This is a genomic window from Hoylesella pleuritidis (genome assembly GCF_963541955.1).
GTDB lineage: Bacteria > Bacteroidota > Bacteroidia > Bacteroidales > Bacteroidaceae > Prevotella > Prevotella pleuritidis.
The window spans coordinates 57,672-115,342 of sequence record NZ_CAUTUT010000005.1; the positions used below are offsets into that span (position 1 = coordinate 57,672).

Here is a 57,671-nt window from a genome sequence, read left to right on the forward strand (position 1 = left end):
ATGTAGGGACAGATACAATCGCCCTGTCCCTACCAACCTACCACTACAAATTATTCTTGCGGCAGCATAACAACTGAAATGCAATTGCCACTTTGAAGAATCTGTTTCATTAAATTGCACAAATCTTGTGGAGTTTGTGCCTTGATAATCTCTTTGTAACGAGCGTGCAGATCGATACCATACCTACGATACATATTGATAACACCACTCCAATAGGCATTGGTCTTCACTGCATTGTCTACATTCTTGAGCATATACTCTTTAACTTTGGCTAACATCGACGCGTCGCAGGTGCGGGTCATCTCTTTGGCTTCTTGGCGGATAATTTGCAGAGCCGTATCCTTTTTCTCCGGCTTCATCGGACAGGTTACAAGAACAGTATAATCGTGATATCCATCTTCAAGGGTAGCATTGCCTTCTGCACCGCACGAATAAGCAGCCCCAGCATCTTCACGAATTTTTTTGAGATAGACCATACTGAGAACCTGACCGATCATATTCACTCGGACTGCATTCTCAATTGTATAAGGCAAATCTGTATTGTGCCAGAACAGATAAGCCATCGCTTTCGGTGTTTCCATCTTGCGACGGAAAGTGTTGTCGATTACTCCCTTTTGGAAAGCATTGGTAATATGTCCTTTCTCTATCTTTCCTTTGGCGGGAAGCGATGCCAGATAACGGCAGATCAACTTACGTAGCTGCGGCTCGTCGAAGTCGCCGATGAAACTGAATGTCCATCCGCGGGCATTGGCTGTGCGCTCGCGGGCAATCTTCAAGATACGAGCATAATCGATCTGGGGCAGATCATCCATCAAAACGGGTTTGAGTCGCGGATTATGTCCATAAATCGTAGCTGCCAAAGAATCGCTAAAAATGACATCGTGCGAAAGATTGCGGTTTTTAAGAACTATCTTCCACGAATCTATCAGTTTATTGAATGCCTTATCGTCGCGTGTGATATCAGTGAAATAAAGGTGTACCAATTGGAGCATAGTTTCCACATCACGTTTCGACGAAGAACCTCCGACACCTGTATAGAGATCGCCGATGGAGAGATGAGCATTGGCTATCTTTCCAGCTAAGATCTTAGGAAGTTCCATACTGGGGAAGCCGCCTAAACCACTGATACCAATTATATCATCAAATACCGCGAGATTAACATAGTCTTTCGAACCGTAAAGCGACTTGCCGCCATAACCCGTAGCGGAAAGATTGACCTGATCTTTCTTGAAGTCTGTCTTTTTCAAGATCACTGTAACACCATTAGAAAGCGTGAGCTCCTTATAATCGAATCTATCATTCTTCTTTTCTTTGACAATTCGCCCTGATTTCGGCAAATTAGTCATCAGAGGTTTGTTCTTGACATTGTCCACATAGGGAGTGAGCTTCGCATTTCGGGCTGCGTGAACAGCTTCGAGCAGCGCTTCACGAGTAGGATAAACATTACCTGGTTTCTCGTTATTGAAATTGACAATAACGAGATTACGATCTGTCTTAGGCAGCAACTGCGGGAGGATTCCGTTAATATCACTCAGTGGTATCATCGGAATGAGTTCTTTCATTATCTGATAATAATCCTCGAAAGCCGGGATCGGTTCGTTGGATAAGAAATTGCCTTTATAATCATCGGCAAATGATGCGCTACTACGCTTATCACGACTGTTGAATGCTTTATCCAGACTGCTGAGAATATTAGCCTTGGCACGATCGTATTCCGCCTGTGTAAAACCAAACTCAGAAGCACGATAAGCCTCTACCAATGCTGCTTGAATAGCAATGGATGCCTTTTCTATATCTTTCGGTGCAGCACTGATGGTAAAAGCATTTTTGGTTTTGGCAAAGATAAAGGAACCGTCGCCAGCACTGGCACCGATAAAAGGATAGTCCGTTTTTTGTGCAACTTCAACAAACCTGTCATTAAGCATTCCGAGAGCCAAGTTTTTGACATAATTGGCAACGATATAATCCATCTTTCCTTTCAACGAGTCCGGCCACGCATCGTGCTTAAACATTACTTCGACAACACTGTTAGACTGCTCTTTATCTTTATCGATAATAATAATAGGCTGTTCATTATCAGGTACAGGCTCATCTAACACGGGTGCCATATTATTGGGATTTTTAATGGAACCAAAAAGTTTCTTGATCATCGCCTCCGTATGGTCAACATCTACATCTCCTACGACAATGATACCTTGATTAGATGGATGATACCACTTCTCATAATAGTCGCGCAATTCTTTTGGTTTAAAATTGTCGACAACGCTCATTAGTCCGATCGGGAAACGTGCACCATACTTAGACCCCGAGTACAATGTCGGAAGATTGCGCTCTAACATACGTGAATTTGCACTGGTCCGTTCACGCCATTCTTCGTGAATGACACCACGTTCTTTGTCTATTTCAACAGGATCAAGCGTAAGTGCATTAGCCCAGTCGTGTAGAATCAACAAACAAGAATCTAAAGCACTTTGACGGGTAGTGGGCACATTAGAAATGTTATAAACGGTCTGATCGATTGATGTGTAAGCATTCAGGTCGCCTCCGAACTTTACACCCAAACTTTCACAATACCGAATCAGTTCATTTCCTTTGAAATGATCAGTACCATTGAAACACATATGTTCAAGAAAATGGGCCAATCCACGCTGGCTCTCTTCCTCCTGAATAGATCCTACTTTTTGTGCAATATAAAAGTCGGCACGATGCTCGGGCCAATTATTGTAACGAATATAATATTTCAATCCGTTAGGCAATGTACCGATACGTACAGCCGTATCGACAGGAATTTGAGGAATCTGTGTTTGTGCAACCACCTGAAAAGAGGCTAGCACAAATATCCCTAATAAAAACTTTCTTAGGTTTTTCATCGTTTGTCAACAATTATTTTTTAGCCGGTGTGGTAAACTTCACTTTCTGTAAACTACCCCACTTACCATCTACATTCTTAGCAAGCGAGCAAGCGATATAAGTGGTATTTGGCATCGCATTCCATTGTGCCCTATCAACACGGTATTGATTCCAATAGGGATCATTGGGAATTTCCTTCTGCAACATCTTGATAACGCCGTTATCTCCCATATCCGGTTTATTAAACGCCTCTTCGGTGATGATGAGATCACGGTGAAGCGAAGCCTGATCATTGGGAGTATAAACTACCATTTGGAAATAACCGGTAGACTCACTGCCACCGAACTCACCGATTTTAATAGAAACAGAAGCCTCGCCCTTACCACCGAGTTTCTTGGTTGTAACGGGAACCTTGGTAATCTCTTGGAAGATACCGTTCTTATCCCACGGTAATACGCACAGTTCATAGGGAGTATTGGGAATCATCCCACGCCACGTATAAACTTTTTCAGCCGTATAATCTTTTCCACTAAACTGCTTGATCATATCATAGGCATTCGAGAATCCCATCATATGCCCGTGCTGTTCTATGGTCTTTTCAATCGTTCCGGCTTCAAACTCGCAAAGGGCGAATCCTGCAACCTCTGCATTGGGAGTAAACTTGATGGTTACACTATCCGGACCAAGTGCAATAACCTGACCAACTACTTCTGGAGAAACAAACCCCTGACGTCTTGGAGCAATGAAAGAAGCACGCTCTACTTTACCCACTTTACCGTCTTTGTCATAGCCTAAACTTATCAATGTATATTCCTTCTCGGGTACAACGATAAGTCCGAAATCCACAAGTTTTTTATCTTTAATATCGTCTGTATATTTCTGTTTTTTTTGATTACTGAAATAGTCTGCCATATTATCATCTCCAATCATCGAAGCAATGTCTGAGGTAAAGAGAGCGAGACAATAAGTTCGACACTCTGGAGACTTTCTAAGCGAAAGTGTCGGGGCACCCGACTTTGCCACGCTGACGCTGAGTTTTACCGTCACTTTTTCATTCTTTTCTGCCGCATTAAGAGCAAATACGGACATAAACAACAGTATAATGCTGCTGATACATTTTCTTGAAATCATATTTTTATATTTATCTGTGAATAATCAGAGATGGCAAGGGGCACACAATGTGCTGCCCCTTGCAACCCATTTTAATTAATACATATCATAGTATGCACTTATAACTCCCAACTGCTTAATGGAAACGACTTTTCCACCGACATTATATTTCTTGAGAAAACGAGGTGCAGGTAAATCCACTACATTGTAAATCAGAATATCACCGTTCTCACATCCGACAATCAGATGAGGATAATCCATTACATCCACATAAGCAGTCTCCCTATCATAAGTTATAAAAGTAATTTTAGAAGTAATACCTTCAAGTGGCAATTTTTCTATCCGCACAGTTGAAGATGCCCAAGTAGAACCTCGGACAATCGCATAAACCTCTTTATCCTCAGAGAATAAATCATAATAGGCTTTTAACCTGTTCGTAATACGTTCTCCTGCAGCTACAAGAAATTTCGTATCCTTATTAAGATGATGTCCCGCAACTTCATAAGGGAAATAGTAAGTGTACGCCATCGGAATATTCAAACGTCGTCCACGATTGTCTATCGTAAATGTACCTACCATCGATTTACCTCCTGTGTTATAATAAATCTGGAACCAACTATTATTATGGTCAAAATATTGTGCTCCATTGATATTGGTCAGGAACAAAACTTCCGCATCTTCCGGCATCTCCATAATCGGAGCACCTTGCCAATTAGGATAACTCAATGTAGTCATCCAGCTACGATAGCTACCGTAAGTTCCTTCTAAGGAGGTGGCAATAATCACTCTTCTGTTTTTCTCATCATAGCAAGGGATATTGGTAATTCCCCAGCAAGTATGTCCAAATGAAGTGATCTTATAGCCTTTCTCATCAAGATAGTAAGGTTCAGTAAGAAATTTACCACCCAAATAGTTCTTTGACATCTGGCGGCTAAAAACCCTTCCGTCCTGTGTTGCTACCCAAGTAAATGCCGGTGATTCTGATCCGCCGACTTCCTGATCGCGCCGTGCACTGACCTTAAAATCAGTAGGTGTTCCGGCAGCAAATCTTGAACTTAAATCCCATACCTTTTTTAGGGTAGAAGCATCAAATACCGACGCATCTCCTTCTTGTGTAGTAACCGTAATTGAACCTGTTTTACTTACATTTTTTGCAAAAGCTACATCCAATTGCTTCGGCGTTCCTGGAATGTCTCCCGCCTGATTCGGTTTAAGTTTGAAATCAGGAACGGTAAACTTCCCACTTGCATCTCGCCCATATCGCAAACTCATCACAGATAGTGCACCAACATTAGGTGTTTCCGGCGATTTTACAGAATAGACTATAAAATCCCCATCTGCAATCGGCGGATAAAGAAAGATTGTCGTTTTTGCTTTAAACGAAACACCGGTAGATTTTTCAATGATAGCAAAATCTCCATTCAGGTAACTTTCCGTAGGATAATCTTCTAATCCAAGCCGTTTCAGAAACTCTTCGGTCGGAATAATCTCTGTCAACTTATCTGAAAAAACTTTCCCATTATACCGCCATTCGTAGCGTACTTCCTGGCTGCGTTGCAACGAATCCAGACTACCCCAATTGAATACTTTCGAGGCGTCAATTTTTGTATTAGACCCACCACGTCCAACAATTTGGATTGGCTTAGAAGATACATCAATCAACCACGTAGGCGGTTTCAATGATTCATATTTATAATTGCCATCATCACTGAAACACGAGCCCAGTAATATCGGCATAAGTATCCATACAATAGCATATTTTATCTTTCTCATAATGCTTGATATTAATAGATATAGGTTATACATTTACCGTCATAATACTTCCATCCTCTTCCTTTGCTTGATCGGGATGGTCTGTCAACCATTTCTTGAATTTCATCACAAGTTCTATCGCCTTATAAGGAGCTGTTTTCAGCATTTCCTCATTCAGAGTTGCTCCCGGGTCAATATAAAGCAGGAACAATTTATATTTACGGCTAGAATATGCGCCGAAGAGATTGTCAGTTACCTCCTTATCCCACCATTTAGGTTTCACGGCATCGCGTATCAAAGTAATAATACCTCGTATACGTTCTGTTTGCCCCAATCGTAGATCCCCCATAGGCACAAGTTCTACTGTAAGCCGTATCCCGTGCGGCATATCTTTGAGTCGTGCCGATCTGTACATCTTAATCCCGATGGTGTCACTTCGATTCGTTGCTCCTTTTGCAGCCGGACGTGCTCTGAAAGTATAATGATCTGCCAGCTTATATTCATCAGAGGTTGCTGTCGTCATCTCAGGCACGACCTTTAATCGGAATATTTCATCCTTTTCCAGATCTCTTCCTGCCATATTGACAACAACCTGAGCCTCCAATTCATTAACATTATCGGTATAGAAAAAGAAAGATGCAAGTGTAGAATCTGCCTTTTCTTTTCCTGGTGACACCGCGTCTTTATAGAATTTCTCAAAATAGATATAATGTTCGTCTCCAAAGATTTTCAGACTTTCTTCCTGACAGGAGGAAAGTAGTAAAAGTACTGTCAATGATAGAAAATACAAATACTGTTTCATAATCGAATACTGTTTTAAGATTATCTTGTTTCGTCAATAGGTATCGGAAGTACGCTTTCGGCGTTGGTAAAGGGAACAACGGTTCCGTTATCCCGTTTTACACCTGCATTTAACCGCTTATAAAGATAAAATAGCTGTCCTTCGCTAATCCATTCACGCTGTCCTTCACGTACCAAGTCTTTTACAAAGCCGTCAAACGAGTTTTGCACCGGCAATTTATACTCGCGCAATCCTCTTTTCTCACGCATTGTATTCAGAATTTCGTATGCACCGGCAAAGTTGTTCTTTCTCGCCTCGCATTCAGCAATAATATATCTCATCTCAGAAGTACGCAACAGAGGGAAGATATTAATGGTACGATCACGTTCTTTTGTGTCTTTTTCTTTAACATACCACTTGGTAGAAAGAGGATTTCCATAAGAACCTGACGGTTCGTAGATAAGGCGCTTAGCCCGAATATCCGTTTCAGACTCGTCTACACCACCAGTCGTCTTGAATATATCCTGTCCATTTTTATTGATGACACACAGATTATACTGTGCCGGACTCTGTTTCACACGTGGGAATTGGGCTTCCAAAGTAGACAATTTGTTCTCCATTTCATTATCTCGATACAGCCCCATTATTAAATTACCAACCATTCTTATATCACGCATTTGCTCAGGCTGCTCATCCCAAGAAAAAGCGAAATTCTCATCTTTAAATGGGCTGTATGTAGTAGACTGTGCTCCAGAAAAGGTAACATTAAGTATCTCTTCGGCATAAGCCTTAGCCTTGTCCAAAGAGGTAGGATCGTAAGTACCGTTATATTGATAAACTCTTGCTAGCAATGCAGTAACAGCCCAATAAGAGAATCGATAGCCTCGACCAAGGAAAAACTCGTCAACCTTACTTTTATCGGCTGCCCCTTCCATTCCATAACTCAATTCATTATAGAATCGAGCATTTCCCGATACACTTGCGCTCAGTCCTAATGGTGTTTCATCAAAGGTCTTTAGCAAAGCTCGTGCTTCTTCTAAGTCGGCAATAATTTTACCCATTGTTTCCTTAACCGTAATATGCGGTGCCTGCGTATTTGGGAAATCGGTTATATACGGAATATACACTCTGCTATCATCGTTAACGGGAGCAGGAGCAAAGAGACGTAACATATCGAAATGCAGGAAAGCTCTTACAGCCTTGGCCTCACCGAGAATAGTATTCTTCTCTATCTCTCCTTGACTGAACTTATCGTTACTCTCTCCCTCAATATTCTGAATGAGGTTGTTAGCAGAAGCAATGACATTGAATGCTTTCAGCCAGAGTTGATCGAGCTGTGGGCGCAAATCCTTATTATTATATTCGCGTTTGCCGGCAGCAATCAAGACCGTACTATTCAAATCCGCAGTAGGAACATTCAGGCTATACTGATTAGAGAAAAAATCTACAAGTCCAAATTGTAAATTTGCTCCATAAAGATCGTCGGTGACCATATTTTTGTATAGTCCATGCAGAGCCGAGCGATAGCCGTCGCCTGTTTCAAATAGTTCCCCGGATGTAGAACGTCCTTCCACCGGAACATCCAACCAGTCACTACAGCTGACGAACATTATCGACAACAAACCTGCTATTAATATTGAATATTTTATCTGTTTCATATTCTTGAGCATTAATAAAAGTATTAGTAACTTGCACGCAGACTTATACTGTAAGTATGTGCATAAGGATAAGAGAGACCACGCTCGACCTTAACCGTACTCCACTTGACTAAATCAGAGGCATTAAACGCTACGGACAGCGCACTGAGTTTAAGTTTCGATGCAAACTTCTTACCAAAATCATAGCCTATGGCCAAACTATTGAAATGAATATAGTTATCATTCTGTACAAAGCGAGATGTGGCATTTGTGTAGCCATTTTCACGCAACCCATAATAAGGAGACACATCGCCCACCTTACGCCATCGCTCCGTAATGATACGACGGTCTACATTCGAGTTCTTTATATCGGCATTTTCCACCTTCGAAACTAATGTATGATTATAGTACTGACCACCAAAAGCATAAAGGAATGAGGCGTTAACAAAAAAGCCTTTATAAGCGACATTGAAACCGAATGAACCTTGAGCATCCGGTCTCGTATCACCGCAAACCACCATATCAGCCGAATTCCATTCTTTGGTTATTGTTCCATCTTTTTTCAAGAATAATTCTTTTCCGGTTGCCGGATCGATGCCCAATGAACGAACAGCATAAATGGCAGAGGTAGAAGCACCGACATAGTAAAGAATAGGAGGAACAGAGCCACCGCCTCCCGAATGTTCGGAACTGTAATTATCGCGTATTTTCTTATTATATTCTTCTATTGACTCATTTAATTTAGTTATTTTGTTTGTGTTGGCTCCCATAGTGGCATTTAACACCGCTGACCAGTCGCGATTACGGAAAACCGTAATATTCGTTTTAAGTTCAAAACCTTTATTAACAACTGCGCCGACATTACCTTGGTAAGACGTAAAACCTGATGACGGGCGAATGCGTATCTGGTCAATCATACGGTCTGTCATCTTTCTATAATACGTCGCCTCTATGTAGAATCGTCCTTTAAAAAGTTCAGCGGTAAGACCGAAATCCAACGTCTTCGTCAGCTCCCACGACAAATTCGGGTTACCTATTGAAGAAAGATTAACAGCAGGACCAGTATAATACCACGACGAAGTATCTACCTCATAGCTGGTGACGACATCAAAGCGTGAGAAACTAACCTTACCGGTGGTTCCATAAGTTCCTCTCAATCGCAGAGAGCTGATCCAGGGAATAGATTTGATGAACTTATAATTGTGCGCATTCAGACCTAAACCGATAGAAGCGAAAGGAGCAAAGCGTTTATCCGGTGAGAAATTTGACGAACCATCAAGGCGGAACGACGCATCCAGTAGATATACCTCATTAAAAGTATAGTTGAGTGCTGCTAACCAACCAAATGTACGTGTGGTGGATTCTGTCTCTTTCGTCTTCTGAGCCTGCTGTGCCGCATAAATCGGTTTGTTAAGACTGCCAATATTAAATCCTTCTAATTGATAATACGTTAATTTACCGATCTGTTCTTGTACATCGAGGCCACCTGACAGATTGATAAAGTGATTGGCAAATCGCTTGTTATAATAGAGCATAACATTGGTTTTCCATTGTAACGACGTACTGTTACTGGTGTCGAGTGTTCCTTTCTTATTATTACTGAGCGACTTAAACACAGGGTCTTTCGGATCCTTAAAATTCCTTGTTTCTTCCTTTATCTGGCTCACACTGAATGTACCACGCACATAGAAATTCTGGGCAAAGTAAATGTTCACACCCAAATTATTGGTTATATCGGTCGTGTTACCCCGCCCTGAGTAACTATGCAGATACTGTTCCTGCCACAGCGGGTTTGTTATCTTCGACATTGGTAATGTGCGCAGATATTTACCATCTTCACCATAGATGGCATCATAAGGTTCCAGCTTTGCATAATTACCGAAATTACCAAAGGGAGAATTCTCATAAGTCGAATGGTTCAATGTTACCTGATTCTGTATCTGTAACCATTCTCTCAGACGATAGTCTATCATCATTCCTGCCCCGTAACGATCACGAAAAGAGCCTTTCATCACACCCGCATCCTTATTGTAGTTCATATTGAGCATATAACGCATAGAGTTCACACCTCCCGAGAGCGAGACATCGTTACGCCAGTTGTATGCATTACGCAGCGGGCGTGACAACCAGTCAGTATTGACACCACGGCGTACCTCATTCAACTTGTTATTGAATTCTATTTCCTTGTCAATAGTAGACGAGGTATCATACCCCTCATAAAGACCGGCATCTTTCTCTACCTGCAACTTCTCGGCAGCACTGGTTAAATTGTAATCTGAAAGATCCGGGAAAGTAAGTTCGGCTGTCGAATTATAGTCGATGCGTATCTCTCCTACCTTCGGCGGAACGGTCGTAATGACAACGACTCCGTTTGCAGCACGTGAACCGTAAAGAGCCGTTGCAGCAGCATCTTTGAGGATGGTGATACTCTGGATACGGTTAATATCCATATCATAGATTTTTTGTACGCTCACCTCAAATCCATCAAGCATAAAGATAGGCATATTGGGATTATCGCGTAAATTCGTACGACGGGTAAGCGCTTGTCCGTTGGCATCAAACTCTTGGCGTGTAATGTTAGATGCACCGCGGATATTAATCTCATTTATATGATTAGGATCGGAACCGAACCCTGCATTATCGAGAATACGAAACGAAGGGTCGAACACCTGCAAGGCTTTCACGGCATCCTTGACATTCACCTTTTTCAATTCGTCGCTCGTCACGACAGTTGCCGTACCCGTAAAACTGTTCTTTTTCAGTTTTTGAAAACCCGTTACTACCACTTGGTCTATCTGTGCAGCATTCTCTTCCAGATAAATAGTAAAGTTCCGTTTCTTACCAACGGTGAACTGGCGTGATTTAAAACCAATGTAAGTAACTTGGAAAACATCCGTAGGACAACATCCGTAAATGACAAAACGGCCGTTAGCATTAGTCGCCGTCCCTCTGCTTCCATTCTTCATCCGCACTGTTGCTCCGACAATCGGATCATTGGTGGTATTGTCAATCACAACACCCTCGATCGTCACCCTACCCGACGTGTCGGTTGCCTGCGCACAGGCCCGATCACTGAATAAGAATAATGCGATCAACCCAATAATCACATTCAAAAGTTTTGATAAGTTTTTTCGCATAGGTATTACAAGTTTAAGTTTTTATTATCACAACACTTAGGGAGTGAGTTTGAATTTTTAGTTGTCGCAAATATAGATATTTTAGCGATAACTTCCAAATCCCGCATTCGTCCTTTCCAAGAAGTGTTGCAGTGCAACATCCTAATAAACAAAGGGGATTTGGATATTTAATAAATTAAACTAATCTTCATATTTGCAACATGTTTTTTATGGATTTTTCGTACATACCTTAGGATTTTGCCTTAAAAAACGTAAGTTTAATACATCAAAATGAAATAGGCCATTATCATTCATTCCTTCGCATACCGAAATATACGATTTTACGAAAACCAATATTACTTATAAACCGTTTTAATATATATAGATATAAAAATAAGATACCCATTTACAAAAAGATTCTCACCTTCAAAAACTTGCAACCGACTTAGACTATTATTATCTTTGCAGGTGGAAACCTGAAAATTCTGACCGAACAGAGTTTAAAGCACGACTACTGTAAAGATTAAACAAAACTTACTCCCACAGCCGACTCCCCTGAGAAATGTAGAAAAAGCCTCTGGTGTATCAGCGTCAAGCTCTCGTCACAGTAACGGAACGAGAGGGGGCAATGACAGGTCGTATACCTGTGGGGAACTCCTATACGAGTAGTGGGAAAGTAGTCATATACTTCTCCGGAGAGTCTCGCAACGCAGATTTTAGACACAAATACCCCAATATGGCAATTCTTATCCAGATTTTAGACACAAAGCTAATGCAAAATAATATTTTTTATGTATCTTTGTCATCAAAGTGTAATAGAGAGCCATCGAAATGAGATTTAACAGAAGACGAGGCACAACCGTAGTATAGCAATACCTACTGCACAGATTAGAATATTAACGATTAATGAAACAGACTAAAATGATAGATATAAAAAGAGCACTGTTATTGCTCGGGTTTATGGCTGCATTATGCGGATGTCAAGACCGGGTACAGAGCAAACTTGAAAAAATCGACTCGCTACTGACACAAGATAATGTAGATGCTGCTTATATGTATCTGCATACCTTACCGCCTATCCTCCCCGAAAATAAGCGGGATATAGCTTATTACACACTATTGAAAACGGAGATTCTCTATCGGAAGCAACTTCCTATTACCAACGATTCCATTGATTACCCGATGTTCTATTATGAACAGAAAGGACCAAAAGATAAATTAGCACGCGCCTATTATTATAAAGGTGTAATACAGTTCTTTTACCGAAATAATACTCTGAATGCCATCACGCTCTTGAAAAAAGCAGAAAATGCTGCTCGAGGACAGCATGATCTGGTGCTCTTACATAAGATTTATTCAACAATCTGTTATGTAAACCTGATCAGTAAGAATTATGCCACTGCTCTCGTCTATGCCAAACAAGCCCGTAACTTAGGATATAAGGCAAGAAACAAAATGTGGATTGCATACAGTCTCACCTATACAGCCAATGCTTACAGCGGCTTAGAAGAGCCTGACAGCAACTTGAAATACCTGTTGAAAAGTTTGGAATATTATCAGTATTTAAGCCGTGAGAACCAATCGGTTTTATTAGCTAACATCGGAGACGCTTATAATCAAAAAAAAGACTCGGTAAAAGCCACTGCCTATATTCTCAAAGCACTGAAAGAACGTCCTGACAATTACACTTATGCTATTCTGACAGATCTCTACATTCAACGGGGCGAAAATGATAAAGCCTATGAACTACTGCTCAAAGCACTTGATAGTCCTGATATTTATACACGAGAAAAAGCCCTTTATAATCTATTTCAATTAAAACAAAAAACGGGAGATTATAAAGAGGCTGTAAAAATAGCCGATACATTACTGACATTTAAGGATAAGCAACAAAAAGAATGGCAACAGAACAACATTTATGAAATCCAAAACCGATATGATAAAGAAGAAGGTGAAAAACGAATCCGTACTTATAAACTTTATACGGGAAGTCTCATCATCATCTTTATTCTCATAATTGTTACATTCGTGCTTTATCATAAATATAAGGTTACGAAAGCCAGACGTAATTTACTGCAAAAACACCTACTCCTTAACGAATACAGTGGCAGACTCGACGAAATGCAACATTCACAATCTGTAACCCATAAAGAACTGACTGCCTTGCGGCAAAGGGTGAACAACCTGAAAGACAAAGAGGTTCAGGTGCTCAGTAATGGCAAATTACTCTATGAAAGTATTACACAAAATCGAAACACCGTACATTGGAGTAACCAAGACTTTTTGGATTTCTTAGAATACTTCAAGTTCATAGATTCTCCTTACATTACCCAACTTGATGAGATTTATAATAATCTCTCTCCACGCCAATATCTATTCCTTATAGCCATCGGACGTATGAACAAAAGCGAGACTGAGGTAGGAACGATTCTTGCCATCAGTCCGAGTAGTGTACGTTCTATCAAGAGTCGCATCAAAAACAAGCGAATAAAAAAAGAAGGAAGATGATAAGTTTTGCATTCTACACAAGAAAGACTCTTATATCATCTTTTCAAAAGATACAGAAACAATCAAATCATTTAAAGTGTAAAAGAGAAAATTATCCTTCTAACATTCTCAACTAAATATTTTGTATTGTGTCCGATTTACAGTACATTTGCACTCGGATTTCATAAAACAACAATCAATGGCAAGAAAAAAAGCTGAACGCAAGCCGAAAAGCCTCGGAGAAGCGGTCGGACTCAAAAATATCTTCAATAATGAGAAGTCTGATTTCCTTTTGGGTATCATCCTCTTGTTCGTTGCTGTCTATTTGATCATTGCGATGGTATCATACCTTAAAACCGGACAAGCAGACCAAAGTATTTTGGAAAATATGCGATCGGGCGAATGGCTTAACCAAGACCGGCAATTCATCAATTATTGTGGTTCGGTTGGGGCGATACTATCTTATGAACTGATCACCATCAATTTCGGTCTTCCCTCGTTTCTTATTCCTGCTTTTATCATCTTGGTGAGTCTCCGCCTGATGAACGCTTACCAAGTAAATCTATGGAAATGGTTTTTCGGAATGGCGCTCGTAATGATTTGGAGTTCTGTTACTTTAGCCAAGTTTCTATCGCCATTGATGGGTGACCAAGTGTTTAATCCAGGCGGAAATCACGGCCTTTTCTGCGTGCAACAATTAGAAAACATCGTCGGACCACCAGGATTGACAGCTTTGCTCCTTTTTGTTGCATTGGCATTCCTTACGTACCTCAGTGCCGAAACAATCACGGTGATTCGTAAGGCGCTTAATCCGGTGAAGTATATGACATCGAAAATCAAGATGACTGTCACCAATAATCTCACTAAAAACGAATCGAGTGAGGAAACGACTACGGTGCAAGAATCTGCCGATGAAGTGCCAATAGCACCTCAACCGGCAATAGACCTGTCGACATCTGTCAACGCCACTGAGAACATTACAGGGCAACCTATTGCCGTGCAAGTGTCTCATCCCCTACCGGCAGGTAATGATGAGGCGGGACATTTCACCGTAGAAGTACCCAAAGGTGAAGATGTTGCAGGCAGCAATACACTCACTGCCGAAGAGATATTGAGCACACCAATCAATCCACGAGAACCTTTTCTCAGCTATAAATTCCCTACACTCGACCTTCTTAAAAAGTACGACAACGATGGGAAACCCGAAGTGGATATGGAAGAGATTCGCAGTAACAACCAGCGTATTGTCGAGGTACTGAATAGTTTTGGTGTGCAGATTCGTGAAATCAAAGCCACTGTCGGACCAACCATTACCCTTTATGAGATTACCCCGGCCGAAGGCGTTCGCATCAACAAGATTCGCAATCTCGAAGATGACATAGCTTTGAGTCTTGCCGCACTTGGAATCCGAATCATTGCCCCGATTCCCGGCAAAGGAACGATCGGTATCGAAGTACCCAATAAAAAGCCGAACATCGTTTCGATGGAGAGCATTCTCAATTCGAAGAAGTTCAAGGAGACTAAAATGGACTTGCCCATCGCGCTCGGAAAAACCATTACCAATGAGGTTTATATGGCCGATCTGACTAAGATTCCGCATCTTTTAGTAGCCGGAGCCACAGGACAAGGTAAGTCGGTGGGTCTCAACGCCATCATCACTTCCTTGCTTTACAAGAAGCATCCCAATGAGATGAAGCTCGTTTTGATCGATCCGAAAAAGGTAGAATTCAGTATTTATTCGCCGATAGCAAGTCATTTTATGGCCACACTGCCTGAGAATGAAAATGAACCCATCATTACCGATGTCACCAAGGTGGTGCGTACACTCAACTCTTTGTGCAAACTGATGGACACTCGCTATGATTTGCTGAAAATGGCAAGCGCCCGCAATATCAAAGAATATAACGAAAAGTTTGTCAATCACAGGCTCGATTTGACACGCGGACACAACTATATGCCCTACATTGTGGTCGTTATCGACGAGTTCGGCGACCTGATTATGACGGCCGGAAAAGAAATCGAGATGCCGATTGCACGTATCGCCCAACTCGCACGAGCCGTAGGCATCCATATGGTTATTGCAACCCAGCGTCCTACAACTACCATTATCACGGGTAATATCAAAGCGAACTTCCCTGGACGAATGGCTTTCAAAGTGAGTGCACAAATCGATTCGCGTACTATTCTCGACCGTTCTGGTGCCAACCAGCTCATTGGTCGTGGCGATATGTTGATTCTTGTCGGCAACGAACCTGTGCGTGTGCAATGTGCTTTTGTCGACACACCTGAGGTAGAACGTATCAACGACTATATCGTTTCACAGCCGGGACCGGTTGATCCATTAGAACTTCCCGAACCTTCAATCGATGAAAGTGAAGGCGGATTCAGCGGCGGAGGTGCTGACCTGCATAGTCTCGATCCTTATTTTGAAGAAGCAGCCCACGCCATTGTACTCTCTCAATCAGGCTCTACAAGTATGATTCAACGTCGATTCTCCATTGGTTATAATCGTGCCGGTCGTTTGATGGATCAGCTCGAAGCTGCCGGCATTGTCGGACAAGCACAGGGCGCAAAGCCACGTGATGTACTCATTACCGATGAAAACTCGCTCAATACATTGCTGGCACAACTGAATTGTAGATGAAAAATGAAAGGATAAGAGATGAAAGATAAGTACAAAGAGACTCATAAACTCTCCCACAAACTCAAAATTTACGAACTTATCAACTTAAAAACTTATAAACTCACAAACTCAGCAACTTAAAAATATAAGAACTCAATATGAAACGAATAATTTTATTATCAATATTCTTCTCACTTGTTGCATTTGCGAACATCAATGCACAAAATACAGGCCAAGCTCGTGCTATATTAGACCAGACAGCAAGTGTCATCGGGCACAAAGGAGGAGCTCGCGCCACGTTTAAAATGGTTGGCTCGAAGTTTGGAAACATCTCTGGAAATATTGCCATTAAAGGTAATAAGTTTTATGCCAATACGCCGAAAGCTATCGTTTGGTATAATGGAAAGACGCAATGGACTTATATGCGCGCCACCAATGAGGTGAATATCTCCACCCCCGATGAAACCAAACAAGCGGCAATGAATCCCTACACTTTCATCAATATTTATCGAAAGGGCTATGATATGGGTGTCAAATCCGTCGGAAAGAGTTATCAGGTGCATCTCGTTGCACAAAATAAGAGCCGCGGAATACAGGAATTCTACATCTCAGTCGACAAAAACACGTATGTGCCTAACCAAATCAAGATTCACCAATCAGATGGTTGGACTACAATAGATATTAGTAATTTCCAAACGAAGAACCTGAATGACAATGTCTTTACCTTCCCTTCCAAAGATTATCCGTCGGCAGAAATCATCGATCTTAGATAACCAATGAATCGAATCGAACTCTTTAAAACTTTACGCCACCATAGACAATGGGCAGAGAAAAGAGCTATTACAGCCAGTCAAAATAAGACAGCCAAATACACATTTCTTATTCTCTCGGGGATTGTATTGATTTATTTGGTAGGTGCCGCACTGATGTTGGCTATGATAGCCAATAAAAGTCAGCAGTTCACAGCTATCGAACTGCTGATGGGAGTCAGTCCGTTCATCCTCGCCATCGACTTTCTAATGCGTTTTGTCAGCCAACAAACGCCTGCACAAATCATCAAGCCTTATGTTCTGTTACCCATTCCCAAATATGCGTGTATCAATACTTTTTTAGCCACTTCACTGCTTACGTGGGGCAATCTGACATGGTTTGCCTTATTCCTTCCCTATTGTTTGATGTCTGTTGTATTCAGTTTCGGAATCGGACAAACCCTTGCCTTGCTTCTCCTCTTATGGATATTGATTCTCGCCAATAGCCAATGGTATCTCATTATAAGGACACTTCTCACCGATACTCAACTTTGGTGGCTACTCCCTATCGGTGTTTACGCACTCATTGCGACACCTATTTTTATCGGCGAACACAGCGGATTAGAAAACTTTTGTACACTTTGGGCCAGAGTAGGAACTGCTATCCACGACGGCAATCCCTTACCTTTCCTCTTCGCCATTATTTTACTCACAGCATTGCTCGCCATCAATCAGCGACTGCAATACATCCACATTTGGCGCGAACTGTCACGAACCGAGCAGACGTATCTGCGGAGTGTAAGCGAATTTAATTTCTTAGAACGTTACGGAGAAATAGGAGAATACCTCAAACTCGAAATCAAAACCATTCTCCGTAACAAAACACCGCGTAAAAATTTCATCTCAGCAACTGGTATCGTATTGGGTTTCAGTTTGCTGATTACATTTACCAATACTTACGACGGTGCGTTTATGGAAACGTTCTGGTGTACTTACAATTTTCTGATTTACGGTGCGATGATGGTCACCCGTATTATGTGCAATGAGGGAAATTACATCGATGCACTAATGGTGAGGCGTGAGAATATCCTTTCTCTATTGCAAGCCAAGTATATTTTCTATTGTGCGATACTCTTACTACCTTTTATTCTAATGCTCCCCACTGTCTTTTCGGGTAAGTGGTCGCTTCTGATGCTCATTTCTTACGGCGTTTTCACCGCCGGATTCCAATATTTTCTCCTCTTTCAGTTAGCCGTATATAACAAGGTAACAATACCTCTCAACACAAAGTTTATTACCCGTTCAGGCGTCGAAAACAATTATATGCAAGTGATTGCACAAGTTATTGCTTTCTCTATTCCCCTGATTTTGGTTTCACTCATTCAATCCGTTCTCAACGAAACAGCCTCTTATCTCATAATGTTCACCATTGGTATTGGCTTCATTCTTTCTCATCGCCTTTGGCTTCGCAATATTTACGGCCGACTGATGCGCCACCGTTACGATAACATCGCATCTTTTCGGGCATCGCGATAACAACGATCTCACTCCCATTCAACACCATAAGGAGTTGTCAAAAGAATTCATAAAAAAGACCCTTGAATACTGTCTTATTTTCAATTAAATGACTACTTGATCGAAATACGCGAATATTCGTAATTTTATAAAATGCGGATTATCAGATAATTAAGAATTACACGACATTTGAAATACGCTAAAGGTGCTATAAAAAAGCATAAATGGGAACCCGAAAGATACTTTCAAAGGCTCCCATTTATCATTTTCGGGATTCTTATTAACGGCTCCTCGCATTGATCAAGCCCCCTAATAGATCCATCAAGACTTAAAATCCATCCTACAAATATATTTTATCATGCTAAAATAAAGTACCTCCTCAAAGCTCTTTTGTAAAGATTCTTCAAAGAAGACATCGACATCTTAACACATAAAAATACTATAATGTTTCACATTCGGCCAACCAAACAGTAGCAGAAGCATCTGAGGGCATACGCCAATCACCGCGAGGACTGAGACTTACGCTACCAACCTTGGGACCATCGGGTAAACAAGAACGCTTGAATTGTTGATTGAAAAAGCGACGGACAAATATTTTCAACCAGTGCTTTATCATATCATCACTATATGTTTTAGCCTCGGGATGGGTACCATCGAAAGCGCGGCGTGCCAGTAAATACAATTTGGAAGGTCGGAATCCGAATCGAAGGAAATAATAAAGGAAGAAATCGTGCAACTCGTACGGTCCTACAAGATCTTCCGTTTTCTGTCTGATCGTACCGTTTTCATCGGCCGGAAGCAACTCGGGACTGATGGGCGTATCGATGATATCCATTAATATTGCCTTAGAAGAAGCATCCAGTTCGCTCTCAGCTACAAATTTCACCAAATATCGAATCAAAGTTTTAGGCACACCACCGTTCACACCATACATACTCATATGGTCGCCGTTATATGTAGCCCAGCCCAAAGCTAACTCTGAAAGATCACCCGTTCCGATAACAAGTGCACCTAACTCATTGCTCAAATCCATCAGAATCTGTGTACGTTCGCGCGCTTGGCAATTCTCATATGTGGTGTCGCGTTTGACAGGGTCGTGCCCGATGTCCCGAAAATGTTGGTTAACACTCGCTGTAATATTGATTTCTCGAATACTTATACCAAGGCTTTTCATCAAATTCAAGGCGTTGTCGTGCGTACGTTCCGTAGTACCGAACCCTGGCATTGTAACTCCGATAATACCCTTTCGGTCCATCTTTAACTTATCAAATGTTTTCACACAAACCAGCAGAGCCAGCGTACTGTCAAGTCCTCCGCTGACACCGATAACCACAGTCTTACTCTTCGTATGCACCAATCGCTTAGCAAGCCCCGCCACCTGTATATTGAATATCTCATCGCAATCGTCCGCCATATCCGCCGATGACGGGATGAAAGGATGCGGGGCGATGCTACGCTCGAGCACAAAACTATGCGGTTGAGTTGCTTTACAGTCAATAGTATGGATCGATAAGTGTGCATTCTGGATCGCAAATTTGATATTTCGTTGTGCATTGACAAATGTCGAGTTGTTACGGCGCTCACTTCTCAACCGCTCAATATCTATCTGAGCGATGCTCATTTGAGGTTCGAAAGAGAACCGTTCACCTTCGCCAATCAGTCGGCCGTTTCCATAAATCAATGCATTTCCACCGTAAACAACGTCCTGTGTACTCTCGCCGAAACCGCAACCGCTATACACATAACCTGCCATTGTGCGTGCACTCTGTTGTGCTAAAAGCGTTTTCAGATATTGATGTTTACCTGTCAATTCATTGCTTGCCGACAAATTAAAAATCAAATCAGCACCCGCGAGAACAAGCTGATTACTCGGTGGTGTCGGTGCCCACACGTCTTCGCAAATCTCAATACCGAATACGGCACCGTCGCACGTGCGGAACAGCTGCGGATCAGACGTAATCATAACCTGCGAACCGGCATAACGTATTACAGATGTACGCAGATCTTGTGAAGAAGCAAACCATCGTTTCTCGTAAAACTCGTTATAATTTGGCAAATAAGTTTTGGGTACTAAGCCCAAAAGTTGACCTTGCTGAATCACTGCTGCACAATTAAGCAGCAGATCACCCACCGCTATCGGAAGTCCGAGAATAACCACCACATCGAGCTTTCGCGTGAAATCAAGAAGCAACATCAATGCATTCTCGGCCGAATCGAGCAACATACTCTGATGGAACAAGTCTTGACAAGAATAGCCAGTGATGGAAAGCTCGGGAAAAACAACAATTTCCACATCCCGCTTTTCTGCCTGCTCGACAAGCGACATAATCTGTTCGGTATTATATTTACAGTCTCCTACCCTTACCAAAGGTATGGCCGAAGCGACCTTTATGAATCCTTGTTTCATCGCATTTTTATTTGATTGTGACTTGTGTTGCACCATAACCATATTCTTGGAAACTGGCATCCTGGTACGAATAGCTTTTATAACGATATCTTAAATCATTGACAATGGCCCGCCGTAACACGCCCTCCCCCTTACCGTGGATGAAAACGATACGCTGGCCCTTGTGCTTCGCATTGGCTGCCAACGTATCGCGGAACATCTGCAATTGGTAATTGAGAATATCTCCTGCTGTCATTCCAGCAGTAGTTTCTAAGATTTCACTGGCGTGGAGATCCACAACAATGATATCTTCGTCACCTTTCCGCTTTGTAATAAACGGATTCCCACGATGCTTACGATCGGCATACCGAGGTAGATAAGAATCCTGATGGTTCGATTGTTCGATAGAAGCCGTCGACTGATACATCTCTGCTTTCAATTTCTTTGCATCGATCACCAAGGGTCGCGAAGGCTTATCGTGCTCCACAATTGTATAGAGTAAAGCCGGTGTTTCAAAGAAATCATTCGGCTGAAAAGTGTGGAGCTTATAAAATTTAACTGGATCTAATCGAAATTGTACATCTATCGTAGGTTTCAATATGAATGCTTTTGTGCGTTTATAAGCCAAGATCTGTACGGCAATGTGTTGCATTTCATTCAGAGATTCACGACCGAACTCTTCGATATAAAGTTTCGTATTAGGTTCTACTTCACCCGTAGCACGCAACGACCAATTGGCTCCTTCGGCAACGAGATAGGTGTAATGGAGATAGTAATTGCTGTCATTGACAAAATAAGTCTCAAACCGTGTGTCGGTCATTTCCTTGATATTGACAGGTACAAAGGCTAAATAGGCAGAAAGCTGGTTACCTCCCTTGCGTTCTTCTATGGGCTTACGGAAAGTAAATTCTCTGTCGGCAGGCTCGTCATCAAATTCTTCTTCGGGTAGTTTTTCATCCATTCCCGCTTTTAACTTGGCCTTAATCGAACGACCGTCTGTAAATTCTTGCGATGACTTTGCCAACTTATCACTGACAATTCGAGACGTACTGTAATCATCATTCTCCACGACCACCACATCCGTTATGGCCGTCGGAATCTGAAAACCGTTGTCATCTTCTACTAAAACAATGTTGTTCCCTTGGAAGCCGGCAACTTTTCCGCCACCCGTTTCGCTGAGAAATCTCACCTTATCGCCTATTTTCATCATACTGTTTCCTCGTGTTTATGGAATTAAAAGACTACTGTCCCCGTAACTTAAAAACCTAAAATCGTGTGCTAAAGCATAATCATATATTTTTCGCCAATCACCTTTGACAAAAGCGCTCACCAACAGCAGCAGCGTACTTTGCGGCTGGTGAAAATTGGTTACGAGCATCTTGACAATCTTATAATCATATCCCGGCGCAATGATAATCTGTGTACTCGTGTGCAATGCAGGCAAATGATTGCGATCCAAATAATCGAGTATCTCACGGATGGCTTCTTTCGGTAGCACATTCACAGCTTGATACTCATACGGTTCCCACTGATTGACGTGTAAATCGGCCTCACTTGCATCGGGATTGTGCATCAGTTTCAGTCCGATATAATATAAACTCTCCAATGTTCGGACGCTGGTCGTCCCCACGGCAATAGCTTCTCCGTTGTGACAAAGCAGTTTTTCCAAGGTCTGCCGATGTACGCAAATATACTCTGTATGCATCCGATGGCCTTCGATTTCCTCGCTTTTAACCGGCTTGAAAGTACCTGCACCGACGTGTAGTGTGAGTTCCTCACGCTCAATTCCACGCTCATCGAGGGCTGCGAGCACAGAATCCGTAAAGTGCAGACCGGCTGTCGGCGCCGCAACACTGCCCTTTATCTTTGAGTAAACTGTCTGATAAGTAGTCTTATCACTCTCTTGTGTCTCGCGATTGAGATAAGGTGGAATAGGCAACTCGCCCACTACTTCGAGTATTTCAGCAAAAGATACCTTGTCATTATCCCATTCAAAGTCTACCCAATGATAAGTATCAGCAGATTTGTGGCCTGTCATAGACAACGATTCCGACATTCGCCGTGTCGCTGTCAACACTAATTCGTGCCCGTTTATATCAAAGTTGCGTATCAGAGAGCCATCTTTCCATTTCTTCAAATTACCCACCATACACAGCCACGCACAATGTTTTGTAGTCTGAAACATCAGTTCGTAATCGGTAGGTTGGGCTGGTTCAAGCAGGAAGACTTCGATAAGTGCTCCCGTTTCTTTACGAAAATGCATTCGTGCTTGAATCACTTTGGTATTGTTGAACACCATTAAAGCTCCTTGCGGGAGATATTCAGGAAGATTATAAAACACATCCTCGCCCACTTCTCCGTGCTTATAAAACAGCAATTTACTGTGGTCACGCTGCGGAATAGGATACTTTGCTATCCTGTTTTCAGGCAGAGGATAGTCGTAATCACTGATTTTGATATGTTTGGTTTTTATCATTTGACCAGACTGTAAATAATAGTATAGAAGAGCGTAAATGCAAATACGCTCATCACAATATCAATGTCAGACAGGCTGTAGCCTGTACTGGTATATTGTGTAGAAATATAATTCTGCTTCGGAGCGAGTTTTTTGTAAATCTTATAATATAAAAGGTAAGCTGCACTACCTGCAAACGCGCCCCACAAAAGGCCGAAAAAGATGTCTCCCGGATAATGAAGTCCTAAATAGACACGTGTATAACAACTTATAAGAGACCACAAAACGAGCGATACACTCAATATCTTACTACGCACTAAAAGACAAAAGAAGATGGACAAAGAACACGTATTAGAGGCGTGAGCGGAGAAAAAGCCATACTGAGTACCGCGTAAATTATCGACAATATCAATCGTATACTTGAGCAACGGGTCATTACTTGGACGCCATCGGGCTACCAATGGCTTCATTATAAAGTCGGCCATACCATCTGATAAGATAAGAGCGAAAAGACAACAACCGATGATCAACCCAATTTGTGACATCGTTTCGTTATTCTTAATGATAAGATAGAGCAGTGAAATATACAGCGGAATCCACGTAAAACCCGATGTTAAGGCGGTAATAACACCGTCAAGGAAGAGCGAATCACTGCCATTGAGCCAGTAAAGTAACTCTCTGTCTAAGTCAAGTAACGCGTGAATATCCATTCTTTATATTATTTCAATCGCCTTAGAAGGTATCCATCCTTCCCGTCCGTCATCTAATCTCACACCTATCCAGTCGTGCAGCATTTTATCAATGATATCGACTCTCGTTCCTTCGTGAATGACAAACAGAGTTGTACCGCTGTAAATCGGAGTAGTTCTGACGTTTACCGAAGGTGTAATAACTATTGCCCCAGTACGATTGTTCAGCTTATCTTTCTGCTGAAAAGCAAACAAATTGCTGCATAAGAATAGCACGAAGAAAGTCAATGCGCCGAAAAATCCGACCTTACGCCATAAGACAGAGGGACCGAAAAGATATACTAAAATGAGCAAAAGAGCTGCAACGATAGAAGTAATTGCTGTGAAAGCCCACGTATCTACATCTGTCAAATTGACTAAGGCATAGTACCACGTGACAAAAAACATCTCACTTTGCGGTGCAATCTTATCAATAGTCTTACTTCGAGAGAATTGAAGATTGAAGTTGATAGCATTATCTCCAGGTGCCAATAAGTGTGCTCGCTCGTATGCCAAGATAGCTTTTGTAATCTGATCAGATCTAAAATAGGCATTACCGAGATTATAATACAAGTCTGCACTGACACCTTTCTTCAAAAGATCTTCATACGCTTTGATGGCTTGTTGGTAGTTACCTTTCCGATATTCAGCATCAGCCTCTTGCTTAGTCACGGCCGAAACGGACAAAGACGACACTAACATTATCAATAAAAACAATGTTTTCACACTAGTATTTACTGTCTTTTTGGCCTTTCTTTTCATCACATCCTCAATCTCCATTATTGCAGTCATCGCCGACTCGAATGTTTTTGCCATATTTCCGGCAATATCTCCGGGAGCATAACGCTCCATTTCACACTCATCAATCGCACCTGTAAACTTCTCAATCGTAGCACAATCAACAGTATTTTGCTGCAATTTCTCGGCTATATTCTCACGAGAGAGTTGCTCAATAGGCATATTCAGTTTGTCACCTACATATCCCCAAAGTGCTCGAAGCACTTCATCATAAAACTCATTCTGCTTTCCTTGCAGCATCAACTGGTTAGCTTTCCGTAATCGTTTAGTTGCAACCCTACTGGCTTTTCGACCTTTCACCTTGACAATATCAGCATTCTCAATGGCTCGTCTGCGGAAAACGACCAATAGAACAATAAATGCACACAAGGGCAACAGCAAACAGATCCAATAAGAAGTAGAGTCGAAGAAGAAACCATCGACACCGTATAGCCGCGTATCTCCAAGTTTCAAAGGACGGATATCGCGGTCTTTCCCATCGCTGTAATCGACCATATCACCCGACCTTCCATTACCTTTGGCTACCGAAATACGAAAAGAGCGGGTCTTGATAGTCTTATATTGATTCGTGTTCGTATCATAATACGTTAGCTCGATACCCGGGATCTCATACTCGCCTTGATTTCTCGGTACAGAAAGAAAGTCGTAAACCATATTTCCCTCCACACCATTAGCCGTGAGTTTCGTCTTATCTGTGACTTTCGCATCATATTGATCAAAATCTTTCGGAAACTGAACGACAGGCTGTTTAATGAGTTTCAGATTACCGACACCGCTGATAACCACTCGTAAAGAGATGGGATTACCGGCTTGGACTTCACTTTTATCAAGTTGAGCTGATATATTCAAGTGTCCTACTCCACCTGAGAAGTTAGACGGGCGATGCGGTAACGGATCCACCTGAATAGCTAATCCGGGTGCAACGATATTTCTTTTGACTTCCGTATACCCCGAACCACCATTGAAAAAAGCCTCGAACGGATCTACTGAACGGTTTTGTTGAACAACGATACCCTTAAAAGTGATGCTCGGAATAGTCAACTTACCCGTCATCTGTGGGTACATTACATATTGACTCCACGTTACACAACGATAGGTACGACCATTCACGCGTTCCATATGGAAACTTTTTTGCTGTGGGAGCGGCACTTCCTGTGTATGAAAGCCTGTTAAATCGGGCATATCTCCTTGCAATTGGGTGAGATCAACAGTTGTATAGACTTTATAAGTAAGCAATATCGGCTCTTGTTCGTGCACTCTTCGCTTGTTAGCACTTACTTTAATAAACAAGTCGCTACCACTGATAGCCGATCTAGCAGTGCGCATTCGCGACTCATCTTCATAGTCGTCGTGCATTTTCGGAGCATTACTTCCAACCGAACGAGATGTTCCCGACACCGTGATTTTCACTGCCCGCGAAGTAATCACGCGTCCGTTGACCGTTGCGTGAGCCGCAGGGATTGTATAAGTTCCATTCTTTCCCGCATAAAGTGTATAAGTATAAGTGATCGAAGACGACGAACTCGTATGTCCGTTCACCATCTGAAAACTCGACTGAGACGATGTATAAGGCCCCGCAATAACTTCAAGTGCAGAAGGAATGTTACCTGCCCGGAAATTTTCTACACTCTGTGTGCTCACCGTATAAGCAATCCGGAAGTTCTCACCTACCGCAACATGCGACGGAGCCGACACCGAAATACTCTGCGCCCGCACTACAGCTGCGACGAGTATCAGTATATATAACAGAATCAATTTTCTCATTTTCACTCTCTACTCACAATCAAACAAATAACCACGTACACTTACCAGTTCTTCTGTAAACGTCTTGTTCCCTGTTTCTGCATCGCCTTTTTCAGTCGCTGTTGAGTGGCTTTTTCTTCTTGGACAGCCGCATTAAGCAATTGTTCTGCATTCTCTTTGCTCATCTGTTCTTGCGATTGCTGCTGCTTTTGTTGGTCTTTGTCCTTGTTTTTATCTTTATTTTGCTGTTTCTGATTTTGTTTTTGCTTATCTTGATCATTCTTTTTCTTGTTGTCTTTACCGCCTCCTCCTTTGTTCTGTTGTTTGTTCTGGCGCTTGCAAAGAGCAAGATTATAACGTGTTTCGTTGTCATTGGGATTATTCCGCAACGCTTCTTCATAGGCCTTGACAGCCTCTCCGTACATTTGGTGAGTCTGACAGATAACACCGATATTATGATATACCTTTGCTTTACGAATCTTGTTGGTCTCTAATTTACCTGCACGCTCATACTGAACGATGGCCGCCGAGTCTTTCTGTTGCTGCATCAGGGCACAACCCAAATTATAAATTGCCTGCGAATTTTCTACATTACGGGCAATGGCTTTTCTGTATTCCACTTCTGATTTGGCAAACTGCTGCTTGCGATAAAGCCGATTGCCTTGACGAACCAACAGTCTGTCGCCCTGTGCCCAAAGAGTATTGACACCCGAAAATACCAATACCAGCATTATCAATATAGCTTTTATCTCTACTCTCATTGTCTTATTCTACTTACGCTTGAACAGCTTGACATTCTTGAATAAAGGATTTTTACGCTCCAGCAGACACACTTCTATAATCAGAAGAAGTACGATCAAGATACCGAAAGCCTGAAACTGCTCATCATATTCACTGTAAATCACACTCTCGGTTTCACCCTTTTGCAATTTTGTCAACTCATTATTCAATTTCTCTTGTGCATCATTTGTATTGTCAACGTGTATATATGTACCGCTTCCAGCTTGTGCAATTTCCCGACACATCTGCTCATTCAGAGCTGTCATAACGGTCTGTCCGCTTGCATCTTTCATATATCCGCCATTGCCATCGGGTATCGGTGCCCCTGCGGTTGTACCCACTCCGAGGATGAAAACATTAATACCCTTCTTCTTGGCCGCCGCCGCCGCCTCGATAGCTCCACCCTCGTGGTCTTCTCCATCAGTAATAATGATAATAGCTTTTCCCACATTTTCCTGCTGTGTGAAACTGCTGATTGAAAGATTGATAGCGTGAGCAATATCTGTACCTTGCGTGGCAATCAGAGATGGATCGATATTCTGCAAAAACATCTTAGCCGATACATAGTCGCTCGTAATCGGTAACTGAACAAATGCATCGCCTGCAAACACGATGAGACCGATCTTATCATTGGTGAACTTGTCAACCAAATTCTCAACCAAGAGTTTGCTCTTGTCCAAACGAGTGGGTGCCACATCCTGGCAAAGCATCGAATTACTGATGTCCAAAGCGATGATCGTCTCAATGCCGTTACGTTTTTCGTGCGAGATCTTACTACCCATTTGAGGACGCGCTAACATCAAAATGAGCAAGGCTAAAGCCGTTTGCAGCAACCAAAACTTAACCGTAGGGCGATAGGCAGAGACACCCATCATCATCTCCTTAATCAGTTCCGGATCTCCAAACGCCTGTAATTTCTTTTTCCGTTGGCGCCAAACGCCAAACCGGATGACGGCTGACAGCGGAACGATCAGCAGTAACCAAAGATATATAGGGTCTTCAAATCTAAACATTTCTTTGTCTTTTAGGCAACTTACTTATACTGAACGACTTCGCGATCACGGTATGCGACGAAACACAGTGGTGCGTAACAGAATTTCAAGCAGCAGCAGCAAGATTGCGACCAACGCAAAAGGCTGATAAGCTTCATAACGCTTGGAAAACTTCTTGACATCCATTTTCGATTTCTCTAACTTGTCGATGTCTTTGTAAATCTGCTTGAGCTGCTGATTGTTTGTAGCTCGATAGAAATTACCTTGCGTTGCTGTAGCAATGTCACTCAATGTTTTCGTATCTATTTCAACCGGAATATTGACGTATTGAACGCCTCCTGCCACCGGCATCGGGTATCGGGCAACTTTGTTTGTACCCACACCGATGGTGTAAACTCTAATTCCTAAGCTCTTAGCAATTTGTGCAGCAGTCATCGGAGAAAGGTCGCCCGTATTGTTAGAACCATCTGTCAATAGGATCACTACCTTGCTTTTGGCTTTCGATTCTTTTAATCTACTAACAGCATTAGCCAATCCCATTCCGATAGCTGTTCCATCATTGATGAGTCCTCGAGCTGCAATATCGGTACGAACACTGTGCAATAGATTAAGCAATGATGCGTGATCGGTGGTCATTGGACATTGGGTGAAAGCCTCACCGGCAAAAATTGTCAATCCGATATTATCGTTCGGGCGCCCCGCAATAAATTCGGCAGCAACGTCTTTGGCTGCTTCCATCCGGTTGGGACTTAGATCTTCGGCCAGCATCGACGTCGAAACATCCATTGCCAGCATAATATCGATACCCTCGACAGACTTATTTCCCCACGAGGTATGGGTTTGTGGACGAGCCAAAACGATGACAACCGCAACGAAAGTGAGACATCGCAAGACCATCGGAAGATTGATCAGTCGAATCCGCCAACTCTTAGGCGCAAAGCGATAAGCATACGTGTCGCTCAGCTTCATTGTCGGTTCGCTCTTCTTACTATACAGAAAATACCACAGAAGATAGGGTATCAACAGCAGAAGTAGCAGAAAATATTCTTTGCTTGCAAATTCCATTTCATTCTATTTTACATCAGCAGTTGCGAGACTCCGTAAACAACATAAGCCAACAACGCTACAACAATTACGGCGATAGCATAAATCAACGATTTGATCGTAATGCGAAGCTGTTTCGTTTTCAAGTCTTCGGCACTGAGTTTCGGTACGATACGTTCTGTCGTTGCTTCTCCTTCCAACTTCGTTTCATCGATAAAGTGAACTGCATTTAACAAATTGGCATCATTCTCATTGATAAGAGTCGAATACTTGGCAAATTTTACTAAATCAGCTGTTGCAAAGAGTTCGCGCAACTCATCAATCATTTTCTGATCACCGGTAGCTTGGAGATGCGAGATGATTTCAGCTGAAGTCATTTCCATTGCATTGAATCCGAACCGATCTTTGATATACTGCCGCAGTGTCTCCGTCAGTTTGGTATAATATGTCTTTTGATCTTCTGAAGCTGGTAAACGGTCTTCTTTTAATTTCTCTATAGCCGACATCGCCCGTTGGTGAGGCAGAATGCGCTTGACAATACGTATTCTTGTGATGATGGGTTTATTCTGTCTAAGTCGGATGCAAAGGTAAAATCCGAATCCACAAAGTATGACGACCAAAACACTCAACCAAAAGAAAGTGCTCCATTCAGCCCATTGAAAAGGATTGTCCTGCACATCTTTGGGCGGAAAAAACTGATTGGGATGCAGCGTGTCGACATCAACGGTGAGCACTTTCAGAGCCAATGGATTGCCTCGATACATCTTGCCGTTGACACGCACATTCATCCCGGGAATCGCATAGAGATGTTCGTCAAAGGAAGTGAGTGTAAATATTTTCGAGACCCGTACTAATCCATTATCCAAGTCGGTCGTATCGACAACCGAAGAGCCTAAAACCTCTACACCGGGTATAATATGCTGCGACGGTTTAAACTCCGGAAACACTACCGATATCCCCTTAGATCCTGTCACACCGACCGTCATCCGTGCCTGCTGACCAATCAAAATCGCTACGGAATCTATCTTGGCATCGACCGTAATCTGTGCAACAACGGCGTGGGTAATCAGCAATCCGATAATCAATATAACGATTTTCTTCATCTTAACCTCTCTGATCAAACAACAACATCATAGATTTCACATAGTCTTCATTGGTTGCGACAGATGTCCAATCTACGTTGCTTTTGGCAAATATTTGCCTGATTTGGTCCTCACGTTCCATCCAATAACGCGTATGGGCCTGCCGGAGACGTTTGCTCGACGTATCAATAAACATCTCATGTCCCGTTTCAGCATCGCACACTTTCATCAAACCGATGTTCGGCAATGACTTAGCCCGTGGATCGTAAACCTGAATAGCCACCACATCATGTTTAGAATTGGCAATCTGCAACTCTTTCTCAAAGTCTTGTCGCGTATAGAAATCGCTCAAAACAAACGCCGTACACCGCCGTTTCATCACTCTTGTAAGATAACGAATGGCTTCTGCCAAATCTGTTTTCTTGCTTTCGGGATGAAAGTCGAGCATCTCGCGAATAATATATAAAATGTGTTTGCGCCCTTTCTTAGGCGGAATATATTTCTCAATGTGGTCTGAAAAGAAAATAACACCGATCTTGTCGTTATTCTGAATGGCACTGAACGCCAACGTTGCAGCAACCTCCGTAACCATATCGCGCTTGGTTTGGCAAGTTGAGCCGAAGTCTAACGAACCGCTGACATCAATCAACAACATCACCGTCAACTCACGTTCCTCTTCAAACACCTTGACATAAGGGCGATGAAAACGGGCAGTAACATTCCAATCTATATCACGCACATCGTCTCCGAACTGATATTCGCGAACTTCTGAGAATGCCATTCCCCTGCCTTTAAAGGCAGAATGATATTGACCAGCAAAGATATTGCGACTCAATCCACGCGTTTTGATCTCGATCTTGCGTACCTTTTTTAAAATCTCTTGCGTATCCATTATTCCTCCGGTAGTTGACGAGTGAACGAACCCCTTATTAACTCGTCAACTCGTTAACTTGTCTCACGGTACCTCAACCTTATTAATAATCTTAGAGACAATTTCCTCACTGGTAACACTGCTGGCCTCGGCCTCGTAAGAAAGCCCAATGCGATGGCGAAGCACATCGTGGGCAACGGCACGAACATCTTCTGGTACCACGAAACCGCGGTGTTTGATGAACGCATAAGCGCGAGCGGCTTTCGCAAGATTGATGCTGGCACGCGGAGAGCCACCGAATGTGATCATATCTTTTAATTCAGCCAGCTGATAACGATCAGGATATCGACTCGCAAAGACGATGTCTGCGATATATTGTGCAATCTTATCATCAATATAAACCTGATTAACAATCTCACGAGCACGCAGAATTTCCTCGGCTGTCGTTACCGGATTGACCGTCGGAAGAGCTCCTTGTAAGTTCTCACGGATAATCAATTTCTCTTCATCAATCGTTGGATAATCTACCACCACTTTGAGCATAAAGCGGTCGACTTGTGCTTCAGGCAATTGATAAGTGCCTTCTTGCTCTATCGGATTCTGCGTAGCCATCACCAAGAAAGGGTTAGGCAGACCGAAAGTCTTCTCTCCGATGGTCACCTGATGCTCTTGCATTGCCTCTAAAAGGGCACTTTGCACCTTGGCCGGAGCACGATTGATCTCATCGGCCAACACAAAATTGGCAAAGACAGGACCTTTCTTAACCTGGAATTTCTCATCTTTCTGCGAGTAGATCATTGTTCCCACCACATCGGCCGGCAACAAGTCGGGCGTAAACTGAATACGACTGTAATCCGCATCAATGAGCTGTGCCAGCGTCTTAATGGCCAATGTCTTAGCCAAACCGGGCACGCCTTCTAACAGAATATGTCCATCGCTCAGCAGAGAGATGAGCAACGAGTCGACAAGATGTTTCTGACCAACAATCACCCGATCCATACCCGTCATCAGATTCGTCACAAATGTGCTCTGCTGTTGAATCTTTATGTTCAATTCTTGAATGTCAATAGCTTCTGCCATAATTATTCTCTTTTGTTCGATTTTAAATTATGGGCAAAATTACAACATTCTGGATAGAGAGGCGAAAATAGGCAACTAAATTATATTAAAAATCTATCTGGATAACAATAAATTAAGAAAGTTTTGGCAATTCAAACCAATAAGTAATGGACACGATAATCGAACATATTGCAACTGTACTGAAACGCCCATTCATATCTTTCCTACTTTTCTGCATAGAACCCATCAATTGCATGTCAAATGATATTATGAAGAATCCTGACAAACAGTATCACGAAAATCGCTCCGGATCAACCGCCTCCTCTCCCTGCCTGAAATACGCAAAAGACAGAGACCCTTTAAGACGGTATTTTAAGCTAAAAATAGGCAGAAGCATATATACTTCCACTCCGAAAAGCATCCAACCGACTCAGATTTAACTGCTGATTAAGATGTGATTAAGCAGAAATGATAATGTATTCGGATGCATTTATCCTTTCTTATCCGCTCTGCTATGATTTTAATACAATAAGAAAGAATGAAGAACCGCATTAAACATATAAACAGATTTCTATTTCATCACCTCTCGAAGTGTTAAAAATCGAACAATAATTTTGACAAATACAGAAAACAAAAGGTGTCCCTTCACCACCATAAAACTGATGAAAGAACACCCCATACATTGAAAGATCTATCGGAGATTAATCCAAATAAAGCGATTTTTTGATGGCTTCCACTTTCTCGGCGCCCTCTTTATCGCAGCGCTCATAGCAGCCGGGACACTTCATTGTACCCTTAACTTCGAGATAGAATTTTATTTTCGGCTCGGTACCCGACGGACGAACACTCACCTTAGTATCGTCATTGCAGAACCATTGCAACACATTGCTCGTGGCAGGCATATCAATCGGGGTAACGTTTCCCTGTTCGTCGCGCTGCTCAAGACTTTGATAGTCTTTCCAAACAACAACCTTGGAGCCTCCGAGATCGGTCGGTGGATTCTTACGGAAGTTCTCCATCATCTGTTTGATTTCATCTGCTCCGCTTTTACCCGGGCGCACAACATTGATCGTGAACTCCTTAGAGAAACCATATTCAAGATAAATATCCATCAGCAAATCATAGAGTGTCTTACCCTGATCCTTAGCATACGCACAGATTTCAGCCAGCAATGAGCACGCACTCACAGAGTCTTTATCGCGCACAAAATCCTCAGCCAAAAAGCCGTAGCTCTCTTCACCACCACCGATGTATTTCTGTTTGCCTTCGGACAGAGCAATTTCGCGAGCAATCCATTTGAATCCGGTGTAGCAATCGCGCATTTCGATATGCTGTTTTTCAGCAATTTTGCGAATCACTTCAGTCGTAACAATAGTCTTTACAATGAAGTCGGTAGGCTTCATCTTGCCCACTTTAATACGGTTAGTGATGATGTAATAGAGGAAAATGAGACAAGTTTGGTTACCATTAATCAAAATCCATTCGCCCTTGTCGTTCTTACAAGCCATTCCCACACGGTCGGCATCGGGATCGGAAGCCATCACAATATCTGCATCGAGCGCCTTAGCATCACGCAAAGCAAGCGTAAGGGTTTCACTGTTTTCTGGGTTCGGCGAAACGACCGTAGGAAAATCACCGCTTCGTTCCATTTGTTCTTTCACACAATACACGTTTTCAAAGCCCCAAAGTTGCAGCGAACGGGGAATGAGCATCATACCCGTTCCGTGGAGCGGCGTGTAAACTATCTTCAAATCTTTTTGTCTTTTGATAACTTTGGGGTCGATAGAGAGCGTGCGAATCTGTTCGAGATAAATCTTGTCTATCTCTTCACCGATAGTTTCGATGAGTTCTTTGTTTCTGTCGAACTTAACATCTTCGACTTTCACTTTGTTTACTTCGTCGATGATTCCAGTGTCGTGCGGGGTCAAGACCTGTGCGCCGTCTTCCCAATAAGCCTTGTATCCGTTGTATTCTTTGGGATTATGCGAGGCCGTAATGTTCACACCTGCCTGACAATGCAAGTGTCTGATGGCGAAAGAACACTCCGGCGTGGGGCGCATATCATCGAAAATGTAAGCTTTGATGCCATTGGCTGAAAAGATATCGGCCACAGTTTCAGCAAAGAGTCGGCTGTTATTGCGGCAATCGTGACACACAACAACACTGATGTCGGCACGGTTTGCAAAGTTCTTTTTCAGATAATTGGCAAATCCCTGCGTAGCCATTCCGACGGTATAGATATTCATTCGGTTGGAACCCGCCCCCATAATACCACGCAAGCCACCCGTTCCGAACTCTAATTCCTTATAGAATGACTCGATAAGATCGGTCTTATCACTGTTGTCAAGCATTGCCTGAACTTCCCGACGAGTCTCTGCATCGAAAGCAGGAGCAAGCCATTGCTTTGCTTTTTTCTCACACTGTGCGATGAGTTCTACGTTATTTTCCATATATAATTAAGTTTAGAAATACATTCATTCCGCGTCTGCGTTGCTACAAAGATAAGAAAAATATACCATAAGCAGCACAAAACATACGTGAAATTTACTGAAATTGGAATAGTTTCAAATATTCATTTGGATTGTCGGAGTTTTTTTCTTACATTTGCACCGCTATTTTTCAATCAACAGAATCTTATGGAACTGCATTTCACCGGTATCATCATCGCCGTCAGTACATTTCTGATCATCGGAATCTTCCATCCAATCGTCATTAAAACAGAATATTATTGGGGAACGCGTCCCTGGTGGTTGTTCTTCGTCGGCGGTATTTTGGCCGTATGTTTGGCCATAACGGTGGAGAATGTTATCGCTTCTTCCATCCTCGGAATCATCGGAGCTTCTTCCTTGTGGGCTATCGGCGAACTTTTGGAACAGAAGAAACGTGTGGAAAAAGGGTGGTTTCCGATGAATCCGAAACGCAAAGACCAATACCGGAATTTATCTGACAACAACAGAGAATGTACTATCTGCGAAAAGAAAGATAAATGAAAACAGAACTGATTTGGGTAGGAAAAACTGCCAACAAGCACTTCGATACGTGCATTGCCGACTATGTGGAGCGTATTGGTCATTATATGCCGCTCTCGATAAGCACGATTGCCGAACTGAAAAACACGAAAAACCTCAGTGCAGAGCAACAAAAGGAGCGTGAGGGCGAATTGATTTTAAAATTGATTCAACCAGCAGACATTGTTGTAGTGTTAGACGAACGCGGGCACGAATACCGCAGTATCGAGTTCGCTTCGTGGCTGCAAACCAAACAACACACAGTTCGCCGACTGGTGTTTGTCATCGGCGGACCTTACGGATTCTCGCCCGCGGTCTATGCTCGAGCCAACGAGCAGCTCAGCCTTTCGCGTATGACACTCTCGCATCAGATGATTCGACTGATGTTTACAGAGCAAATTTATCGGGCTTGTACAATTATGAAAGGCGAACCTTATCATCACGAATGATATGCAAAAAACATTATTCTCTCTCTGTCTTATCGTTTGGGCTTTGACCATCAATGCCCAACGTAATGAGATATTCAATTCGCGCATCGCCTCTTTACAGGTTGTCGCCGGCGACAAATGGATGCAAATGCCGATCGTAGAATTAGGAAGCCAGACACCAATCAACATCAACTTCGACGATCTGACACACGAGTATCACCGATACACTTATACCATTCGCCATTGCGAAGCCGATTGGACACCCTCAGACGCATTATTCACGAGCGATTATATCGATGGGTTTGCCGAGCAAAATACGATAGACGACATCACGGAATCTATCAATACCAATATGCTCTACACCCATTACGCACTTCAAATTCCCAACGATCGTTGTCGCATCAAGCTCAGCGGGAATTACCAACTCACGGTTTACGACGAGAATAACGGTCGAGAAAAGATGTTCACGGCCTGCTTTATGGTAACGGAACAGGCGATGAGTGTACGACTGAATGTGTCTACCAATACCGATATAGACATCAACGGAAGCCATCAGCAAGTGGCGATGGATCTCAATTACGGATCGATCAACGTGACCGATTATCAAAGTCAAATTCACACCGTCATACTTCAAAACAGCCGTTGGGACAATGCTGTCGTCAATCCTACACCTCAGTATGTAATGCCCGATGGTTTGCGATGGTCGCATAACCGATCGCTCATCTTCGCAGCTGGGAATGAATATCGTAAGTTCGAGGTTTTAGACGTAGGCCATACCACAATGGGCTTGGAGTCGATCAGTTGGGACGGCAGTCATTATAATGCTTATGTGTGGACCGATGAGCCGCGACAAAGCTATGTCTATGATCGCGATGCCAACGGCGCGTTCTACATTCGCAACAGCGATAATAGTGAGAATGATTGGACCTCAGACTATGTCACTGTCCATTTCCGTCTGAAAGGGCCACGTGTAAACGGACAAGTCTATCTCAACGCCGTGTGGACTAACGACCGCTTCACACCCGAATATCAAATGATGTATGATGAGGCGAAACAAATCTATCGCGCCTCCGTCCGCCTGAAACAAGGCTATTACTCCTATCAATACCTCGTCTTAAAGCCCGACGGTACAACTACCCCATTCCCGACAGAAGGTTCTTTCTACCAAACAGAGAACACATATCAAGCTCTTATCTATTATAAAGGTAATGGAGAACGTACCGATCGATTGGTAGGATATAATCAGATTCAATTAAAATAATAATAAAGAGAAAAAGGCTCCTCATTTGAGAAGCCTCTTGAAAACTATGATTTCTTACGCTGACAATCCGCACAAACACCTTTATAATACAACTGCATCTCATCGACAAGATTACCGTTGATATTCCTGTTTTCGACAAGTTGCGGAGCTTTTTCATCGAACATATCAATGACCCGACCGCATTCCTTACAGTAAAAATGTACGTGCGGAGTAACATTCCCGTCGTAACACACACGATGACTATCGACAGTGATCATCTGAGCCGCATTGTGATCGGCAAAGAGTTTGAGTGTATTATAAACCGTCGTTTTGCTCAACGTCGGAATTTTAGGACAAAGAGCCTGATACACTTCATCTATCGTAGGATGCGTAAAGTGTGTCAACAAATATTCCATTATGGCAAGGCGTTGAACAGAAGGTTTTAATCCGCTTTTCTGTAAGCGCGCATAAGCTTCGTTTTCTTTTGTCTGTAACATCATTATTCAATTTATTATGCAAAGATAGTTCGGTTTTAGTACCTGTACAAAAAATATTGGATAATTTACAGAATGATACTGTAAATCATCCAATATTTAACGAATATTAGACTCATTCAACATCAATTGCAGATAAACTCCGAGCTGAAAGGATGTTGACAAGTTGTTGGGTGTCTACTACTTGTTGCTCTCCGGTTTCCATAACTTTAAGTGTGACCTTCTGCGTTCGTATTTCGTTCTCACCCGCTAATACAACAAACGGAATTCGCTTGGCATTGGCATAGCTCATCTGCTTTTTCATTTTCACGTTGTCGGGGTAAAGCTCTGCACTGATTCCGGCATCGCGTACAGCTTTGATCTTCGACATACAATAGGCCGCTTCTTGATCTCCAAAATTGATAAAGAGCACTTGTGTCGTATTAACTACAGCTTTGGGATAGAGATTCAAAGCATTGAGCACATCGTAAATACGGTCTGCACCGAAACTGAAACCGACTCCGCTCAATCCCGGCATACCGAAAATTCCTGTGAGATTATCATAACGTCCGCCGCCAGTTATACTCCCCATCGGCATGTCTAAAGCCTTAACCTCGAAAATAGAACCTGTATAATAGTTCAGTCCTCGCGCCAAAGTGAGATCCAATTGAATTTCGTTTTGCAAGCCGGCAGACTTTAACGTGCTGAGAATAAACCGCGCCTCTTCTACGCCTTTAAGACCGATCTCCGACGAAGCAAGCACGCGAGAAATCGTATCGAGTTTCTCATCATTGCTCCCGCTCAATGAAATAATGGGCTGCAACAATGCAATTGCCTCATCGCTAATACCATTTTTGCGAAGCTCTTGATTAACGTTCTCAATGCCAATCTTATCTAACTTATCAATAGCTACGGTGATATTAATTATCTTGTCGGCTGCACCTATCACCTCAGCAATACCTGTCAAGATCTTACGATTATTGAGTTTGATCTGCACCCGAATCCCAAACCGGGTGAAAACGGTATCGATTATTTGTATCAGTTCAACCTCGTTGAGCAATGAATCAGAACCAACGACATCTGCATCGCACTGATAAAACTCGCGATAACGACCTTTTTGCGGACGATCTGCGCGCCAAACCGGTTGAATCTGGTAACGTTTGAAAGGCAATTGAAGCTCTTCACGGTGCATCACTACATAGCGAGCAAACGGCACGGTAAGATCATAATGCAATCCTTTTTCACATAACACCGATGCCAGATGCAAAGAATTGCGCTCAACTAAATCTTGATCTGTAACCTTACTCATAAAGTCTCCGGAGTTCAACACCTTGAAAAGGAGTTTGTCTCCTTCCTCACCGTACTTCCCCATTAATGTCTGCAAAGTCTCCATTGCAGGTGTTTCGATCTGCTGAAAACCGTAAAGAGCAAACACTTCTTTAATGGTGTCGAAGATATAATTGCGTTTCGCCATTTCAATCGGCGAAAAGTCTCTTGTTCCTTTGGGTATACTGGGTTTATTCATTATGTCTGATTGTTAGTTACGAACGATGGTTTGGGAGCGATCCGGACCAATAGAGACAATCTTGATAGGCGTCTCCAAATGTTCTTCTAAGAACGAAATATAGTTTTTAAAGGCCTCTGGGAACTCGTCTTCGCACGTCATTTGCGTCATATCCACTTGCCATCCCGGCAGCATTTCATAAACAGGTTCGATATTTTCTTCAATATCATAAGGAAAGAAATCTATCTTCTTGCCTCCTTGTTGATAGGCAACACAAGCCTTGATCGTATCGAAACCATCAAGCACATCACTCTTCATCATAATCAATTGGGTCACGCCATTAACCATAATTGCATAGCGCAAAGCTACTAAATCAATCCAACCACACCGCCGCTCACGTCCGGTCACAGCTCCGTATTCGTGACCGATGTTGCGAATTCGATCTCCGGTCTCATCAAAAAGCTCTGTGGGGAAAGGCCCCGAACCAACACGCGTGCAGTAAGCTTTCATAATTCCATAAACATTCCCAATCTTATTGGGAGCGATTCCGAGGCCAATGCAAGCACCAGCACACACGGTATTCGACGAAGTCACATAAGGATAACTGCCAAAATCCACGTCAAGCATCGTACCTTGTGCTCCTTCACAGAGTATCGACTTCCCCTCATAGATCAATCGATTCACTTCGTGTTCACTGTCAACAAGAGAAAATTGACGTAGATAATCAATGCCTTCCATCCACTTCTGCTCTGTTTCTACAAGATCATAATCTGTGTAATTCAATGCTTTGAGCATCTGTTCGTGACGAGCCTTATGTGCTTGATATTTCTCTTCAAAGTTTTCGAGGATATCGCCTACACGCAATCCATTGCGCGAAACCTTATCTGTATAAGTCGGACCAATACCTTTTCCTGTTGTGCCCACTTTGTTTTTGCCCTTCAATGCCTCCTGAGCTGCGTCGAGAAGACGATGTGTCGGCATAATGAGATGTGCTTTCTTCGAGATCAATAAGCGGTCTTTCAGCGGATGACCGGACTTTTCCAACTCTTTCGCTTCATTCATAAACAGGTCGGGAGCAAGCACCACTCCGTTTCCGATAATATTGACTTTACCACCTTGGAAAATGCCCGAGGGAATGCTTCTCAACACATATTTCTGCCCATCGAACTCCAAGGTATGTCCCGCATTAGGACCTCCCTGAAAACGAGCAACGACATCATAGTCAGGCGTTAACACGTCTACTACTTTCCCTTTACCCTCATCGCCCCACTGTAAGCCGAGCAATACATCTACTTTACCCTTATTCATTATTTCCATTTGTTTGTTCTCCCTCCGTTTAGACTGTTATTCCGCGTGTAATTTTACCTTGACACGCACTGCAAACACCATATATATATAGCGAGAATCCATCTTTACGAAATCTTTTCAGATGTACATTCTCCACAGCTCTTGCAATATTCGGAACGTGGATTTCCGTAACTTTTCCGCACACGGTACATATTTGATGACAGTGATTGGAATTGGCATAGCAAGCCTCATACCTTGTTCCATCAAGTAAATGATGGCGCATTATCAGACGAAGTTCGATAAAAAGGCGCAGCGTATTATATAACGTAGCCCGACAAACAAAGAACTTCCGCTCGATTAAGCATGCTTCTAACTGTTCAAGCGTGAAGTGTCCGCCCATCGAATAGACTGTATCTAAGATGGCATAACGTTCAGACGTCTTACGACGATGGTTTGTTTCAAGATAGTTATCAAGTATACGCCTGACCGTATTCTTCACGTTTTCTTTCATCTATACTACTTCTGAGATTTTCACAAAAATACATTTTTTATTGAATTAATTGTGGCGAGCCTTCAAAATATATCAATATTGAGAGGTTTTAACGCTTTTCGTGCCATATTCGCATAGACATATCCTAATTGAATGAACCGTTCTACACTGGCCAATGCTGCCCGCCTGACTCCCATATTACCGCTTTGCAAAGCCACATAAACCTGATCCAGATACTCATTAATACCTCGTGTATTAGGCTCTTGCCCCTGCATAAACAAACGGGCGAGTATTTGATAGCTGCAAATCTGACGGAGATCATCATCCGAGGCCATCCATTCGTAAGCCAAGATTGGTGCATAATCTAAGTGCTGATACAGATTAAAAGCAGCTAACTCGGCTATTTCCTGCGAGGGAGTCTGCTCCATCCAGATATCAACCACTTCCGGTAACGTCTGCTCCGGAGGCATTATCATCGTCGCCAGAATCTTACATTCACGGATATTTTCTTTCCATAACGCGATAGCTAACTCATAATCCTTACCATATTCGGCTGCCATCGCTTTCAATGTGGGAATGGGAACGCCCCAGTTCAGTTTATATTCAACCCCTTTCTCACGCATTGATCGCGATGCATCGCCATTCATATAGAGCCGGAAAGACTGTTTGATCTTCCTTAGTTTCGTACTGTTCTCTTCCGTCATAACAATCCGAACTCTTCACTATAACGCAACATCTGATCCGAATATGTCTCCGTATAATCGAGCAGAACATCTACAATCTCACCTTTCTCATCAAAAACCGGCTGCATCCGCGGGTTGATGAATCCCTTATAAGGTGCAAGATTCAAACGAGCATATCTTTCCAACACTTCGTGATGCAATTCACTGTCCACCGTAACAGCATACTCCTCCACCAAATCACGTGCTGCCGCAAAGTCGCCTTCGCTCTTGATGCGCTGGATTTCGGCCAAGAGTCGGGCAAAAAGATCTCGTAATGCTTGATAATCATCAATGACTACGAATGTTTTCCCATTTTGACGGGTCAACGAAACAATGCCTTTACCCTGCTCATATACCCAATGTGCAACGAGTGCACGGTTGCGCATATGCGCCTCCTCGATACAATGCCCGGGACGAATACGCGTTAGTTGTGTCATCAAGCCATTGAGAATATAAGTATAATAATGTGCTTGATAAGCCTCTCTGTCACTCAATAATCCTAATTCTATGAGTTTATCATCAGCCATATAATACAATCCGAACAGATCAGCACGCGCTTCTTCGATCGTATTCCCATATTCTTTGAGGGCATCTGAATCCACACCGGGTAGCAGTTGACCGCTTCCGTGCCCCAAACATTCGTGCAGATCGGTGTGCAGATCATCACAAAGATCACCGTAACGGTCAATCAATGCCCGTGTCGTTTCATCGCAAACAAACTCTTCATAAAAGCCATTGCCGTGTGCAGCCTTATCATATGCTTCGGTAAGATTACCGATCGTGACACTTTTTGAACCGTATCTCGCCCGGATCCAATCGGCATTGGGTAAGTTGATTCCTATGGCTGTGGAAGGGTATTCATCACCTCCGAGCATCGCAGCGCATATCACATTAGCCGTAACACCGCGCACTTGGCTCTTGCAGAAACGCGGATCCACGGGTGAATGGTCTTCAAACCATTGTGCATTTTGGCATATTTTCTGCGTGCGACGCGTTGCTTCAAGATCTTTATATTCAACAATTCCTTCCCAAGAACCTTTTAATCCGAGGGGATCTCCATAGACTTCAATGAATCCATTAATAAAATCTACCCTACCTTCCTGTTCTTTAAGCCATTCGATAGAATATTGATCAAAGGCCTTTAAATCACCCGTACGGTAATAGTCGACGAGCAATCGGATCACGTGTTGTTGCTGTTCATTTTCTGCTACAGTAATTGCCCGTTCCAACCAAGAGATAATTACCTGAATGGCACGACCATATCGCCCGCTTTCCGTCCATTTGAGTTCGGAAATTGAGCCATCCGATTTCACCACGGTCGAATTCAATCCCCACGAGGGCGGTTCCTCATCACTGTCTGACTTCAATGCCTTGTAATAATCTTCAACCTCTTTTTGCGTTACACCATCATAAAAATTGCACGCCGAGGTCTTAACCAAATCATCTCCAGCCGCCTTATTGACACGCTTGGGTAATACCTCAGCATCAAAGATTACCGGGAATATCTCACGGATAAAATCTGTAGCCTGCATTCCTTCTTGTTGCAAAGGCCAAGCAGATACGCCCAACTTCTCAATCTCATTTTGTAGAAAATCTTCCGAGAATTCAGGCTGAAACTTCTCACATCCATAATGATGATAGATGCCGTTAGAGAACCACAGGCGTTTAAGATAAAGTTCCAACGCCTTGAAATCAGGAAGATCTTTCGACCCATTATACCTTATATATATAGCTTCTAAAACTTTCCGAATCCGTAAATTGTATTTACCGAATTGGTCGGTTGTGATATCTCGGCCCGCAAGTGTGGCTTGAGACAAGTAATAGATATATGCTTTCTGACGAGCAGATAATTCTTCAAAACCATTAAGCCGATAGCGAAGCAACTGCAAATCGGCAAATCGCTCGTCTGTATAAATAAAGTTTTGTATCATTTTTAATTAACGAAAGGGTGTAAAAATATTACTTTTCAGACTCCCGTTTGCGCTTAGTCGACTTTTTATCAGTAACTCTTCGCTGCGGAAGATAACGTAATTTGTAAGCCCGTGGCGTACACCCGTTGATCTTATAAAAAGCCGCATAGAACGACTGACGATTAGAGAAGCCTACCATATAGGATATATCCTCGATATTTAAGTCCTGATAACGCTTGTCAGCCAACAGTGCCATCGCCTCTTCAATGCGATAACTATTGACCAAAGCTGCATAATTTGTGTGAAACCTAACGTTGAGAACAGCCGAAATGTAGCGCGTATTTGTACAGAGATCCATAGCTAATCGCTTAGCCGAATAACCCTTATCCTTATACATTTTCTTAATAAGGAGAGCATTGATAATTTTTTCTTTCAAGTCATCCATCAACTGTGGGCTAACCAGTGTACGATAAGCCGCCTCCTTGATCTTCTTGTCTGTAATGTTGTATTTTGCCATTTCTACACGTAACAATATGCCACCTAACTGATGCAAAAATAGTTATTATTTTGCGTATAATCAAGTTTTAGTGTGAGTTTTTTCACAAAATACCGTAACTTTGCGGTAAAGTTAAACGATGGATATATCTTTTCTCCTCAAAAAATATTATGGTTTCAGTACATTCAGACCAAATCAATGCGAAATCATCAACGACATTATGGCAGGTAACGACTGCCTCGTATTGATGCCCACAGGTGGCGGAAAGAGTATATGTTACCAGATTCCGGCCTTGGCAATGCAAGGAACGGCCATCGTAGTATCGCCACTGATCAGTTTGATGTACGACCAAGTGGAGGCGCTCAAAGCCAACGGTATCTCAGCAGAAGCACTCAACAGCGGCAACGATATGAACCAAGACCTCATCATCAAACGCCGTTGTCTTGCGGGAGACATCAAACTTCTCTATATGTCTCCCGAACGATTGATTTCCGAAATACCCTTTCTGCTCAGCGAAATCAAAATCAGTCTGATTGCTATTGACGAAGCCCACTGCATCAGTCAATGGGGACACGACTTCCGACCGGAATATTCTCAGTTGGGCATTCTGCACGACAAATTTCCCCAAACGCCCATCGTGGCCCTTACGGCAACGGCCGACAAGGTAACAAGACAGGACATTATCAAACAGCTTCGCCTGCAAGTAAGCACCGAGGAACATATTTATATTTCCTCGTTCGACCGCCCTAATCTGTCGCTGAGCGTACGAAAGGAATCGGGAAAAGCCGAGAAAATGAAAGTCATTGTCAGCTATATTGAAGAGCATCCGGGCGATGCCGGCATTATATATTGTCTCAGTCGAAAGACTACCGAGAGCATAGCCGAATATCTGTGCAAACGAAACATCCGCGCCGTAGCCTATCACGCGGGGATGTCAGCAGCCGAAAGAAGTAAGATTCAGGAGCAGTTCAAAAATGATCGGACGCCCGTTGTCTGTGCCACAATTGCTTTCGGAATGGGCATTGACAAAAGTAATGTACGCTGGATATTCCATTATAATATGCCCAAAAGCATTGAAAGCTTTTATCAGGAGATAGGCCGTGCAGGCCGAGACGGAGCTCCTGCCGATACCATTCTGTTTTATTCGCTGTCCGACGTTATTCAATTGCGACGTTTTGCTAATGAAAGCGGCCAACGGGAAGTGAATCTCGAAAAGCTGCAACGGATGCAAGACTATGCCGAAAGCAGTGTTTGCCGACGCCGTATTCTGTTGAACTATTTCGGCGAACAAAGCGATCACGACTGCGGTCATTGTGACGTATGCCTGAGTCCGCCCCGAAAATTTGACGGAACACAACTCATCCAAAAGTCACTCAGCGCAATAGCACGCACGAATCAGCACATCCGATTCAGTACGACCATCGAAATTCTCCGCGGAATAGCATCATCTGCGGTTGTGAGAAACGGTTATGACCGCATCAAGACATTCGGTGCAGGGCGCGATATCAGTACAGCAGAGTGGCAAGACTATCTATTGCAGATGCTGCAAATGGGTTTTATCGAGATCGCTTATAACGAAGACGACGCCATCAAAATAACCCTCAGCGGACAAGATGTCCTCTATGGTCGGAAGCAAGCAGAATTAGCCGTTCATCAGAAACCAGAACCCATCAAACGAAAAGAGACAAAACGTCCGCTCCGTTGGCGTGAACGGGTGGAGATAGCAACCTCTCAGATATTCCCCGAAGTCCACGTTTCACACGTAGAAGATGCTGGTCTCTTCTCCGCACTACGTCAATTGCGCTTTGCCTTGGCCCAGGAACAAGGCTTTCCGGCCTATATCGTTCTATCAGACAAAGTTCTTCACACCCTCGCTGCCGAGAAACCGACAACCAAAGAGCAGTTTGGTAATATTCCCGGAATTGGTGAATACAAGAAAGAAAAGTACAGCGAGGCTTTCATCCAGGTCATCAAGAGATTCGTCTAAACTTCCTCCTACTACATCGATCGACCTTAACTATTATGAAAAAAGCAGACAAAAGTCTGTTTACCAATCAAAGAAATATAGCTTGAAGAAAAACTCCTGACAACCCTCAAACAGATACTTATCGCTCGGCTATTGGTTTTCGAAAAGATGAAATACCGTTAACAGACGCATCAAAAACCATAAATCACAAGGTGAAAAAGAGCTTTCCATCATGTCGTTAACAGCTATTCATCCCTTAAACTGAAATCTTTTGAAAAGGGATAAATGTCAACGCACTTATTATCAACCAATTAACAAAACGGTAAAAACGGCGTATTTATATCCAAGGTAACAGTCGACTGTAAATAACGCAAAGGTGAGAGCGTTTACCACTCCGATTTATTGACACTTTCACTTATCATTCTATCAAAATCACCCAATCACTTTGAATCGGGCGAATTTCAACAGAAGTTGCTTGCGACCGGTGTTTTTGAACTCTACGGTAGCCTTGGCATTCTCTCCTGTTCCTTCAATTTTAGTGACTATCCCGATACCGAAACGCTGGTGTTCGATAACCGAACCTTCATGTAAACTGGTGTCATTGGGCATCGAAGCCCCCTTCTCCCCTACCGTTCGATTGCCGTTTGACACGGCATCTTCAAGTTTGCGGAGATTGCCGCTACCTGCATTCAGTTGACGTTTGAACGCTGGAGAGAACGGATTTACAGGATTTTCGTGGTGATGAGGACCTGTAATTTTAGGTTTGACATCGGCCCGAAACTGGTCCGCTACGGGTCTGCTGTTCTGCATCCGACTGCCATAATCGAGCTCATCATCAGCCGATGAGCGGAAAGCTGAATAGTGACGACCAATTCGGAAGTCATCATTCTTGAAACGAGACGAGCGATTGTAGGAGCTGCGTACATAGGAGCGGGAAGCGTAATCATCGTAGTTGGCCTCGCCCTCAATGCGCAGCAAAGCGGGATCGATGTCCTGGATAAAACGGCTCGGTGTGTCGAACTCCATCTTGCCAAAACGAAAACGATTCTTGGCGCATGTCAGAATGCAATGCTTCTCGGCACGCGTAATGGCAACATAAAGCAGGCGACGCTCTTCTTCGAGCTCCCGGACGCTGTTGGTCGACAACGGACTGGGGAAAATATTCTCCTCTAATCCCACGATGAAAACCGTCGGAAACTCCAATCCTTTGGCCGAATGCACCGTCATCAATGTCACGCGGCTCTGCTCATCGGTATCGCTATCGAGGTCGGTTAAGAGTGAAACCTCTTGAAGAAAATCGGTGAGATAGATTTGATTTTCTTGTCCTTCTTCGCGCCGACTTTCAACAAAGTCTTGCATTCCGGATAGAAATTCCTCCAAGTTTTCTTGCCGTGCAAGACTCTCTGGATCGGTTTCGGAAAAAAGATCGGCACTGATTCCGCTCACCTTAATCAATTCCTGACCCAGTGAATAAGCATCAGTGTCTTGCTTTTTCTCGATAAAGCTGCTGATCAAAGCCCTGAAAGCGTCTAACTTGGTGATGGTTCCCCGGTTGACATTCAGCTGATATGCGGCAGGATTGGCAATCACTTCCCAAAAGCTCACACCGCTTTGCCGGGCTGATTCAGCAATTTTGGCAACCGTAGTGTTGCCGATTCCGCGGGCAGGATAATTGATAATGCGCTTGAAAGCCTCCTCATCGTCAGGATTGGCAACCAATCGGAAGTAAGCGATAATATCCTTGATTTCCTTGCGTTGATAGAAACTCAAACCACCATAAATACGATATGGAATACTCTGTCGGCGCATCTCTTCCTCGAATGAACGGCTCTGAGAATTGGTTCGATAGAGAATGGCGAAGTCGCTATACTCACATCGCTCCACGGCTTTGATACGTTTGATTTCCTTACAGACAATAATGGCCTCCTCCTTATCCGAATAAGCCTGTTTGAAAACGAGTTTTTCGCCCTCGTCGTTGCGGCTAAATACATCTTTGTGAATCTGTCTACCGTTATGCTTAATCAGACTGTTAGCAGCCTGAACGATGCATTGTGTAGAACGATAATTCTGCTCAAGCTTGAAAAGTTTGGCTTCTTCGTAAATCGTTTGGAAATCGAGAATATTATCAATGTCGGCTCCTCGGAATCCGTAAATACTCTGTGCGTCATCGCCTACAACGCAAACGTAGCGGTGTTCGCGTGTCAACTGCAAAACGATGCACTGCTGCACGTAATTGGTATCTTGATACTCGTCAACTAAAACATAGCGAAAGTGCTCCGCATATTTACGCAACACGTCGGGATATTCGGTAAACAGCGTATGCGTCATCACCAAAAGATCGTCAAAGTCCATTGCATTGGCTTTACGACAACGCTGGCAATAATTGGCATAAACTTGCCAGAGAGCCGACATCCGGCTCTGTCGATCGCGCTCCAACAGTTCTTTATTCTGTGCGTATTGTGCCGAAAGAATCAGATGATTCTTTGCCATTGAGATCCGACTGTGCACAGATGCGGGTTTATATACCTTGTCGTCGAGCGCCATCTCTTTGATAATGGTTTTGAGCAACGACCGAGAGTCAGCTTCATCATAGATGGTAAAATCAGCATTGAAGCCCAATAGCTGGGCCTCTACACGTAGAATGCGCGAGAAGATAGAGTGAAACGTGCCCATATTGAGCCGCCGTGCCGCTTCGTGTCCGACAAGATGACCGATGCGTTGCTTCATTTCATTGGCTGCCTTGTTGGTAAACGTGAGTGCAAGAATATCCCACGGCGCCATACCCTGCGCCAAAAGATAAGCGATTTTATAAGTAAGTACGCGCGTCTTACCCGATCCCGCCCCGGCAATCACCAGTTGCGGACCTCCGTTATATTCAACGGCCATACGCTGACCGGCATTCAAATCTTTCAGCAATTCCATTTATTTGGATCTTTTGTACACACCACCCGACACGGTATTTGGGTTGATTTCTTCACCCTCTCGCGGGAAAGAGGGAATAAATTTCATCTCTCTCAATATTCGTTTCTGCCTCAGACGCATATAGGCGCCAGGTTTCTGCGAATTGAACTTACGCGGATTAGGCAACGTAGCGGCAATCAACGCACAGTCAGCACGCGATAAATCAGCTACCATTTTACTGAAATGCTGTTCAGCAACGGCATCTGCTCCATAGATGCCATTACCCATTTCGATAGAGTTTAAGTAAACTTCCATAATCCGTTGCTTACTCCAAAGCAGTTCGATCAGTGCCGTGAAGTACACCTCGAAGCCCTTTCTCATCCAGCTACGACCAGGCCATAGAAAGACGTTCTTGGCCGTTTGCTGCGATATTGTACTTGCTCCGTGCTTCTTTCCGCCTCCTAAATTATGGGCAACAGCCCGCTCGATGGCTTTGTAGTCAAAACCGTGATGCAGTAGAAAACGCTGATCTTCGCTCGCCATTACAGCCACAGGGAGATGCGGAGAAATCCGATCTATTGACACCCAATGATGATGAAGAGCGGGGCTTTGGTCTTCGCCGATTTGCTGAAAACAGCGAATGACCATTAGCGGTGTAATGTAAACGGGAATGAAACGATAAGCTACGACGACCAATATCGTTGAGCTGAAAAAGAGGCTGACGCCCCATCTAAAAATCTTTCTTATCATTTTCATTCCAGTAAGACTATTATTACACATACAAGGGCAGGCCCAACGTTCGTTTGTTTATGGCTGATAATCTTATATCCTGCCTACAAACAGACATCGAGTCTGCCCTTTCTGTTAATTGAAAATCATAAATTACTTCAATGTCCCGTTATTAGCGGCGTCTACCATAGCCTGACTCGCATAAAGGAACACCTCTACCCGACGATTCTGTTGACGACCACTCGCTGTACTGTTGCTTGCCACCGGGTCAGAACTTCCTTTACCTTCAACATTTTGGAACTGCCCAGCCGGAACACCGCACTGCTTTAAATAATTCACAACACTTTGTGCACGGCTGTTGCTCAAAGGCACATTGATACCGTCATTACCTGTTGAATCAGTATGGCCATAGATATCTACGTGACAGTCATTATTATTTTTGAGCACGGAAGAAAACTTTGCCAACTCGTTTTTGGAGGTCTGATTCAATACCGCTTTGTTGGTAGCAAACAAGATTCCACTATCAAACGTTACCCTGACAGCCTTCAAACCATTGTTATCCGTTACCTCTTCCACCTTAGCATTTTTCACTTTCGCGGCCGTCTCGGCAGCCACTTTGTCCATATGTCTGCCTATCAGAGCCCCTGCTCCGGAACCAACCGCACCGCCGATAGCGGCACCCACGGCCGTATTTCCGGCAATCTTACCGATGATTCCACCAATCAACGTACCGCTGCCGGCACCAATCAAAGCACCCGTTCCTGTTTTGGTAGAACAACTAAAAATAACTGTAAGCCCCATAAATAGGGCTACAAACTTCATCCTTTTCATAATCTTTATCCCTTTGAACTACTATTTTAACTTTTACCTATTCCCCTTAAAACAATGCTGCAAAGGTAATTCTTTTTCCGTATTCATACATACTTGCCAACATTTTTTTGTAATTTTGCCACAAAATTACAGTAAATCGTTTGTTGAATAATGGGATTTCGCCTAAAAACAGATATAGATTTCCCTAAAACGAATATCAAGACGTCTTATGGCAAAAGAATTAAAAGAATTGACCAAGCGCTCAGACAATTACAGTCAGTGGTTTAATGACTTGGTCGTAAAAGCCGAATTAGCAGAGCAATCGGCCGTTCGCGGTTGTATGGTAATCAAACCTTACGGTTACGCAATATGGGAAAAGATGCAGCAACAGCTTGACAAGATGTTTAAAGAAACGGGTGCACAGAATGCGTATTTCCCGCTGTTGATTCCTAAATCATTTCTATCACGCGAGGCAGAACACGTCAAAGGCTTTGCCAAAGAGTGTGCTGTAGTGACCCATTATCGGTTAAAAGCAAGCGAAGACGGCAATAGTGTAGAGGTAGATCCTGCTGCACGCCTTGAAGAAGAACTCATTATCCGTCCCACTTCGGAGACAATCATCTGGAATACGTATAAGAATTGGATCCACTCTTGGCGTGATCTGCCGCTGATGTGTAATCAATGGTGCAACGTAATGCGGTGGGAAATGCGCACAAGGCCTTTCCTTCGCACTTCGGAATTCCTCTGGCAGGAAGGCCATACGGCACACGCCACGCGCGAAGAAGCCGAAGAAGAGGCCAAGAAAATGCTGCATGTATATGCCGATTTTGCTGAACAATGGATGGCAGTACCCGTAGTTCGGGGTGTCAAAAGCGAAACCGAGCGATTTGCCGGAGCCTTAGACACTTATACGATCGAAGCTATGATGCAAGACGGAAAGGCTTTACAGAGCGGTACTTCACACTTCTTAGGACAGAATTTCGCTAAATCTTTTGATGTAACTTACCTCAACAAGGAGAACAAACCCGAATATGTGTGGGCTACTTCGTGGGGAGTCAGTACCCGATTGATCGGTGCACTCATTATGACTCACAGCGACGACAATGGTCTTGTGTTGCCTCCGAGACTGGCTCCAATACAAGTCGTCATCATCCCTATTACCAAAGGAGCAGACCAACTGCAAGCAATTACCGAGAAAGTAATCCCAATTATCAACGAACTTCGTGCGCTCGGTATTTCCGTAAAATATGACGATGCCGACAACAAAAGACCCGGATTCAAGTTTGCCGATTATGAGTTGAAAGGCGTTCCCGTACGTTTAGTAATAGGAGGACGTGATATTGAGAACGGAACAGTAGAGATAATGCGCCGTGATACGCTCGAAAAAGAGACGAAACCTATTGACGGAATCGTTGAATTTGTCAAGAATTTGCTGGATGAAATGCAGCAAAACATTTTCCAAAAAGCACTCAAATTTCGCGACGAGCACATCTACGCCTGCGACAACTACGATGAGTTCAAAGAGCGAATCAAAGATGGCGGCTTTTTCCTTTGCCATTGGGACGGTACCGAAGAGACTGAAGCTAAGATCAAAGAAGACACACAAGCCACTATTCGTTGCGTGCCATTCAATGCCGAACAGACACCGGGCGTGGATATGGTAAGCGGTAAACCCGCTAAATATCGCGTCATTATCGCACGCAGTTACTAATTCATCCAAAAGGAAATGCCATCATACAGATCTCCGTATGATGGCATTTCCTTTTTTTATCAATCATCTATCGCATATTCGCATCTACGAAAGACAATGGCAACAAGTCTTTAACACTATTCACGGCATATACCGCCCGAGCACCGAAAAGCAAAATTCTGACAGGTCGTTTATACCGATCTTCCATCTCTAAAATCACTTGTCGGCACGCACCGCAAGGCGTAATCGGATCTTTTAAGAGACCCTTGTCATTGCTGGCAGCGATAGCCAAAGTCGTAATCGGCTGTTCGGGCTGTTGCGACTGGGCTGCAAAGATAGCCGAACGCTCGGCACATAAGCCCGATGGGAATGCCGCATTCTCCTGATTAGCACCGATAACGATCTGTCCATTAGCCAATCGCAAGGCCGCTCCTACATAGAAACGGCTATAATTGGCATACGCATTGTGCGTGGCCTTAATAGCTGAACGCACCAATTCTTGTTCCGAATCGGACAGCTCTTCCATTGCATACTGCTCGATTTTAATATCCAAGTGTATTTCTTCCATTACTGATTTGATAAATTATTGCTCATCACTTCCCCCTTTATTACTTATCTCCTTACTCCTTAATTACTTCCTACTTTCGACTCTACTACCGAATCCTCATCTCCTATTCTGCCTATATTCAAAAGCCCCGATATCCGGTTTCTCATCGCGTTTTTCTCCTCTACGATCATCGACTGGGGCCGTTCGAGAATCTGCCTTCCCCACAGCTATGCTTGAACGACGCAAATTAAAATCAAATTTCATTGTTCGCGTATCTATCTTAACGAAGTTTTTGTCCCCAGTTCGAGCCGTATCAACAACATCTTCATAAATGACTTGCGTAAAATGTACACTGTCTTCTGTTGTCACTTTGGGCATACGGATCACGCAATGATTAAACAGATAGCTGCCCTCCGCGGGTCGGTCGCCGAACGCTCTTACACAAACATTATCGGCAAAACCTGTTATCAGCGTGTTCCGACACTGTAAGTTCAACGTCGAATGACCTCCATTCATCAAACGAAAAGCCACCCCTCGCTCGGCATCAAAGGGGTAAAACTGCGCGAAAGTACATCCATTGATCTCGGTCTTTCCGCCTTTCAGCAAGAAGCAATCATTCAAGGCATTGGTTATCTGACAATTAATCAATTTCACATAGGCTGTATTTACGGCCAGCCCATAACCTTTATGATTATGAATAGTAACCGCATTCATCGTCAATTTCAGTCGGTTTACATCGGAAGAATCGACCCAGACACCATCCATAGCACTGTGAATATCCGTATAAGTAAGTACATTTCCGTAAGAAGAGGAATGAAACCGAACACCGCCCCATTGCCCGCTTACACGATCGTAAGGCAAGTAATCGAACATCCGATCGATGCGATCGCCACGCAAAACAACATTATGTGCAGCCGTTCCCTCAGCCAACAACCTACCAAAAACATCCATCCGGGCATTCGCGTGAAAATAAAGTGTTGTTCCGGCAGTAACCGTCAGCGTGGCGGCACTGTCCACTTTGATTCCTCCATAAACAATGATGGGCTTCTTACTCGCCATCACCGAATCTCTCTTAATGTGCACATTCCGTAACAAAAGAGCATCCCACGAATAGGCTTTGAGGCTCACTCGCTGCTGCACTCCATTTTCCAACGTGAACACCAAATGGTCTTCCACCTTCTTGGGAACAGCCTGACCTGTGGCATTGGCAGTCATTTCGACAAACACTCGTATGCTATCTTTACGGCGGATTTCCACTTCTCCCGTCTGATATCCGGTCGTTTCACCTAAGTAAATACCGTCTACATTTACACGAAATCCAGTCTGATTGCCTCGCTCCAACCGAACATTGGCACAGCGCAGTCCACTTCTCGACCGGTTATAGACCCAAAATGTCTTGGTCGCCGCAGGTACTTTGGCAAACACGGTGTCCATAGACAACGTATCGACGGAGAACGACAGGCGAGCATCCGACGAGGAATGAAAAGAATCCTCATTTGCACACGAAGACAGGAATGCAGCCCATAACACTACAAAGAAGAATATTCGTCCTTTTTTCATCAATTGAATAACGAGACTTATACCTTATTATTATATATAGGATAACAAATAAACGAAAAAAGAAAAAAGTATAATGATTATTTGGTTCATAAGAAAAAAACACGTAACTTTGCATTCGCAATTAGGCAGGGAAACCTTTCTTCAATAAGAAAGAACGCCGATATGGCTCAGTTGGTAGAGCAATTCATTCGTAATGAATAGGTCCCCGGTTCGAGTCCGGGTATCGGCTCAAAGTCTTAAATACACTTACCGCGGTAATAGCTCAGTTGGTAGAGCACTAGCTTCCCAAGCTGGGGGTCGCGAGTTCGAGCCTCGTTTACCGCTCTAAATCTTTCCTAAAACACAACGCTTCACTTTTAAGTCTTTTCTTATATTCAACCGTTTCTCTAACTATCTGTATGTCTTAGAGTTACAATATATTATTTTTCCGTTTCCAATTAACGGCTTTTTACCCGTCGTCTAACCGTTAATTACCGTGCGTTTAACCGTTAATCACACGCTGTTTAACAATTAATTGCACGCTGAAAAGCCGTTAATCGCACATTATTTAAAGGTATCTCGCAAAATCAGAGCTAATTCACCCCAAATCGACTCTTATGGATTCAAAAACAAACTTACCATCGACACCCTACTCCCCTTTACCTATTCATTATTCCAGTTTATGTATTTTTAACTACAAATAATCAAAGAAAAGCCACCGACTTATCATTATTTTTAGTAAATTTGCGGGGTTTTAGGAAAGGATTTAACTATTTAACTGATTATCAAACGGTTATATAGAGTAAGAGGTTTAAGATGAGGCAATTAAAGATTCAGAAGAGTATAACTAACCGTTCAAGTGAAGCGTTAGACAAGTATCTTGTAGAGATCGGACGGGCACCGCTTATTTCCATTGAGGAAGAAATCGACTTGGCACAGAAAATCAAAAAAGGAGGCCCCGAAGCACAACGAGCTGAGGAGAAACTCGTCACAGCCAATCTGCGCTTTGTTGTTTCCGTGGCCAAGCAATACCAACATCAGGGACTTTCACTGACCGATCTCATCGACGAAGGAAACATCGGTCTGATCAAGGCTGCTAAGAAATTCGATGAAACTCGCGGGTTCAAGTTCATCTCATATGCAGTGTGGTGGATTCGACAAAGCATTCTGCAAGCCATCGCCGAGCAAAGTCGCATCGTGCGATTGCCGTTGAATCAAGTTGGCTCATTGAGCAAAATCAACCACGAAATCAATAAATTCGAACAGGAAAATCAACGCCACCCCTCTGTATCCGAGCTTTCGGAAGCCACCAAATTGGACGAAGAGAAAATCGGGCAGAGCCTAATGGCCGACGGACATCACGTAAGTATCGATGCTCCTTTCCAAGACGGAGAGGAGAACTGTATGTTAGATGTAATGGCGTCGGGCGATGACAGCCGCACAGATAAACAAGTTGACCACGAAAGTATGGCTCTTGAACTGAACACAGTACTCAATAAAGTGCTCAAAGAACGTGAAATCACTATCATCAGAGAGTGCTTTGGTATCGGATGTCACGAAAAAGGATTGGAAGAAATAGGTGATCGGCTGGGGCTGACACGTGAACGCGTACGCCAGATTCGTGAAAAGAGTATAGCCAAACTGCGCGACAGCGGCAATGTTAAGATTCTGATGAAGTATCTCGGATAAGATTTTGACATTCACTTTCAATTATATCGCCCTGCCTTTTTGCAAAGGTGGGGATTTTTTATTACCTTTGTCGTCAAACAATTCTGATGAACATATTATGCAAACGCATATTCAGAATCACACTGATAGCCCTGATATGGACAACAGGTGTGGCTGCAAAGGTTCGCCCAGACACCTTGATGATCCGCCGTATTTACAACTATCCCCTAACAGTCGATACCACCGGACTGCACAATTCGTACACATATTCTTATCGACGGCATACAATCAATGTGGAGAAAAGAAACTTTACGCTTTTAGCTGTACCGTCGATGTATTTCATTGCACACGGCAATAATCGCAAATATATCAGTGAGGCGTATGACAAAATAACGTTCAGTGATCTGAGACAATTCAACACCCAACGGATAATTGCATTGACAACCATCCCTCATCATCATAAAACGATGCCTACACTGTTGAAGTATCTCACGCCACAAATCTATAATGAGACCATCATTGAGAATCATCTGCTCTCACCGTTCAATCGACAGAACCACGTATTTTATCGTTATAAAGTAACTTTCTTACTGAATGGAACGGCAAGAGTCTCCTTTAATCCCCGACAAGATAATACGCAGTTGATTTGCGGCACGGCGTTAGTCGATTACGCAACAGGCCGTGTTATTGAGATGACATTCAGCGGAGAATATGACATGATCAACTTTACGCTCCACTTGATAATGGGTAAAAAGGAACAGAAATCACTGCTTCCGGAAAAGTGTGAACTTGATTGTAAGTTTAAATTCATCGGTAATCTAACCCGAGCTAAATATCTTGCATATTACGGTTTGCCTAAAATTTTACCCGACTCCATCGTCGATTCAGACGATATTGCATTGATAAAACAGGTTCGTCCTGACACTCTGAGCAGCGAAGAACAAGCTATTTATGATCGAGATAACGAGATTGCAGCTCGCAAAAACACAGAAACCGTAAAGAAAAAAAAGAAGAGCAAGCTTAAAACCATCCTCTGGGACATCATCGGAGACCATCTTGTCAATCGCATTAAGTCCAGTTTCGGCGATAAGAACCAGGGCTATATTCGTATCAATCCCATTGCAAACCCATTGTATATGGGTTACAGCCATCGGCGAGGATTTACTTATAAGTTCAACATTCGTGGCAGCTATAACTTCTCAGACAACTCAGAACTCTGGGCGAGAGTGAAAGCAGGCTATTCGTTTAAGCAGCATCAGTTTTATATGCGTGTGCCAATCATCTATTATTATAATAAACATCACAATGGATTTCTTCAAATAGAGTTTAACAACGGAGACCGAATTACCAATACATCTGTGTCTGATCATATCGAAGATAACGATACGACAAAAGATTATAAACCGCATCTCAATACCTTTAAAGATATGAGTCTGCGAGTAGTCAACAACTATGATATCTCCGATAAATTTGGTTTTCAAGTCGGTTTCATCCTCCATCGGCGCACAGCTTTAAACAAAGTAGCCTTTGAAAGAGCCGGACTGACCTACAATTATCGCTCTTTCGCCCCCGTAATAGAGCTTGAGTACCGCCCTCTCGGATGGAAAGGTCCAATCCTAACAATGGATTATGAACGAAGTATTCGCGGTGGACGGCGAGACAATACGGCCTATGAACGATGGGAAATAGACGGCCAATACATTCG

Annotated in this window: 41 protein-coding genes and 2 tRNA genes (1 of these 43 only partly in view); 13 read left to right on the forward strand and 30 right to left on the reverse strand. The window is 43.1% G+C overall.

Annotated elements, in window-relative coordinates:
- Window positions 1-50: 50 nt before the first annotated feature.
- From RWY97_RS03220 to RWY97_RS03245, 6 genes are all read right to left on the reverse strand, one after another.
- Entirely contained in the window at window positions 51-2,870 is a 2,820-nt protein-coding gene (locus RWY97_RS03220; protein WP_315565497.1) for a M16 family metallopeptidase, read from the reverse strand.
- Between the two features lie 13 nt (window positions 2,871-2,883).
- Entirely contained in the window at window positions 2,884-3,981 is a 1,098-nt protein-coding gene (locus tag RWY97_RS03225; RefSeq protein WP_315565498.1) for a hypothetical protein, read from the reverse strand.
- Between the two features lie 75 nt (window positions 3,982-4,056).
- A complete protein-coding gene (locus tag RWY97_RS03230) occupies window positions 4,057-5,733 on the reverse strand; it encodes a hypothetical protein (protein WP_315565499.1) in 1,677 nt (558 codons plus the stop codon).
- A 25-nt stretch (window positions 5,734-5,758) separates the two neighbouring features.
- Window positions 5,759-6,514, reverse strand: a complete 756-nt coding sequence (locus RWY97_RS03235; RefSeq protein ID WP_315565501.1) for a DUF4843 domain-containing protein — start codon at window positions 6,512-6,514, stop codon at window positions 5,759-5,761.
- 20 nt (window positions 6,515-6,534) lie between these two features.
- On the reverse strand, window positions 6,535-8,151 hold the full coding sequence (locus RWY97_RS03240; protein ID WP_315565503.1) for a RagB/SusD family nutrient uptake outer membrane protein: 1,617 nt from the start codon (window positions 8,149-8,151) through the stop codon (window positions 6,535-6,537).
- Between the two features lie 23 nt (window positions 8,152-8,174).
- Complete coding sequence (locus RWY97_RS03245) at window positions 8,175-11,237, reverse strand: SusC/RagA family TonB-linked outer membrane protein (RefSeq protein WP_315565504.1); 3,063 nt, start codon at window positions 11,235-11,237, stop codon at window positions 8,175-8,177.
- A 915-nt stretch (window positions 11,238-12,152) separates the two neighbouring features.
- On the opposite strand from RWY97_RS03245, the gene RWY97_RS03250 reads away from it, so the two are divergent.
- The 4 genes from RWY97_RS03250 to RWY97_RS03265 all read left to right on the forward strand — a co-directional run bounded on the left by RWY97_RS03250 (window position 12,153) and on the right by RWY97_RS03265 (window position 18,641).
- Entirely contained in the window at window positions 12,153-13,754 is a 1,602-nt protein-coding gene (locus tag RWY97_RS03250) for a hypothetical protein (protein WP_315565506.1), read from the forward strand.
- Window positions 13,755-13,932: 178 nt separating this feature from the next.
- Window positions 13,933-16,377: an FtsK/SpoIIIE family DNA translocase gene (locus RWY97_RS03255; RefSeq protein WP_315565508.1), complete on the forward strand. Its 2,445-nt coding sequence runs from the start codon at window positions 13,933-13,935 to the stop codon at window positions 16,375-16,377.
- A 137-nt stretch (window positions 16,378-16,514) separates the two neighbouring features.
- Window positions 16,515-17,129: an outer membrane lipoprotein periplasmic chaperone LolA1 gene (gene lolA1, locus RWY97_RS03260; protein ID WP_315565509.1), complete on the forward strand. Its 615-nt coding sequence runs from the start codon at window positions 16,515-16,517 to the stop codon at window positions 17,127-17,129.
- A gap of 3 nt (window positions 17,130-17,132) precedes the next feature.
- Window positions 17,133-18,641, forward strand: a complete 1,509-nt coding sequence (locus tag RWY97_RS03265; protein ID WP_315565510.1) for a DUF5687 family protein — start codon at window positions 17,133-17,135, stop codon at window positions 18,639-18,641.
- Window positions 18,642-19,059: 418 nt separating this feature from the next.
- Here RWY97_RS03265 and RWY97_RS03270 read toward each other — a convergent pair whose 3' ends face one another.
- The 12 genes from RWY97_RS03270 to RWY97_RS03325 form a co-directional block, all read right to left on the reverse strand.
- Window positions 19,060-21,027 carry an NAD(+) synthase gene (locus RWY97_RS03270; RefSeq protein WP_314740338.1) on the reverse strand — a complete coding sequence of 656 codons (1,968 nt, stop codon included), beginning with the start codon at window positions 21,025-21,027 and terminating at the stop codon, window positions 19,060-19,062.
- Between the two features lie 7 nt (window positions 21,028-21,034).
- Entirely contained in the window at window positions 21,035-22,213 is a 1,179-nt protein-coding gene (locus tag RWY97_RS03275; RefSeq protein ID WP_273177284.1) for a DUF2027 domain-containing protein, read from the reverse strand.
- A gap of 18 nt (window positions 22,214-22,231) precedes the next feature.
- Window positions 22,232-23,482, reverse strand: coding sequence for an S-adenosylmethionine:tRNA ribosyltransferase-isomerase (locus tag RWY97_RS03280; RefSeq protein WP_315565512.1), 1,251 nt, complete (start codon window positions 23,480-23,482; stop codon window positions 22,232-22,234).
- Window positions 23,479-24,171 (reverse strand): phosphatase PAP2 family protein, encoded by a 693-nt coding sequence (locus RWY97_RS03285; RefSeq protein ID WP_315565514.1) that lies wholly within the window; start codon window positions 24,169-24,171, stop codon window positions 23,479-23,481. Before RWY97_RS03285 ends, RWY97_RS03280 begins: the two co-directional genes overlap by 4 nt.
- A gap of 3 nt (window positions 24,172-24,174) precedes the next feature.
- Window positions 24,175-26,751: a BatD family protein gene (locus RWY97_RS03290; RefSeq protein ID WP_315565516.1), complete on the reverse strand. Its 2,577-nt coding sequence runs from the start codon at window positions 26,749-26,751 to the stop codon at window positions 24,175-24,177.
- A gap of 41 nt (window positions 26,752-26,792) precedes the next feature.
- Complete coding sequence (locus RWY97_RS03295) at window positions 26,793-27,491, reverse strand: tetratricopeptide repeat protein (protein ID WP_315565517.1); 699 nt, start codon at window positions 27,489-27,491, stop codon at window positions 26,793-26,795.
- A gap of 9 nt (window positions 27,492-27,500) precedes the next feature.
- Window positions 27,501-28,523: a VWA domain-containing protein gene (locus RWY97_RS03300; RefSeq protein WP_021584257.1), complete on the reverse strand. Its 1,023-nt coding sequence runs from the start codon at window positions 28,521-28,523 to the stop codon at window positions 27,501-27,503.
- A gap of 45 nt (window positions 28,524-28,568) precedes the next feature.
- Window positions 28,569-29,567, reverse strand: coding sequence for a vWA domain-containing protein (locus RWY97_RS03305; RefSeq protein ID WP_315565519.1), 999 nt, complete (start codon window positions 29,565-29,567; stop codon window positions 28,569-28,571).
- Window positions 29,568-29,578: 11 nt separating this feature from the next.
- Window positions 29,579-30,649 carry a BatD family protein gene (locus RWY97_RS03310; protein WP_021584277.1) on the reverse strand — a complete coding sequence of 357 codons (1,071 nt, stop codon included), beginning with the start codon at window positions 30,647-30,649 and terminating at the stop codon, window positions 29,579-29,581.
- A gap of 1 nt (window position 30,650) precedes the next feature.
- Window positions 30,651-31,520: a DUF58 domain-containing protein gene (locus RWY97_RS03315; protein WP_021584268.1), complete on the reverse strand. Its 870-nt coding sequence runs from the start codon at window positions 31,518-31,520 to the stop codon at window positions 30,651-30,653.
- Window positions 31,521-31,583: 63 nt separating this feature from the next.
- Complete coding sequence (locus tag RWY97_RS03320; protein WP_021584254.1) at window positions 31,584-32,579, reverse strand: AAA family ATPase; 996 nt, start codon at window positions 32,577-32,579, stop codon at window positions 31,584-31,586.
- A 680-nt stretch (window positions 32,580-33,259) separates the two neighbouring features.
- The gene (locus RWY97_RS03325) at window positions 33,260-35,008 is read right to left on the reverse strand and encodes a phospho-sugar mutase (protein WP_315565521.1); all 1,749 of its coding nucleotides are present in this window, start codon (window positions 35,006-35,008) and stop codon (window positions 33,260-33,262) included.
- 186 nt (window positions 35,009-35,194) lie between these two features.
- Here RWY97_RS03325 and RWY97_RS03330 point away from each other — a divergent pair, with 186 nt between their 5' ends.
- The 3 genes from RWY97_RS03330 to RWY97_RS03340 are packed head-to-tail and all read left to right on the forward strand — an operon-like array spanning window position 35,195 to window position 37,255.
- On the forward strand, window positions 35,195-35,548 hold the full coding sequence (locus RWY97_RS03330; RefSeq protein WP_021584301.1) for a DUF4491 family protein: 354 nt from the start codon (window positions 35,195-35,197) through the stop codon (window positions 35,546-35,548).
- Window positions 35,545-36,015, forward strand: coding sequence for a 23S rRNA (pseudouridine(1915)-N(3))-methyltransferase RlmH (gene rlmH / locus RWY97_RS03335; RefSeq protein ID WP_315565523.1), 471 nt, complete (start codon window positions 35,545-35,547; stop codon window positions 36,013-36,015). Before RWY97_RS03330 ends, rlmH begins: the two co-directional genes overlap by 4 nt.
- 1 nt (window position 36,016) lies before the next feature.
- Window positions 36,017-37,255: a type IX secretion system plug protein gene (locus tag RWY97_RS03340; protein WP_315565524.1), complete on the forward strand. Its 1,239-nt coding sequence runs from the start codon at window positions 36,017-36,019 to the stop codon at window positions 37,253-37,255.
- 44 nt (window positions 37,256-37,299) lie between these two features.
- Here RWY97_RS03340 and RWY97_RS03345 read toward each other — a convergent pair whose 3' ends face one another.
- The 7 genes from RWY97_RS03345 to RWY97_RS03375 all read right to left on the reverse strand — a co-directional run bounded on the left by RWY97_RS03345 (window position 37,300) and on the right by RWY97_RS03375 (window position 44,137).
- Window positions 37,300-37,734, reverse strand: a complete 435-nt coding sequence (locus RWY97_RS03345; protein WP_021584303.1) for a Fur family transcriptional regulator — start codon at window positions 37,732-37,734, stop codon at window positions 37,300-37,302.
- 109 nt (window positions 37,735-37,843) lie between these two features.
- Entirely contained in the window at window positions 37,844-39,235 is a 1,392-nt protein-coding gene (gene hisS, locus RWY97_RS03350; RefSeq protein WP_051305263.1) for a histidine--tRNA ligase, read from the reverse strand.
- A gap of 9 nt (window positions 39,236-39,244) precedes the next feature.
- Window positions 39,245-40,519, reverse strand: coding sequence for an adenylosuccinate synthase (locus RWY97_RS03355; RefSeq protein WP_315565546.1), 1,275 nt, complete (start codon window positions 40,517-40,519; stop codon window positions 39,245-39,247).
- A 28-nt stretch (window positions 40,520-40,547) separates the two neighbouring features.
- Window positions 40,548-41,009, reverse strand: a complete 462-nt coding sequence (locus RWY97_RS03360; RefSeq protein WP_021584312.1) for a Fur family transcriptional regulator — start codon at window positions 41,007-41,009, stop codon at window positions 40,548-40,550.
- A gap of 62 nt (window positions 41,010-41,071) precedes the next feature.
- A complete protein-coding gene (locus RWY97_RS03365) occupies window positions 41,072-41,692 on the reverse strand; it encodes a DNA alkylation repair protein (RefSeq protein WP_315565525.1) in 621 nt (206 codons plus the stop codon).
- On the reverse strand, window positions 41,689-43,641 hold the full coding sequence (locus tag RWY97_RS03370; protein WP_315565526.1) for a dipeptidyl-peptidase 3 family protein: 1,953 nt from the start codon (window positions 43,639-43,641) through the stop codon (window positions 41,689-41,691). The genes RWY97_RS03365 and RWY97_RS03370 overlap by 4 nt, the downstream gene beginning before the upstream one ends.
- A 28-nt stretch (window positions 43,642-43,669) precedes the next feature.
- Entirely contained in the window at window positions 43,670-44,137 is a 468-nt protein-coding gene (locus tag RWY97_RS03375) for a helix-turn-helix domain-containing protein (RefSeq protein WP_024991342.1), read from the reverse strand.
- 118 nt (window positions 44,138-44,255) lie between these two features.
- Here RWY97_RS03375 and recQ point away from each other — a divergent pair, with 118 nt between their 5' ends.
- Window positions 44,256-46,103 carry a DNA helicase RecQ gene (gene recQ / locus RWY97_RS03380; RefSeq protein WP_315565527.1) on the forward strand — a complete coding sequence of 616 codons (1,848 nt, stop codon included), beginning with the start codon at window positions 44,256-44,258 and terminating at the stop codon, window positions 46,101-46,103.
- A 411-nt stretch (window positions 46,104-46,514) separates the two neighbouring features.
- Here recQ and RWY97_RS03385 read toward each other — a convergent pair whose 3' ends face one another.
- The 3 genes from RWY97_RS03385 to RWY97_RS03395 form a co-directional block, all read right to left on the reverse strand.
- A complete protein-coding gene (locus RWY97_RS03385; protein WP_315565528.1) occupies window positions 46,515-49,004 on the reverse strand; it encodes an ATP-dependent helicase in 2,490 nt (829 codons plus the stop codon).
- Complete coding sequence (mtgA, locus tag RWY97_RS03390) at window positions 49,005-49,739, reverse strand: monofunctional biosynthetic peptidoglycan transglycosylase (protein WP_315565530.1); 735 nt, start codon at window positions 49,737-49,739, stop codon at window positions 49,005-49,007.
- Window positions 49,740-49,865: 126 nt separating this feature from the next.
- Complete coding sequence (locus tag RWY97_RS03395) at window positions 49,866-50,543, reverse strand: YiaD family glycine zipper/OmpA-like lipoprotein (RefSeq protein WP_314740998.1); 678 nt, start codon at window positions 50,541-50,543, stop codon at window positions 49,866-49,868.
- A 208-nt stretch (window positions 50,544-50,751) separates the two neighbouring features.
- On the opposite strand from RWY97_RS03395, the gene proS reads away from it, so the two are divergent.
- Window positions 50,752-52,233, forward strand: coding sequence for a proline--tRNA ligase (gene proS / locus RWY97_RS03400; protein ID WP_315565532.1), 1,482 nt, complete (start codon window positions 50,752-50,754; stop codon window positions 52,231-52,233).
- 67 nt (window positions 52,234-52,300) lie between these two features.
- Here the strand turns inward: proS and cdd are convergent, their stop codons facing one another.
- Entirely contained in the window at window positions 52,301-52,780 is a 480-nt protein-coding gene (gene cdd / locus RWY97_RS03405) for a cytidine deaminase (RefSeq protein WP_315565533.1), read from the reverse strand.
- A gap of 96 nt (window positions 52,781-52,876) precedes the next feature.
- On the reverse strand, window positions 52,877-54,319 hold the full coding sequence (locus RWY97_RS03410) for a right-handed parallel beta-helix repeat-containing protein (RefSeq protein WP_315565535.1): 1,443 nt from the start codon (window positions 54,317-54,319) through the stop codon (window positions 52,877-52,879).
- 156 nt (window positions 54,320-54,475) lie between these two features.
- Between RWY97_RS03410 and RWY97_RS03415 the strand changes: the two genes are divergently transcribed.
- From RWY97_RS03415 to RWY97_RS03430, 4 genes are all read left to right on the forward strand, one after another.
- A tRNA-Thr gene (locus RWY97_RS03415) sits at window positions 54,476-54,548 on the forward strand.
- Between the two features lie 22 nt (window positions 54,549-54,570).
- A tRNA-Gly gene (locus tag RWY97_RS03420) sits at window positions 54,571-54,643 on the forward strand.
- 471 nt (window positions 54,644-55,114) lie between these two features.
- Complete coding sequence (locus tag RWY97_RS03425) at window positions 55,115-55,987, forward strand: sigma-70 family RNA polymerase sigma factor (protein WP_021583958.1); 873 nt, start codon at window positions 55,115-55,117, stop codon at window positions 55,985-55,987.
- Window positions 55,988-56,073: 86 nt separating this feature from the next.
- Window positions 56,074-57,671, forward strand: partial view of a DUF5686 family C-terminal domain-containing protein gene (locus RWY97_RS03430; protein ID WP_315565536.1) — the 5' portion only. The gene runs 439 nt beyond the window's last position; only the first 1,598 of its 2,037 coding nucleotides appear in the window; its start codon is at window positions 56,074-56,076; its stop codon lies off the right edge, out of view.

What these genes read in the sequence shown, in the direction of transcription:
- RWY97_RS03220 (WP_315565497.1), bottom strand. Translation starts at nt 2,870, where the DNA reads ATGAAAAACCTAAGAAAGTTTTTATTAGGGATATTTGTGCTAGCCTCT.
- RWY97_RS03225 (WP_315565498.1), bottom strand. Translation starts at nt 3,981, where the DNA reads ATGATTTCAAGAAAATGTATCAGCAGCATTATACTGTTGTTTATGTCC.
- RWY97_RS03230 (WP_315565499.1), bottom strand. Translation starts at nt 5,733, where the DNA reads ATGAGAAAGATAAAATATGCTATTGTATGGATACTTATGCCGATATTA.
- RWY97_RS03235 (WP_315565501.1), bottom strand. Translation starts at nt 6,514, where the DNA reads ATGAAACAGTATTTGTATTTTCTATCATTGACAGTACTTTTACTACTT.
- RWY97_RS03240 (WP_315565503.1), bottom strand. Translation starts at nt 8,151, where the DNA reads ATGAAACAGATAAAATATTCAATATTAATAGCAGGTTTGTTGTCGATA.
- RWY97_RS03250 (WP_315565506.1), top strand. Translation starts at nt 12,153, where the DNA reads ATGAAACAGACTAAAATGATAGATATAAAAAGAGCACTGTTATTGCTC.
- RWY97_RS03255 (WP_315565508.1), top strand. Translation starts at nt 13,933, where the DNA reads ATGGCAAGAAAAAAAGCTGAACGCAAGCCGAAAAGCCTCGGAGAAGCG.
- lolA1 (WP_315565509.1), top strand. Translation starts at nt 16,515, where the DNA reads ATGAAACGAATAATTTTATTATCAATATTCTTCTCACTTGTTGCATTT.
- RWY97_RS03265 (WP_315565510.1), top strand. Translation starts at nt 17,133, where the DNA reads ATGAATCGAATCGAACTCTTTAAAACTTTACGCCACCATAGACAATGG.
- RWY97_RS03270 (WP_314740338.1), bottom strand. Translation starts at nt 21,027, where the DNA reads ATGAAACAAGGATTCATAAAGGTCGCTTCGGCCATACCTTTGGTAAGG.
- RWY97_RS03275 (WP_273177284.1), bottom strand. Translation starts at nt 22,213, where the DNA reads ATGAAAATAGGCGATAAGGTGAGATTTCTCAGCGAAACGGGTGGCGGA.
- RWY97_RS03280 (WP_315565512.1), bottom strand. Translation starts at nt 23,482, where the DNA reads ATGATAAAAACCAAACATATCAAAATCAGTGATTACGACTATCCTCTG.
- RWY97_RS03285 (WP_315565514.1), bottom strand. Translation starts at nt 24,171, where the DNA reads ATGGATATTCACGCGTTACTTGACTTAGACAGAGAGTTACTTTACTGG.
- RWY97_RS03290 (WP_315565516.1), bottom strand. Translation starts at nt 26,751, where the DNA reads ATGAGAAAATTGATTCTGTTATATATACTGATACTCGTCGCAGCTGTA.
- RWY97_RS03295 (WP_315565517.1), bottom strand. Translation starts at nt 27,491, where the DNA reads ATGAGAGTAGAGATAAAAGCTATATTGATAATGCTGGTATTGGTATTT.
- RWY97_RS03300 (WP_021584257.1), bottom strand. Translation starts at nt 28,523, where the DNA reads ATGTTTAGATTTGAAGACCCTATATATCTTTGGTTACTGCTGATCGTT.
- RWY97_RS03305 (WP_315565519.1), bottom strand. Translation starts at nt 29,567, where the DNA reads ATGGAATTTGCAAGCAAAGAATATTTTCTGCTACTTCTGCTGTTGATA.
- RWY97_RS03310 (WP_021584277.1), bottom strand. Translation starts at nt 30,649, where the DNA reads ATGAAGAAAATCGTTATATTGATTATCGGATTGCTGATTACCCACGCC.
- RWY97_RS03315 (WP_021584268.1), bottom strand. Translation starts at nt 31,520, where the DNA reads ATGGATACGCAAGAGATTTTAAAAAAGGTACGCAAGATCGAGATCAAA.
- RWY97_RS03320 (WP_021584254.1), bottom strand. Translation starts at nt 32,579, where the DNA reads ATGGCAGAAGCTATTGACATTCAAGAATTGAACATAAAGATTCAACAG.
- RWY97_RS03325 (WP_315565521.1), bottom strand. Translation starts at nt 35,008, where the DNA reads ATGGAAAATAACGTAGAACTCATCGCACAGTGTGAGAAAAAAGCAAAG.
- RWY97_RS03330 (WP_021584301.1), top strand. Translation starts at nt 35,195, where the DNA reads ATGGAACTGCATTTCACCGGTATCATCATCGCCGTCAGTACATTTCTG.
- rlmH (WP_315565523.1), top strand. Translation starts at nt 35,545, where the DNA reads ATGAAAACAGAACTGATTTGGGTAGGAAAAACTGCCAACAAGCACTTC.
- RWY97_RS03340 (WP_315565524.1), top strand. Translation starts at nt 36,017, where the DNA reads ATGCAAAAAACATTATTCTCTCTCTGTCTTATCGTTTGGGCTTTGACC.
- RWY97_RS03345 (WP_021584303.1), bottom strand. Translation starts at nt 37,734, where the DNA reads ATGATGTTACAGACAAAAGAAAACGAAGCTTATGCGCGCTTACAGAAA.
- RWY97_RS03355 (WP_315565546.1), bottom strand. Translation starts at nt 40,519, where the DNA reads ATGAATAAGGGTAAAGTAGATGTATTGCTCGGCTTACAGTGGGGCGAT.
- RWY97_RS03360 (WP_021584312.1), bottom strand. Translation starts at nt 41,009, where the DNA reads ATGAAAGAAAACGTGAAGAATACGGTCAGGCGTATACTTGATAACTAT.
- RWY97_RS03365 (WP_315565525.1), bottom strand. Translation starts at nt 41,692, where the DNA reads ATGACGGAAGAGAACAGTACGAAACTAAGGAAGATCAAACAGTCTTTC.
- RWY97_RS03370 (WP_315565526.1), bottom strand. Translation starts at nt 43,641, where the DNA reads ATGATACAAAACTTTATTTATACAGACGAGCGATTTGCCGATTTGCAG.
- RWY97_RS03375 (WP_024991342.1), bottom strand. Translation starts at nt 44,137, where the DNA reads ATGGCAAAATACAACATTACAGACAAGAAGATCAAGGAGGCGGCTTAT.
- recQ (WP_315565527.1), top strand. Translation starts at nt 44,256, where the DNA reads ATGGATATATCTTTTCTCCTCAAAAAATATTATGGTTTCAGTACATTC.
- RWY97_RS03385 (WP_315565528.1), bottom strand. Translation starts at nt 49,004, where the DNA reads ATGGAATTGCTGAAAGATTTGAATGCCGGTCAGCGTATGGCCGTTGAA.
- mtgA (WP_315565530.1), bottom strand. Translation starts at nt 49,739, where the DNA reads ATGAAAATGATAAGAAAGATTTTTAGATGGGGCGTCAGCCTCTTTTTC.
- RWY97_RS03395 (WP_314740998.1), bottom strand. Translation starts at nt 50,543, where the DNA reads ATGAAAAGGATGAAGTTTGTAGCCCTATTTATGGGGCTTACAGTTATT.
- proS (WP_315565532.1), top strand. Translation starts at nt 50,752, where the DNA reads ATGGCAAAAGAATTAAAAGAATTGACCAAGCGCTCAGACAATTACAGT.
- cdd (WP_315565533.1), bottom strand. Translation starts at nt 52,780, where the DNA reads ATGGAAGAAATACACTTGGATATTAAAATCGAGCAGTATGCAATGGAA.
- RWY97_RS03410 (WP_315565535.1), bottom strand. Translation starts at nt 54,319, where the DNA reads ATGAAAAAAGGACGAATATTCTTCTTTGTAGTGTTATGGGCTGCATTC.
- RWY97_RS03425 (WP_021583958.1), top strand. Translation starts at nt 55,115, where the DNA reads ATGAGGCAATTAAAGATTCAGAAGAGTATAACTAACCGTTCAAGTGAA.